Raw genomic sequence first — 57113 nt, 5'->3', positions numbered from 1 at the left:
GACCTCGGAGACCAGCTTGACGTGGATGCGCGCCCGGGGGTTGGCGTTCTTCAGGTCGTGGATCAGCTGGGCGAGGTCCTCGATGGAGTAGATGTCGTGGTGCGGCGGCGGGGAGATGAGCCCCACGCCGGGCGTGGAGTGCCGGGTCCTCGCGACCCACGGGTAGACCTTGTGGCCGGGCAGCTGGCCGCCCTCGCCGGGCTTGGCGCCCTGGGCCATCTTGATCTGGATGTCGTCGGCGTTGACCAGGTACTCGGAGGTCACGCCGAAGCGGCCGGAGGCGACCTGCTTGATGGACGAGCGGCGGGCCGGGTCGTACAGCCGCTCCGGGTCCTCGCCGCCCTCACCGGTGTTGGACTTGCCGCCCAGCTGGTTCATGGCGACGGCGAGGGTCTCGTGCGCCTCCCGGGAGATGGAGCCGTACGACATGGCGCCGGTGGAGAACCGCTTGACGATCTCGGAGACCGGCTCGACCTCGTCGACGGGGACCGGCTCGCGGTCCGGCTTGAAGCCGAACAGGCCGCGCAGCGTCATCAGCCGCTCGGACTGCTCGTTCACGCGCTCGGTGTACTTCTTGAAGATGTCGTAGCGGCCGGAGCGCGTGGAGTGCTGGAGGCGGAAGACCGTCTCCGGGTCGAACAGGTGCGGCTCGCCCTCGCGGCGCCACTGGTACTCGCCGCCGATCTCCAGGGTGCGGTGCGCGGGCGCGATGCCGGAGGCGGGGTACGCCTTGGCGTGGCGGGCCGCGACCTCCTGGGCGACGACGTCGATGCCGACGCCGCCGATCTTGGTCGCGGTGCCGTCGAAGTACTTCTCCACGAAGGCCGCGTCGAGGCCGACGGCCTCGAAGACCTGGGCGCCGCGGTAGGAGGCGACGGTGGAGATGCCCATCTTGGACATGACCTTCAGGACGCCCTTGCCGAGGGCGTGGATGAGGTTGCGGATCGCCTGCTCGGGTCCGCCGTCGTCGGCCTGCAGGAAGGTGCCGGCGCGGACCAGGTCCTCGACGGACTCCATCGCCAGGTACGGGTTGACGGCGGCGGCGCCGTAGCCGATGAGCAGGGCGACGTGGTGGACCTCGCGGACGTCGCCGGCCTCGACCAGCAGGCCCACCTGGGTGCGCTGCCTGGTGCGGATGAGGTGGTGGTGGACGGCCGCGGTGAGCAGCAGCGACGGGATCGGCGCGTGCTCGGCGTCGGAGTGCCGGTCGGACAGGACGATCAGGCGGGCGCCGTTGCCGATCGCGGCGTCGGCCTCGGCGCAGATCTCCTCGAGGCGCGCGGCGAGCGCGTCGCCGCCGCCGGCGACCCGGTACAGACCGGACAGGGTCGCGGCCTTGAAGCCGGGCATGTCGCCGTCGGCGTTGATGTGGATGAGCTTGGCCAGCTCGTCGTTGTCGATCACCGGGAAGGGCAGGACGACGCTGCGGCAGGAGGCGGCCGTGGGCTCCAGCAGGTTGCCCTGCGGGCCGAGGGAGGAGCGCAGGGAGGTGACCAGCTCCTCGCGGATGGCGTCCAGGGGCGGGTTGGTGACCTGGGCGAACAGCTGGGTGAAGTAGTCGAAGAGCAGCCGCGGGCGCTCGCTGAGCGCGGCGATCGGCGCGTCGGTGCCCATCGAACCGATCGGCTCGGCACCGGACCGGGCCATCGGCGCGAGGATGACGCGCAGCTCCTCCTCGGTGTAGCCGAAGGTCTGCTGGCGGCGGGTGACCGAGGCGTGGGTGTGCACGATGTGCTCCCGCTCGGGCAGGTCGGACAGCTCGATCTCGCCGGCCTCCAGCCACTGCGCGTACGGGTGCTCGGCGGCGAGGGCGGCCTTGATCTCGTCGTCCTCGACGATGCGGTGCTCGGCGGTGTCGACGAGGAACATGCGCCCGGGCTGCAGGCGGCCCTTGCGGACGACCTTCGCCGGGTCGATGTCGAGGACGCCGACCTCGGAGCCGAGGACGACCAGGCCGTCGTCGGTGACCCAGTAGCGGCCGGGGCGCAGGCCGTTGCGGTCGAGCACGGCGCCGACCTGGGTGCCGTCGGTGAAGGTGACGCAGGCGGGGCCGTCCCAGGGCTCCATCATCGTGGAGTGGTACTGGTAGAAGGCGCGCCGGGCCGGGTCCATGGAGTCGTGGTTCTCCCACGCCTCCGGGATCATCATCAGCACGGAGTGCGGCAGCGAGCGGCCGCCGAGGTGCAGCAGTTCGAGGACCTCGTCGAAGGAGGCCGAGTCGGAGGCGTCGGGCGTGCAGACCGGGAAGACGCGCTCGAGGTCCTTGCCGGTGCCGAACAGGTCGGACACCAGCTGCGACTCGCGGGCGCGCATCCAGTTGCGGTTGCCCTTGACGGTGTTGATCTCGCCGTTGTGCGCGACGAACCGGTACGGGTGGGCCAGCGGCCACGACGGGAAGGTGTTCGTGGAGAACCGGGAGTGCACGAGGGCGATCGCGGAGGCGAAGCGGCGGTCGGACAGGTCCGGGAAGAAGGGCTCGAGCTGACCGGTGGTCAGCATGCCCTTGTGGACGATGGTCCGCGCGGACAGCGACGGGAAGTAGACGCCGGCCTCGCGCTCGGCGCGCTTGCGCACCACGAAGGCCTTGCGGTCGAGGTCGATGCCCCGGCTCGCACCGTCGGTGACGAAGACCTGCCGGAAGACCGGCATCGTGGAACGGGCGGTGGCGCCGAGCAGTTCGGGCGCGGTGGGCACCTCGCGCCAGCCGAGGACGGTCAGGCCCTCGTCGGCCGCGATCGCCTCGATCCGGGCGACGGCGTCCTCGGTGGCGTCCCGCGGCAGGAAGGCGATGCCGACGGCGTAGGCGCCGGCCTCGGGCAGGTCGAACCCGGCCACGTCGCGGAAGAAGGCGTCCGGGATCTGGGAGAGGATGCCGGCGCCGTCGCCGGAGTCCGGCTCGGAGCCGGTGGCACCGCGGTGCTCGAGGTTGCGCAGGACGGTGAGGGCCTGGTCGACCAGGGTGTGGGAGGCCTCGCCGGTGAGGGTCGCGACGAAACCGACGCCGCAGGCGTCGTGCTCGTCGCGGGGGTCGTACATGCCCTGCGCGGCAGGGCGGGCGTCCATGAAGGACCGGTTCGGGCGGTCGCTCGCGGAGCGCTGGGACGGCTGGCGCGGCATACGCATCGGCTCTCCCGTCGTCGTCAGGTGGCATGTTCAGGTGCCGAGGGACGACGCTGGCCCTCTGCGTGGTGCGAAAGCTGGTGCAGGTTACACGATGGAGCGGTTCCCGAAAAGCGGGATACTCCGTTCCGGCATGCGGACACCACACGGGGAGCGCGAGGGAGGGTTCCGCGTCCGGCGGCGGGGGAGGATCCGGCCCGACAGGTCGTGTCCGGCGGTCCGGCGGCGGGGCGGGCGTCCTCGTCCGCCCCGCGGGCACGCCGCCGGCTCCGTCACCCGCGGCGCTTACGGCTCATGCCCGGCCGTCACACGGCCGAAACCAGCGAGCAATGAGTACTTATGCGGCGTTCCGCATAAGCGCGCTTCGGGTCATCCTACGGCCGTTCCGAACAGCGCGCCCAGGGCGTAGGTCACACCGGCCGCCGCGCCGCCGAGGGCGAGCTGCCGCAGCCCGCTGTACCACCAGCTCCGCGCCGTCACCCTGGCCACCACCGCGCCGCACAGGAAGAGGCCGAGCAGCGCCACCAGCACGGCGGGCCACAGGCTGCTCGCGCCCAGGAGGTAGGGCAGCACGGGCAGCAGCGCGCCCAGCGCGAAGGAACCGAAGCTGGAGACGGCGGCGACGGTCGGCGAGGGGAGGTCGCCGGGGTCGATGCCGAGCTCCTCGCGGGCGTGGATCTCCAGGGCCTGCTCGGGGTCCCGGGACAGCTGCCGGGCCACCTCGCGGGCCAGTTCCGGTTCGACGCCGCGGGCCTGGTAGAGGGCGGCGAGCTCGGCCTCCTCGTCCTTGGGGTGCTTGCGCAGCTCACGGCGCTCGACGTCCAGCTCGGCCTCGACCAGCTCGCGCTGGGAGGCGACGGAGGTGTACTCGCCGGCGGCCATGGAGAAGGCGCCGGCGGCCAGGCCCGCGAGGCCGCTGAGGACGACGGTCTGCTGGCTGACGGCACTGCCGGCGACGCCGGTCATCAGGGCGAGGTTGGAGACCAGGCCGTCCATCGCGCCGAAGACGGCCGGCCGCAGCCAGCCGCCGTTCACGTCCCGGTGCGTGTGGTTGTCGCGGTGCGCCTCGTGCAGCGTCGCCTCGGTGTCGATGATGGCCATGACGCGTCCCCCAAGAAGCTCGAGACGGGCTCTCCCGAGCCCTAGTTTGGACTGATTCTACTTTTCGACGTCACCCAATGTACGCCGCGAAACTGCCCGCCGCCAGCAAGGAAAGGCTGGGCTAACCTGCGGGTTTGCGGATGCGGCCCGGTCGTGCGCGCGGCCGCTCCCGTGGCGACCGGGTGACGCTGGGGCCGGTGACGCTGCGCGGGGCACCGCGCCGGGGACAGTTCCGCAAAGGGCGTCGCGCCCCTCGGGGCGCCCCTGAGAGGAGAGCCGCGCATGGCACCGACCGCCCGCATCCCCTCCGCCCCGGCGCCCGGAAACACCGCCGGGCGCCGCGAACGGGCCCGCGGCGCGCTGCTCGGCCTGGCCGTCGGCGACGCGCTGGGCGCCCCGGCCGAGAACATGCGGCCCTCGGAGATCCGTGCGACGTGGGGCCGCGTCACGGGATACGTGGCGGAGCGCCCCGCGGGCACGGACGACACCGAGTACGCGATCTTCTCCGGCCTGCTGCTGGCCCGGCACGGCCACGCGCTCACCCCGGCGCACGTCGAGGCGGCCTGGCACGAGCTGATCGCCGACCGCGCCGAGGGTCCCTTCCGGGGCGCCGGCTTCAGCGAACGCGGCACGCTGGAGAACCTGCGCCGGGGACTGGCCGCCCCCGTCTCCGCCCAGCACCGGCACGCCTGGAGCGACGGACTGGCGATGCGGGCGGCGCCCCACGGGGTCTTCGCGGCCGGCCGCCCCGACGAGGCGGCCCGGCTGGTGGCGGTCGACGGCTCGGTCAGCCACGACGGCGAGGGCATCCACGGCGGACAGGCGGTCGCCGCGGGCGTCGCGGCGGCGATGGCCGGGGCGCCGGTGGTCACGGTCGTGGCCTCCGCCCTGGCGGCGGTCCCGGAGGACTCCTGGACCGCCCGCTCGCTGCGCCGCGCCGTCACCGCGGCCCACCTCGGCGAACGCGCGGTCCGCTCGGCGGTCGTGATCGGCGGCTACCCCTGGACCGACCTGGCCCCGGAGGCGGTCGCCCTCGCCTTCGGCGCGTACGCGGCGGCCGACGGCGACTTCGAGCAGGCGGTGCTGACGGCCGTCAACATGGGGCGCGACGCCGACACCACGGCGGCGGTCGCGGGCGCCCTGGCGGGCGCGACCCGGGGCGTCCGCGCGATCCCGGAGGCCTGGGCGGCCGTGATCGGCCCGGCCCTCGGCAGCTGCCTCCCGGCGATGGCGGGACACCACGTCCTGGACATCGCGGACCTGCTGACGCCGGACGGTTCGCCGCCCCGGGGCGGCGAACCGTCCCCGGACCTCTTCGTCCTGGCCGCGGACGAGACGGAGGCGTCCTCGTGACGCGCGCCCGGGCCGCGGCCGGATCCACCGGATCCGCCGCGGCCACCACAGCCACCACGGTCGCCGACGGTGAGCAGTCCCCCCGGGGAGCCCCCGCACCCGGCCGCGGGACCCGGACGAGCGGCGCGGGCGGGGGCGTCCGGGCCGGGGGCGCGGCCGGGGCCGGACGGCCCGCCCCGCCGCGGGCGCGCCGCGTCGAGGGGCTCCTCCTCGGCCTCGCCGCGGGCGACGCCGCCGGATGGCCCGCCGCACGGCACCGGGCCGCCCGGATGCCGGAGTGGACCCGCCGGCTCACCCGGGAGCTGGACGCCTTCGCCGAGCGGAACGCGACCACCACCCTCCCCGTGCCGATCGCCCTCAACCAGCCCCCGGAGCCCCTGCTCCTCGGCCCCTCCGACGACGCCGAGTGGGCCGCGTTCGCGGCCGAGGCGGTGCTGCTGACCGGGGGCGGCGTCGCGCTCGGGGATCCCGGCAGGGAGCGCCGGACGCGTGCCGCCATCGATCTGACCTGGAACGCCCTCGCCGCCGAGATCGCCGCGGCCACCGAACGCGCCCCCGGGACCGGGTCGGCGCTCCTCCCCCTGCGCGCCCGCATCTCCGTGCGGGCCGGCCTCGGCAACCTGGCCGCCGGTCTGCGCCCGCCCGCCACCGGCCACGACAACCCGCACCACTTCGACGACGCGGCCTGCGTACGGGCCTGCGTCCTGGCCGCGGTCCACCCCGGCGACCCCGGACGCGCCGCCTCCCTCGCCGAGTTCGACGCCCGCTACACCCAGGACGGCGACGGCGTGCACGGCGCCCGCGCCATGGCCGCCGCCGCCTGCCTCGCGCTGGCGGGGGCGGACGCGCACGCCTGCGTGGCCGCCGCGCTCGCCGAACTGCCCGAGGAGACGGAGATCGGCCGCAACGCCCGGCACGCCCTGCGGCTCGCGGCGGACGCCGACAGCGCCTTCGCCCTCGTCCCGACGCTGGAGCACCGGATCGTCGACCACGTCTACAGCTACGGCGTCGCCGCCGCCGAGACCGTCCCCGTCGCCCTCGCCCTGTCCGCCGCCGCCCGCGGCCGGATCGCGGAGGCGGTCCCCGCGGCGGCCTGCCTGTCGCGGGTCGCGGACTCCGCCCCGGCGCTCGCCGGCGCCCTCACCGGCGCGCTGGGCGGCGGCGCGGCGATCCCCCCGTCGTGGCGGGAGAGCTGCCGCGTCCTCTCCGGCTGCGCACTCCCCCGGCTCACCGGCACCGACCTGGTGGAACTCGCCGGGCGCCTGGAAGCCCTCCAACCGGTCCCGTCGAAGGGGATGATTCGGGCATGACGCATGAAGAGGAAGAAAGCCGCGAACGGGGCGCGTCCCTGGACGAGCGGATCACCGGCGCCCTCGTGGGAGCCGCCGTCGGCGACGCCCTCGGCGGGCCGGTCGAGGGCTACTCCCCCGAGCAGATCGTCGAGCGCCACGGCGGACGCGTGCACGGCGTCGTCGGCCCCTGGCACGGCGACGCCTGGCGCACCGCCCGCCCCCTCGCCCCGTACCACAAGGGCGACGGCCACGTCACCGACGACACCCTGATGACGCACGCGCTGGTGCGGGTGTACGCGGCGGTCCGCGACCACCTGGACGCGTACGCGGTCGCCGACCACCTGGTCCCGGACCTGATGACGAACCCGCGCTGGATCCCGGAGCTCGAGGCGGAGGCGGTCCCGCTGCGGCGGGTCTTCCTCGCGGAGAAGTGGCTGGTGACCCGGATCCACTACGGCCACGTCGACCCGCGCGAGGCGGGCGCGGGCAACATCGTCAACTGCGGTGCCGCGATGTACATGGCCCCGGTCGGCCTGGTCAACGCGGCCCACCCGGCCGCCGCCTACACCGAGGCGCTGGACGTCGCGGGCGCCCACCAGTCGTCGTACGGCCGGGAGGCGGCCGGCGTGCTCGCGGCGGCCGTGGCGGCGGCGTGCGCGCCGGGCGCGACGCCGGACTCGGTGGTCGCCGCGTGCCTGTCCCTGGCGAAGGACGGCACCCGGGAGGCGATCGAGCGGGTCTGCGAGGAGGCGTCCCGGCACCCGGACTTCGAGTCGGCGCTGGGCCCGCTGCGGGAGGCGGTGGCCCCCTACGACACCGTGGGCCCCGACTACCGCTCCCCCTCCCTGGGCGCCCGCCGCCCGTCCCGGCTGCACGCGATCGAGGAACTGCCCGTGGCGCTGGGCATGGTGGTGGTGGCCGGCGGCGACTTCCGGCACGCGGTGCTGGGCGCGGTGAACTACGGCCGCGACTGCGACTCCATCGCGACGATGGCCGGCGCCGTGACCGGCGCCCTCGGCTCACCGGTCCCCGAGGACTGGGCCAAGACCGTGGCCGAGGCCAGCCGCCTCGACCTGTGGGAACCCGCGGCCGAGCTCACCGCCGTGGCCCGGGAGGTCTTCGCCCGGGACGTACGGCGCCGCCGCGCCCACGAGCGGGCGTTCGCACGGCTGGAAGGGGCGGGATGCTCCGACTGACCTGGGTGCAGCCGGAGGACCTGATCGGCCACGAGCTGCGCCAGGCGGCCCAGGACGGCCGTGATCCCTCGGCGGTCGCGGCCCGCTGGCGGGCCGCGGGCGGCACCGACGCCCCGCCGCGCGCGGGCGCCTCCCCGCGGCCGGCGTCCCGCCGCCTGCGCCTGCTGGCCGCCGGCCTGCTGGACGAACTGGCCGGACTGCCCGGCGCGGCGGTGGACGACGAACCGACCGGGCTCGACGCGATCAGGGCCCTGTGCCCCGACTGGCCGCCGCGGCCCGCGCGTCCCCCCGCGCCACCGGATCCCGGGCGCCTCGAAGCCGCCTGGCTCGGCCGGGCCGTCGGCTGCCTGCTGGGCAAACCGGTCGAGAAGCTCCCCCTCGACGGCATCCGCCTCCTCGCCCGGGCCGCCGGGAACTGGCCCCTGACCACCTACTTCACCGCCCGCGGGGTCCCAAAGGAGCTGCTGGCCCGCCACCCCTGGAACCGCCGCTCGGCGACCACCTCCCTCGCCGAGAACATCGACGGGATGCCCGAGGACGACGACCTCAACTACCCCCTGCTGGGCCTGATCGTCCTCCAGCGCCACGGCCGGTCCTTCACCACCGCGGACGTGGCCCGCGTCTGGCTCGACGAACTCCCCGCCGGCCGCACGTTCACCGCCGAGCGGGTCGCCTACCGCAACCTGCTCTGCGGCCTGGAGCCCCCGCTGACCGCCCGGCACCACAACCCCTTCCGCGAGTGGATCGGCGCCCTGATCCGCGCCGACGTGCACGGCTGGACCAACCCCGGCGACCCGGCGGCCGCCGCCGCGCAGGCCCACCGCGACGCGACCCTCACGCACACCGCCAACGGCGTCTACGCGGCGATGTTCACCGCGGCCGTCGTCGCCTGCGCCGCCACCGGCACCCAGGACGTCCACGCCTGCCTGCGCACCGGCCTCACGGTGGTCCCGCCCCGATCCCGGCTCGCCCGGGCGGTCCGGCGGGCCGTGCGGCTGGCCCGCGAGCACACCGGCTTCGACACCGTCGTCGACCGCCTGCACGCCCTGTACGGCGCCACCCACCACTGGGTGCACTCCGTGCCCAACACCGCCCTGCTGGCCGCCGCCCTCACCCACGCGGACGGCGACTTCACCGGTTCCGTCTGCCGGGCGGTGTCCGGCGGCTGGGACACCGATTCCAACGGCGCCACCGCCGGCGGCGTCGCCGGCCTGCTCGCCGGCTCCCCCGCCGCGCTGCCCGACCGCTGGACGGCCCCGTTGAAGAACCGGCTGGCGACCTCCGTCGGCGACTTCCACGGCGCCGGCTTCGACACCCTGGCCCGGCTCACCCACCTGGAGGCCTCCCGCCCATGACCCGGCCCGACCCGACCGCCGCCCCACCGACCGCCCCGACCGCCCCGTCCGTCCCGGCCGCCCCGAACGCCGGCGACCCCCCGCTGACCGGCCTGCGCGTCCTGGACCTCGCCACCCTCTTCGCCGGTCCGCTGGCCGCCGCCCTGCTCGGCGACTTCGGCGCGGAGGTCGTCAAGGTCGAGCACCCGCGAAGGCCCGACCCCTCCCGCGGCCACGGCCCGTCCAAGGACGGCGTCGGCCTGTGGTGGAAGGTGCTCGGCCGCAACAAGCGCACCATCACCCTGGACCTGTCCCGGCCCGGCGGCCGGGACACCCTGCTGCGCCTGGCCGGGACCGCCGACGTGGTCATCGAGAACTTCCGCCCCGGCACCCTGGAGAAGTGGGACCTGGGCTGGCCCGAGCTGTCCGCCGCCAACCCCCGCCTGATCCTGGCCCGGGTCACCGGCTTCGGCCAGTTCGGCCCGTACGCCCACCGCCCGGGCTTCGGCACCCTCGCCGAGGCGATGAGCGGCTTCGCCGCGATCACCGGCGAACCGGGCGCCCCGCCGACCCTGCCGCCGTTCGGCCTGGCGGACTCCGTCGCGGGCCTGGCCACCGCCTACGCGGTCATGACGGCGCTGGCCGGCCGCGACCGCACCGGGAAGGGCCAGGTCGTCGACCTGGCCCTGATCGAGCCGATCCTCGCCGTGCTCGGCCCCCAGCCGACCTGGTACGACCAGCTCGGCCACGTCCAGCCGCGCACCGGCAACCGCTCGCAGAACAACGCCCCCCGCAACACCTACCTCACCGCCGACGGCACCTGGGTCGCCGTCTCCACCTCCGCCCAGTCGGTCGCCGAGCGCGTGATGCACCTGGTGGGCAGGCCGGAGCTGGTCGGGGAGCCCTGGTTCGCCACCGGCGCCGGCCGGGCCCGGCACGCGGACGTCCTGGACGAGGCGGTCGGCGGCTGGATCGCCCGGCACACCCGCACCGACGTGCTGGCGGCCTTCGAGAAGGCGGAGGCCGCCGTCGCCCCCGTCCAGGACGTGCGGGACGTGATGGTGGACCCCCAGTACCGGGCCCTGGGCACGATCACCACGGTCGACGACCCCGAGCTGGGCCGGCTGCGCATGCAGAACGTCCTCTTCCGGCTCTCCGGCACGCCGGGCGCGATCCGCTGGGCGGGCCGCCCGCACGGCGCGGACACCGAGGAGGTCCTGACCGGGCTGGGCCTCACCCCGGCCGACCTCGCGGCGCTGCGCGCGGAGGGCGCCCTGTGAGGGTCACTCCGCTGACCTGGCTGTACGCCCCCGGGGACCGTCCCGCCGTGGTGGCGAAGGCGCTCGCCTCCGGGGCCGACGTGGTGGTGGTCGACCTGGAGGACGCGGTCGCCCCCGACCGCAAGGCCTACGCCCGCGCGGCCACCGCCGAGCTGCTGCACGACCCGCAGCCGGTGCCGGTCCACGTCCGCGTCAACGCCCCGGACGGCCCCTGGGGCGAGGCCGACCTCACGGCGCTCGTCCCGGCACCGGGCCTGTCCGCCCTGCGGCTGCCCAAGGTGTCCTCCCCCGCCCAGGTCGTGCGCGTCGCGCGGCGCGCCGGGTCCGCGCACGGCGGCGCGCCGCCCCTGTACGCCCTGCTGGAGTCGGCCCTCGGCATCGAACGGGCCCACGCCGTGGCCACCGCCCACCCGTCCCTGCGCGGCATCGCGATCGGCGAGGCGGACCTGCGGGCCGACCTCGGGGTGCGGGACGACGCGGGCCTGGACTGGTCCCGCTCCCGCGTGGTCGTGGCCGCGCGGGCGGCGGGCCTGGCCCCGCCCACCCAGTCCGTCCACCCGGACGTCCGCGACCTGGAGGGCCTCGCCGCCTCCTGCGCCCGCGGCCGCGCCCTGGGCTTCCTGGGCCGCGCCGCGATCCATCCCCGCCAGCTGCCGGTGATCGAGCGGGCCTACCTCCCCGGCGAGGAGGAGATCCGGCAGGCCGAGACGGTCGTCGAGGCCGCGGCGGCCCGGCAGGGCGCCCAGGCCCTGCCGGACGGCACGTTCATCGACGCGGCGGCGGTGGCGGAGGCCCGGCGCACCCTGTCCCTGGCCCGCGGAGCCTGACCCCGGGGCCACCGGGAACCACACGCCCGGGGAACACGCCGAGGGCGCCCGGAACGTCTCCGGGCGCCCTCGGCGGCGTCGTCCAGCGGGCCGTCAGCCCTTCTTCGCCGAGCCGGCCCCCTTCTCGGAGGTCTCGGAGGCCTTGGAGGCCTTGGAGGCCTTGGAGGCCTTGGAGGCCTTGGAGGCCTTGGAGGCCTTGGAGGTCCGGGGCGTCTCGCGGTCCTCGGACGTCCCGGACCCCTCGGCGGCCTTCTCCGCCGCGGCGTCGCCCCCGGCGTCCGGCGCATCCGCCCCGTCCGCCCCGTTCTTCTCCCCGGCATCGGCCCCGTCACCGGGGGTTCCCGGCTCCACCGTCGTCTCGCGGCCCGGCCGCTTCCTCGCCGACAGCACGATGTACAGCACCGCGAGCAGGAACACGAGGATCGAGGTCCAGTTGTTCAGCCGCAGGCCCAGGACGTGGTGGGCCTCGTCGACGCGCATGTACTCGATCCAGAACCGGCCCGCGCAGTACGCGGCGACGTACAGCGCGAACGCCCGTCCGTGCCCGAGCCGGAAGCGCCGGTCGGCCCAGATCACCAGCAGGGCGACGCCGACGCACCACAGCGACTCGTACAGGAACGTCGGGTGGTAGGTGCCCGCGACCCGCCCGTCGGCGGAGGAGGTGATCTCCACCGCCCACGGCAGGTCCGTGGCCCGCCCGTACAGCTCCTGGTTGAACCAGTTGCCCCAGCGTCCGATCGCCTGGGCGAGGGCGATGCCCGGCGCGACGGCGTCGGCGTAGGCGGGCAGGGGGATGCCCCGGCGCCGGCAGCCGATCCACGCCCCCAGCGCACCGAACGCGATCGCGCCCCAGATGCCGAGGCCGCCCTCCCAGATCTTGAAGGCGTCCACCCAGTCACGGCCCTCGCTGAAGTACAGCTGGTAGTCCGTGATCACGTGGTAGAGCCTGCCGCCGACGAGGCCGAAGGGCACGGCCCAGACAGCGATGTCGGCCACCGTGCCGGCCCGCCCGCCCCGGGCGATCCAGCGCCTGTTGCCGAGCCAGACGGCTACGAAGACGCCGATGATGATGCAGAACGCGTAGCCGCGCAGCGGAACGGGGCCGAGGTACAGCACCCCGCTCGACGGGCTGGGAATGTAGGCAAGTTCCATGGCAGGGTCGACGCTACCGTGCCGGACCGGCCGCACGGCGGGCGGTCCGGCTACGGCTCCATAACAGGGCCCGGGGGCCCGGGGCGACACCTAGTCCTTGTCGGCCTCCAGCACCATCTGCTTCAGCTTCTCCGGGGTCATCGAGCGGTCCTGGTAGATGTTCCTGCCGTCGAGCAGGACGGTCGGCGTGCCCGTGAAGTCGCCCTTCTGGAAGGCCGCGTGGGACTTGGCGACCCAGCTGTTGTGCGTGCCGTCCTCGACGCAGGCGCGGAAGGTGTCGGTGTCGAGGCCGTCGACCTTGCCGGCCAGGTCGACGAGCCTGGCGTCGTCCGCGTAGGCGTCGTCGCTCTCCGCCGGCTGGTGGGCGAACAGCACCTCGTGGTACGCGGCGAACTTCCCGGCGTCCTGGGCGCAGGCCGCGGCGTTGGCCGCGTTGCGGGAGCCGCTGCCGCCCATCCCGCCGTCGATGAGGGTGACCAGGTGGTACTCCACCTTCAGCCGGCCCGCTTCGGTCAGCTCGTCGATGGTCGGGCCGTAGGCCTGCTCGAAGGCCTTGCAGGCCGGGCAGCGGAAGTCCTCCCACACCGTGAGCGTCGACCCGGCGTCGGCCTCGCCGACCGGGATGGCGGTGCCGTCCTCGCCCAGTGCGCCCGCCGGCGTCACGACCGGGCCCGCCGCATCGCTCTCGTCGTCCTTGCCGGCGTTGGCGGCGACGACGCCGATCACCGCCGCGAGTCCCAGGACGCAGACCACGCTCGCGCCCACGATCAGGCCGCGGCGCCGCTTCTCCGCCGTCCTCTGCTTCTCGCGCTCGACCGCCAGCCGCTCCCGGGCGGCGCGCTTTCCCTCAGGGTTCTTCTCGCTCACACCCCGCAGAACGAACCGGGGAGGCGCACCGCGCCTCCCCGGCCGCAGGTCCACCCGTACGAGGGACCCGTACGCCTGCCCGCGGCCGGCCGGTCGCGCCGGCCGGCCGTCGCCCGCTTCCTAGGCCCGGCCGCGCACGCCCTCGGCCAGGTCGGCGGCGAGCGCGCGGACGGCCTCGACGCCGGCGGCGCGGTCGGGGGCGTCCAGCATCCGCTTGACGAAGGCCGAGCCGACGATCACGCCGTCGGCGAAGCCGGCCACCTCGGCGGCCTGGGCGGGGGTGGAGACGCCGATCCCGACGCAGACCGGCAGGTCGGCGCGGGTGGCCCGGGTGCGTTCCACCAGGCCCCGGGCCTGCGAGCCGACCGACTCGCGGGTGCCGGTGACGCCCATCAGGGAGGAGGCGTAGACGAAGCCGCTGCCGGCCGCGGTGATCTCGGCGAGCCGCTCGTCCCTGCTGCTGGGCGCGACCACGAAGACCGTGGCGAGGCCGTGCTTGTCGGCGTGCTCCCGCCACAGCGCCGACTCCTGGACCGGCAGGTCGGGCAGGATGCACCCGGCGCCGCCCGCCTCGGCGAGTTCGGCGGCGAACCGCTCGACGCCGTAGCGGTCGACGGGGTTCCAGTACGTCATGACGAGGACCGGCTTGCCGGTGGCCCGGTGGGCCTCGCGGACCGTGCGCATCACGTCGGCGATCCGCACGCCGCCGCGCAGGGCGATGTCGTCGGCGGTCTGGATGACGGGGCCGTCGAGGACGGGGTCGCTGTGCGGCAGGCCCACCTCCACGACGTCGGCGCCGCCGTCGAGGGCGGCCCGGGCCGCCTCGATGCCGCCGTCCACGGTCGGGAACCCGGCCGGGAGGTAGGCGATGAGCGCCGCGCGCCCCTCGGACCTCGCCGCGGCGAGGGTGTCCGTCAGCAGTCGGATGTTCCCGCTCACTTGGCGTCCCCCTCGATCTCGGCGGTGGTGCCGGCCTCGTCGGCGGCGACCTCGGCGTCGGTGTCGTAGAGCCCGAAGTAGCGGGCGGCGGTGTCCATGTCCTTGTCGCCGCGGCCGGACAGGTTGACGACGATCAGCCCGTCCTCGCCCAGCTCCCCGCCGACCTCCAGGGCGCCGGCCAGCGCGTGGGCGCTCTCGATGGCCGGGATGATGCCCTCGGTGCGCGACAGCAGCCGCAGGGCCCGCATCGCGGCGTCGTCGGTGACCGCGCGGTACTCGCCGCGGCCGGAGTCCTTCAGGTGGGCGTGCTCCGGCCCGATGCCCGGGTAGTCGAGCCCCGCCGAGATGGAGTACGGCTCGGTGATCTGGCCCTCGTCGTCCTGGAGGACGTAGGAGCGCGAGCCGTGCAGGATGCCGGGCTCGCCCGCGGTCAGCGTGGCCGCGTGCTCGCCGGTCCCGACGCCGTGCCCCGCGGGCTCGCAGCCGATGAGGCGCACGCCCTCGTCGGGGAGGAAGGCGTGGAACAGGCCGATGGCGTTGGATCCGCCGCCGACGCAGGCGATCGCGGCGTCGGGCAGCCGTCCGGCGCGCTCCAGGAGCTGGCGCCGGGCCTCGACGCCGATGACGCGGTGGAAGTCGCGGACCATGGCCGGGAAGGGGTGCGGTCCGGCGACGGTGCCGAAGAGGTAGTGGGTGCTCTCGACGTTGGCGACCCAGTCGCGGAACGCCTCGTTGATGGCGTCCTTGAGGGTGCGGCTGCCCGACTTCACGGCGACGACCTCGGCGCCGAGCATGCGCATCCGGGCCACGTTGAGGGCCTGGCGCCGGGTGTCGATCTCGCCCATGTAGATGGTGCAGTCGAGGCCGAACAGGGCGCAGGCGGTGGCGGTGGCGACGCCGTGCTGGCCGGCGCCGGTCTCGGCGATGACGCGGGTCTTGCCCATGCGCTTGGTCAGCAGGGCCTGGCCGAGCACGTTGTTGATCTTGTGGGAGCCGGTGTGGTTGAGGTCCTCGCGCTTGAGGAAGACCCGGGCGCCGCCGGCGTGCTCGGCGAACCGGGGCACCTCGGTGAGGGCGCTCGGGCGGCCGGTGTAGTGGGCCAGCAGGTCGTCGAGCTCGCGGGCGAACTCGGGGTCGGCCTTGGCCTTGTCGTACTCGACGGCGACCTCGTCCACGGCGGCGACGAGCGCCTCCGGGATGAACTTGCCGCCGAACGCGCCGAAGTAGCCTCCGGCGTCGGGGACCCGGCCCTCCGGGTCGGGGACGAAGAACTCGCTGGGCATGCGGAAACCTCACGGTGAGTGCGGAAGAGGAGACACTGATCGCCGTGGGGGCGGGGGTCAGCCGGCTGCGGGCCGTTCACGGCCGGGCGCGCCCGCGTGACGCGGCCGCACCATCGGACGCGGCCCCGCGCCCCTGGGGGCCGGCCGCTGCCATCGCATGCCGTTCACCTGTCCCGGCTCGTCGCCGATGACGTACCGCACCCGGCGGCCGTGGACGCGGCGGGCGGGCGCGCGGCAGCCGCGCGGGCGGCAGCCGCGCGCCAGGCGCGCGTACGGGTCCCTGGTGGCCGGGGGGAGCGGGGGCGTCATCGGGTCGGGCCTGTCCGGGGTCAGCCGCGGCCGTGCCGCAGTGCGGGGTGCTCGCCGGCCGCCACCAGGTCGGAGACCGCCGTCTTCGGGTCGCGCCCGGTGACGAGGGACTCGCCGACCAGGACGGCGTCGGCGCCGGCGTTGGCGTAGGCGATGAGGTCGTGCGGGCCGCGGACGCCGGACTCGGCGACCTTGACCAGGTGGGCGGGGATCTCGGGGGCGACCCGTTCGAAGGTGCCGCGGTCGACCTCGAGGGTCTTGAGGTTGCGCGCGTTGACGCCGATGACCTTGGCGCCCGCGTCCACCGCCCGCTCGACCTCGTCCTCGTCGTGCACCTCGACGAGCGGGGTGAGCCCGATGGACTCGGCGCGCTCGATCAGCGACTCCAGGGCCGGCTGGTCGAGGGCCGCGACGATCAGCAGCGCGAGGTCGGCGCCGTACGCGCGGGCCTCCCAGAGCTGGTACGAGCTGACGATGAAGTCCTTGCGCAGGACGGGGATGTCCACCCGCGCGCGGACCGCCTCCAGGTCGGCCAGCGAGCCGCCGAAGCGGCGCTGTTCGGTGAGGACGGAGATGACGGCCGCGCCGCCCGCCTCGTAGTCGGCGGCGAGTCCGGCCGGGTCGGCGATCGCGGCGAGCGCGCCCTTGGACGGGCTGGAGCGCTTGACCTCGCAGATCACCTTGACGCCGTCGCCGCGCAGGGCGGCCGCGCCGTCCTTGACCGCGGGAGCCTTCGCCGCGCGCTCCTTGAGCTCGTCGAGGCTGACGCGCGCCTGCCGCTCCGCGAGGTCGGCACGGACTCCGTCGATGATCTCGTCGAGCACACTCACGCGAGCGGCCCCCTTCCAGACGGTGGGTCTTCGGTGCGTCCGTCTCCGTCGCCGCCCCGCCTCCGGGGTCGGGTCGTCGGACGAAACCGGTGGTCACTGCGATGGTAGCCGCAGCCGGGCGGATGCCTCGCACCCGGTTGACGCCGGTCTCTCCCCCACCTTCGGACCAGCTTCGCACAACTCGGGCGGAAGGTGCCCCCACGCTGGGCGTTCGCCCGTCGGTCAAGGGTGCAGCCAGCCACCGAACGGCAGGTTCCGGATCACCGTGAAGACCAGCAGCAACGCCCCCAGGGACCACAGGAGCACCGGCGGGGGGTCGATCCTCAGCGGTCTCCCGCGCACCGCGCGGACCACCCATACGGTCCACAGCACGGCGAAGCCCGCATAGCCGAGGACGGCCGGCGCGTTGGCCTGGAGGGCGGCCGGGAGGTCGCCGTGGACCACGGCGTGCGCGCTGCGCAGTCCGCCGCAGCCGGGGCAGTACAGGCCGGTGAGGCGCAGCAGCGGGCAGGCGGGGTAGTGGCCGGGCTCGTTGGGGTCGACCGCCCCGACGTAGGCGAAGGCCCCGGCGACGGCGGCGAGCACCCCGGCGGGGACGGCCAGCCGGGCCGCCCTGCCGCGGGTCGCGCCGGGTTCGGGGACGTTCACGCTGTGCATTGTGCCCCGGACGCGCGGCAGGGGCGGGTGCGGCACCACCGGGCCGGCCGCCCCTGTCCGGGGGCGCCCCGCGGTGCTCAGCCCTCGGCGCGGGCCGGCTCGCGGTCGCCGGTGGTCCGGTGCACCGGGTGGTTGTGCTTCGGCTGGCCCATGCCCATCGCGCTCATGATGCCGCCGACGACACCGCCGAGGATCACCAGGCCCATGCCCGCCCAGAAGCCGATGGGCTGGGCCATCACCATGAACATGCCCGCGACGCAGAAACCGATGAAGGCGATGATGACACCGGTCCAGGCGGCCGGGGTGTGACCGTGGCTGCTGCCCGCCATTGCTTGCTCCTCGTTGCTGTGTACGTGTCTGAGCAGGACGCTCAACTCTGAGCAGGACGCTCACCGCTCATTGTCCCGCACACGCGCGTACGCGGTGAGCGGGGGTGCTCCCCGGCCCGCCGACCGGGTCCGACGGCGTCCGCGGGCGGGTTCCCCTCAGGCGCCGGTCGGGTCCTCGCCGCGGTCGAGGGCCTTCCAGAGGTCCTCGGGGCGGTCGGGGTCCACGACCGGGGCCCTGCGGCGCTCCCGGGGGGCGCCGTTCCGCTCGTAGCGGCCGGACATGGCGGGCCACAGCCGGCCGTAGCGCAGGGCGAGCAGCCCGGCCAGCAGGATCAGCGCGCCGCCCACGGCCGCGACGTAGGGCCACGCGGTGTGGGTGAGGGCCTCCACCGTGGCGGAGGTGTCGCCGGAGGCCCGGGCGGCCTTCTCGTCGAGCGCGGCGCCGTCCGAGGCCCCGGCCAGGGCCGCCACGACGGTGCCCGCCCCGGCGAGGGCGAGCAGCGCGGCCACGGCGAGGCGGCCGGCGCGGCGGACGGCGAAGACGGCGACGAGCGCGGCCAGGCCCACGACGGCCAGGGCCGCGGGGACGCCGGTGACGTCGCTGCCCCGGGCGGTCAGCGGGAAGGAGCCGCCGGCCACGTGCGCGGTGCCCGCCGACCACTGCTGCCGGGTGGCGAGCAGGGCCACGGCCGCGCCCAGGGCGCCGCACAGCAGGGCGGCGGCGAGGCTGAGGCGGCCGGTCCGGGCGGAGCCGGGGGCCTCGGAACGGGGGCGGGATGCGGCAGTCACGTACTCCACTATCGCCCGAACCCCGGGCGAACCGTCACCCGGGGTTCGTCTCAGGGCTTCCCCAGCCGGTTCGCCGTGTGCACGGCGCGCAGCACCGCGGCCGCCTTGTCGCGGCACTCGGTGTCCTCGGCGACCGGGTCGGAGTCGGCGACGATCCCGGCGCCGGCCTGGACGTACGCGGTGCCGTCCCGCAGCAGGGCGGTGCGGATGGCGATGGCCGTGTCGGAGTCGCCGGCGAAGTCGAGGTAGCCGACGCAGCCGCCGTACAGTCCGCGCCGGGACGGCTCGAGTTCGTCGATGATCTGCATCGCGCGGGGCTTGGGCGCGCCGGAGAGCGTGCCGGCCGGGAAGCAGGCGGTGAGCACGTCGAAGGCGGTGCGGCCGGCGGCCACCCGGCCGGTGACCGTCGAGACGATGTGCATGACGTGCGAGTACCGCTCGATCGACATGAAGTCGACGACCTCGACCGAGCCGGGCTCGCAGACCCGCCCGAGGTCGTTGCGGCCGAGGTCGACGAGCATGAGGTGCTCGGCGCGCTCCTTGGGGTCGGCGAGCAGTCCGTCGGCGAGGGCCTGGTCCTCCTGCGGGGTGGCGCCGCGGTGCCGGGTGCCGGCGATGGGGTGGACCATCGCCCGCCCGTCCTCGACCTTCACCAGGGCCTCGGGGGACGAGCCCACCACGTCGAACCCGTCGAAGCGGAACAGGTACATGTACGGGGAGGGGTTGGTGGCGCGCAGGACCCGGTAGACGTCCAGGGCGCTCGCCGCGCACGGGGTCTCGAACCGCTGGGAGGGGACGACCTGGAAGGCCTCCCCCGCGCGGATGCGCTCCTTGATGTCCTCCACGGCCTCCCGGAAGTCGGCACCGCCCCACAGGGCGGTGTACTCGGGCAGCTCGGAGGGCGGCAGCACGGCCGGGGGCTGGGCGACCGCGCGGGTGAGGTCGGCCTCCATGGCGTCGAGGCGGGCCACGGCGTCGGCGTACGCCTCGTCGACACCGGTCTCCAGGTCGTTGTGGTTGATCGCGTTGGCGATCAGCCAGACGGCGCCCTCCCAGTGGTCCATGACGGCCAGGTCGCTGGTGAGCAGCATGGTCAGCTCGGGCAGTTCCAGGTCGTCCCGCTCGCCGGGGCCGATCCTCTCCAGGCGGCGCACGACGTCGTAGCCGAGGTAGCCGACCATGCCGCCGGTGAAGGGCGGCAGACCGAGGTCGTGGGCGAGGTCGCGCGGGGTGTGCAGGGCCTGGAGGGTGGCGCGCAGCGCGGCGAGCGGGTCGCCGTCGACGGGCACGCCGGCGGGCGCCGTGCCCTCCCAGTGGGCCCGCCCGCCCCGTTCGGTGAGGGTGGCGGCGCTGCGGACGCCGACGAAGGAGTACCGGGACCAGGAGCGCCCTCCCCCCGTGCTGAACGCCTGGGAGGTACCCCCGTCGGCGGACTCCAGCAGGAAGGTGCCGGGCCGCTCGGCGGCGAGCTTGCGGTAGAGCGCGACCGGGGTGTCGCCGTCGGCGAGCAGTTTGCGGGTGACCGGGATGACCCGGCGGTCGGCGGCGAGCTTGCGGAACGTCTCGAGGTCCATGGCGGCAGACCCTACTGATCCGAGGCGGCCGCGCCGGGCCCGGCACCGTCGGCGGGGGCGTCCGCGGGACCGTCCTTCAGCAGCACGTCGGCGTCGAAGCAGGTGCGGGCGCCGGTGTGGCAGGCGGCGCCCACCTGGTCGACCTTGACCAGCACGGTGTCCGCGTCGCAGTCGAGGGCGACCGACCTGACCCACTGGAAGTGGCCGGAGGTGTCCCCCTTGACCCAGTACTCCCCGCGGCTGCGCGACCAGTAGGTGCAGCGGCCGGTGGTCAGCGTGCGGTGCAGCGCCTCGTCGTCCATCCAGCCCAGCATCAGCACCTCCCCGGTGTCGTACTGCTGGGCGATGGCGGGCAGGAGGCCGTCGGGGCTGCGCTTGAGGCGCGCGGCGATCTCCGGGTCGAGGCGGCTGGGCCGGGACGTGCTGGTCATGGGTGCCATTGTGCCGCGCCCGGCCGGCGGGCCGCGGGGACGTCCACCGATCGGGCGGTGGCCGGGGGACGGGTGGGCGGACCGGGCGGACGGCCGTAGGCTGGCTGCCATGTCGACCCATGCCAAGCGTGAACGGCTTCTCCTCGCCGACCTGCTGGAGACCACGGGGCCCGAGGCCCCCACCCTCTGCGAGGGCTGGACGACCCGGGACCTCGCCGCCCACGTGGTGGTGCGCGAGCGCCGCCCCGACGCCGCCGGCGGCATGCTGGTCAAGCAGCTGGCGCCGCGCCTGGAGCGGGTGATGGCGGAGTTCGCCGCGAAGCCGTACGAGGAGCTGATCCAGCTGATCCGCACCGGGCCGCCGCGCTTCTCGCCCTTCTCGCTGAAGCAGGTCGACGAGTTGTCGAACATCGTCGAGTTCTACGTCCACACCGAGGACGTCCGCCGGGCGCAGCCCGACTGGACGCCGCGGGAACTCGACCCGGTGTTCCAGGACGCCCTGTGGTCCCGGTTGGAGCGCACCGCCCGCCTGATGGGCCGCGGCGTGCCGACGGGCCTGGTGCTGCGCCGCCCGAACGGCCAGACGGTGGTGGCCCACCGCGGCACCCCGGTGGTCACGGCGACCGGCGAGCCGTCGGAGCTGGTGCTGTTCGCCTACGGGCGGCAGAGCGCGGCGAAGGTCGAACTGGACGGCGACGAGAACGCGATCGCGAAGCTGCAGGAAACCAAACAGCTCGGTATCTGACCGGTACCCGAAAGGCGCAGTTCGTGATCAAAGTGGCCATGACCCGTGTGTACGTCGACGACGTGGCGAAGGCGCACGCCTTCTACACCGGCGTCCTCGGCTTCGAGACCCGCACCCGCCGGGACCCGGGCGACGGCGCCCTGTTCGTCACGGTGGGCGCGCCGGGCGGGGCCCAGCGGGACCTGGAGCTCCTGCTGGAGCCGGGGCAGGGCCCCATAGCCGAGCCCTACCGCCGGGCGGTGCGCGAGGCGGGCCTGCCCGCCATCGTGTTCTCCGTGGACGACCTGCGCGCGGAGTACGAACGGCTCCGGGGCGAGGGCGTCCACTTCGTCCGGGACCCGCAGGAGCGGGGCCCGGTGCTCACCGCCCTGCTGGACGACACGGTGGGCAACCTGGTCCAGCTGGTCCAGCCCGTGGGCTGAGCGTCAGCGGACCGGGTGCCCGGCCTCCCGCAGGGTGTCCTTGACCTGGCCGATCCGCAGGTCGCCGAAGTGGAAGACGGAGGCCGCGAGGACCGCGTCCGCGCCCGCCGCGACCGCGGGCGGGAAGTCGGCGAGCCGGCCGGCGCCGCCGGAGGCGATCACCGGGACGGTGACGTGCTTGCGGACGGCGGCGATCATCTCCAGGTCGTAGCCGTCCTTGGTGCCGTCCGCGTCCATCGAGTTGAGCAGGATCTCCCCGGCGCCCAGCTCGGCGGCGCGGTGCGCCCACTCCACGGCGTCGATCCCGGTGCCGCGGCGGCCGCCGTGCGTGGTGACCTCGAAGGAACCGGAGTCCGTGCGCCGGGCGTCGACCGAGAGGACGAGGACCTGCCGGCCGAAGCGCTCGGCGATCTCCCGGACGAGGTCGGGGCGGGCGATGGCCGCGGTGTTCACGCCCACCTTGTCGGCGCCCGCCCGCAGCAGCCGGTCCACGTCCTCGGCGGTGCGGACGCCGCCGCCCACCGTCAGCGGGATGAACACCTGCTCGGCGGTGCGGCGCACCACGTCGTACGTCGTCTCGCGGTTGCCCGACGAGGCGGTGATGTCCAGGAACGTCAGCTCGTCGGCGCCCTCGGCGTCGTACACCTTGGCCATCTCGACGGGGTCGCCCGCGTCGCGCAGTTCCTGGAAGTTGACGCCCTTGACGACCCGGCCGCCGTCCACGTCCAGGCAGGGGATGACTCGGACCGCCAGGGTCATGGGTTCACGGCTCCTCTGAATGCTTCGAGTTCCACTGAGACCAGTACGCGCGAGTCGACGAAGCCCTCGACCACCAGGAGGGTGGTGACCGGACGCACCGAGTCGAACAGCTCCTTGTGGGCCCGGCCGGCCGCGTCGACGTCCCGCACGTGGGCGAGGTGGAGGCGCGTGCGGATCACGGACCGGGCGTCGAGCCCGAACTCGCCGATCGCCTCCAGCGCGATGGTGAAGGCCTCCTTGGCCTGCTCGTAGGGGTCGCCCTCCCCGTGGAGCACCTCGCCCCGGAACGCGGTCGTACCCGCCACCAGGACGCGGTCACCCGCCGCCACGGCCCGTGCGGAACCGAAGGACTCCTCCCAGGGACTTCCGCCCTGCACGCGCCGTACGGCCCCGATCGTCATCGCGACACAGCCTCCAGGGCCTCTTCCAGGGTGAACGCCTTCGCGTACAGGGCCTTCCCGACGATGGCGCCCTCGACGCCGAGCGGCACGAGTTCCGCGACGGCGCGCAGGTCGTCCAGCGAGGACACCCCGCCGGAGGCGACCACCGGGCGGTCGGTGGCGGCGCAGACGTTCCTCAGCAGCTCCAGGTTGGGGCCCTGGAGGGTGCCGTCCTTGGCGATGTCGGTGACCACGTAGCGGGCGCAGCCCTCCTTGTTCAGGCGCTCCAGCGTCTCGTAGAGGTCGCCGCCGTCGCGGGTCCAGCCGCGGCCGCGCAGGGTGGTGCCGCGCACGTCGAGACCGACGGCGATCTTGTCGCCGTGCTCGGCGATGACCCGGGCGACCCACTCGGGCGTCTCCAGGGCGGCGGTGCCGAGGTTGACGCGGGTGCAGCCGGTGGCGAGCGCGGCGGCGAGGGTGTCGTCGTCCCGGATGCCGCCGGACAGCTCCACCTTGATGTCCATCGCCCCGGCGACCTCGGCGATCAGCTCACGGTTGTTCCCGGTGCCGAACGCGGCGTCCAGGTCGACCAGGTGCAGCCACTCGGCGCCGGAGCGCTGCCAGGCGAGGGCGGCCTCCAGGGGGGAGCCGTACGACGTCTCGGTCCCGGACTCGCCGTGCACGAGGCGGACGGCCTGGCCGTCGCGGACGTCGACGGCGGGGAGCAGTTCGAGCTTGGCCATGTCTCTACAGGGTTCCGATCCAGTTGGTGAGGAGCTGGGCACCGGCGTCGCCGGACTTCTCGGGGTGGAACTGGGTGGCCCACAGGGCGCCGTTCTCCACCGCGGCGACGAAGGGCCTGCCGTGGGTGGACCAGGTGACCTGGGGCGCCCGCATCGCCGGGTTGTGCGCCTCGAGGGCCCAGTCGTGGACGGCGTAGGAGTGCACGAAGTAGAAGCGGGCGTCCGCGTCGAGGTCGGCGAACAGCTCGGAGCCGGGCGGCGCGTCCACGGTGTTCCAGCCCATGTGGGGCACGACGTCGGCCCGCAGCGGCTCGACCGAGCCGGGCCACTCGTCGAGGCCCTCGGTCTCCACGCCGTGCTCGACGCCGCGCGCGAACAGGATCTGCATGCCGACGCAGATGCCCATCACCGGGCGCCCGCCGGCCAGCCGCCGGTCGACGACCCAGTCGCCGCGCGCCTCCTTCAGGCCCCGCATGCAGGCGGCGAAGGCGCCGACGCCGGGCACCAGCAGGCCGTCGGCGTTCATGGCCCGGTCGAAGTCGCCGGTGATCTCGACGTCGGCCCCCACGCGGGCGAGGGCGCGCTCGGCGGAGCGGACGTTCCCGAAGCCGTAGTCGAAGACCACGACCTTCTTGGTGGCGCTCAAGGGGTCACACCTCCAGCCTCAGGGCGCCCGCGGTCAGGCACATCGCGGCGCCGACCGAGAGCAGCACGATCAGGCTCTTGGGCATCTTCTGCTTGACGAAGGAGATGATCCCGCCGACGAGGAACAGACCGACGACGATCAAGGCGGTGGACAGTCCGTTCATGGGCTACAGCGCGCCCTTCGTGGAGGGCACGATGCCCGCCGCGCGCGGGTCGCGCTCGCAGGCGTAGCGCAGGGCCCGGGCGAGCGCCTTGAACTGGCACTCCACGATGTGGTGCGCGTTGCGCCCGTAGGGCACGTGCACGTGCAGCGCGACCTGGGCCTGGGCGACGAAGGACTCCAGGATGTGCCGGGTCATCGTGGTGTCGTACTCGCCGATCATCGGCGCCATCTTCTCGGGCTCGGTGTGCACGAGGTAGGGGCGGCCGGACAGGTCGACGGTGACCTGGGCGAGGGACTCGTCCAGCGGGACCGTGCAGTTGCCGAAGCGGTAGATGCCCTTCTTGTCGCCGAGCGCCTGCTTGAAGGCGCCGCCGAGCGCGAGGGCGGTGTCCTCGATGGTGTGGTGGGAGTCGATGTGCAGGTCGCCCTCGGTCTTCACGGTCAGGTCGAACAGACCGTGCCGGCCGATCTGGTCGAGCATGTGGTCGTAGAAGCCGACGCCGGTGGAGATCTCGGTCTTTCCGGTGCCGTCGAGGTCGATCTCGACGAGGACGGAGGTCTCCTTGGTCGTCCGCTGCACCCGTCCAACGCGGTTCATGCGCTCTGCTCCTTCTTGATCTCACGGACCGCGTCGAGAAACGCGTCGTTTTCCGCCGGGGTGCCCGCGGTCACCCGCAGCCATCCCGGTACACCGTTGTCCCGGACCAGGACGCCCCGGTCGAGGATCCGCCGCCAGGCGGCGTGGGAGTCGGCGAACCTGCCGAACTGGACGAAGTTCGCGTCGGACTCGGTCACCTCGTAGTCGAGGGCGCGCAGCTCGGCGACCAGCCGGTCCCGTTCGGCCTTCAGCTGCTCGACGTACTTCAGCAGCGTGCCGGTGTGCTCCAGGGCGGCCAGCGCGGTCGCCTGGGTGACGGCCGAGAGGTGGTAGGGCAGCCGCACGAGCTGCACGGCGTCCACGACCGCGGGGTGCGCGGCGAGGTAGCCGAGGCGCAGCCCGGCGGCGCCGAACGCCTTCGACATGGTGCGGGAGACGACCAGGTGCGGCCGTCCGTCGAGCAGCGGCAGCAGCGAGTCGCCGTGGCTGAACTCGACGTACGCCTCGTCCACGACCACCATCGACGGCTTGGCCGCCTGGGCGGCCTCGTACAGCGCGAGCACCGTCTCGGGCGGGACCGCGTTGCCCGTGGGATTGTTGGGGGTGGTGACGAAGACGACGTCGGGCCGGTGTCCGGCGATCGCCTTCTCGGCGGCCGCGAGGTCGATCGAGAAGTCGTCGTGGCGCGGGCCGGAGATCCAGCCGGTGCCGGTGCCGCGCGCGATCAGGCCGTGCATCGAGTACGACGGTTCGAAGCCGAGCGCGGTGCGGCCGGGCCCGCCGAAGGTCTGCAGCAGCTGCTGGATGACCTCGTTGGAGCCGTTGGCGGCCCACACGTTCCCGGGGCCGACGGGGTGCCCGGCCGTCTCCGTCAGGTACTCGGCCAGCCGGGTCCGCAGCTCCACCGCGTCCCGGTCGGGGTAGCGGTTGAGGTGCCGGGCGGCCTCGCGGACCCGCTCGGCGATCCGCTCGACCAGCGGCTCGGGCAGCGGGTAGGGGTTCTCGTTGGTGTTCAGCCGTACGGGGACGTCCAGCTGGGGCGCGCCGTAGGGGGACTTGCCGCGCAGCTCGTCCCGTACGGGCAGATCGTCGATCCTCACGTCGCTCACTTGCTCCCGGGCACCTTCCAGCCGAACCTCGCCTTGATCGCCGCGCCGTGCGCGGGCAGGTCCTCCGCCTCCGCCAGCGTCACCACGTGGTGCGCGACCTCGGCCAGCGCGTCCTCGGTGTAGTCCACGATGTGGATGCCGCGCAGGAAGGACTGGACGGACAGGCCCGAGGAGTGGCAGGCGCAGCCGCCGGTGGGCAGGACGTGGTTGGATCCGGCCGCGTAGTCGCCGAGCGAGACCGGGGCCCAGGGGCCGACGAAGACCGCGCCGGCGTTGCGCACCCGGTCGGCGACCGCGGCGGCGTCGGCGGTCTGGATCTCCAGGTGCTCGGCGCCGTAGGCGTCGACCACGCGCAGGCCCTCGTCGAGCCCGTCGACCAGGACGATGGCGGACTGCTTGCCGGACAGCGCCGGGACGATCCGGTCCTCGACGTGCCTGGTCGCCTCGACCTGCGGCTTCAGCTCCTTCTCGACCGCGTCGGCGAGCTCGGTGGAGTCGGTGACGAGGACGGCGGCGGCCAGCGGGTCGTGCTCGGCCTGGCTGATCAGGTCGGCGGCGACGTGCGCCGGGTCGGCCGTGGAGTCCGCGAGGATCGCGATCTCGGTGGGACCGGCCTCGGCGTCGATGCCGATGCGGCCGGTGAAGTAGCGCTTGGCGGCGGCGACCCAGATGTTGCCGGGGCCGGTGACCATGTTCGCGGGCGGGCAGGACTCGGTGCCGTACGCGAACATCGCGACGGCGGTGGCGCCGCCGGCCGCGTACACCTCGTCGACGCCGAGCAGCGCGCAGGCGGCGAGGATGGTCGGGTGCGGCAGCCCGCCGAACTCCGCCTGGGCCGGTGAGGCGAGCGCGACCGACGGGACGCCGGCCTCCTGGGCGGGCACGACGTTCATGATCACGGAGGACGGGTAGACGGACCGGCCGCCCGGCGCGTACAGCCCCACGCGGTCGACCGGCACCCACTTCTCGGTGACCGTGCCGCCGGGCACGACCTGGGTGGTGCGGGTGGCGCGGCGCTGCTCGCGGTGGACGATCCGGGCGCGCCGCACGGACTCCTCCAGGGCGGCGCGCACGGCCGGGTCCAGCGCCTCCAGGGCGTCGGTGAGCGCCTGCGCGGGGACCCGGACGGACTCCAGACGCACGCCGTCGAACCGCTCGGCGAAGTCGATCAGCGCCGCGTCGCCTCGATGATGCACGTCCTCGCAGATCGGACGCACCTTCTCCAGGGCGGCCGCGACGTCGAAGTCGGCTCGGGGCAGCAGGTCGCGCAGGGCGGGACCCTCGGGAAGGGCGTCGCCGCGCAGATCGATTCGGGAGATCACGTGCTCAATTCTCTCAGACCCGCGCGGTGGACGGTCCGCCCGTTCCAATGGCTGATACGGGACCCCCCGGTGACGGTGCGCGCACGCACCGGGGATCCTCTTCACTTTCCGTGTTCATCCTCTCACGGAAACGGGCATGACCGGCTGTACGGAGGGACGCGCCGACGAGACACCCGGGAGGGAGGGGGACGCCGTGGCCGAGGAGGCGGGAGGGCGCGCCGGGGACGTGCCGGAGGATCTGACCGCCGTGGAGGCCGGCATGTGGCAGGCCTTCCGGAACGGCAGCGTGTACGACCTGAGCAGCGGGGACACGGTCGTGGACGACCCGCACGGGGGGCACCCGTGGGGCCCCGAGCGGACGGTCCGGGCCCGTGTCGTGTGCTGGCTCCTGCTGGACGGGCCGCCCGCGCTGGCCGGCCGGGTCTCCTCGCTGAAGCTGGTCGGGGTGCGGATCAGCGGCGTCCTGGACCTGGCGGGCGGCACGGTGGCGCCCTACGTGGAGATGCGGGACTGCCGCTTCGAGCGGGACGTCCTGCTGCCGGAGGCCCGCTTCACGACCGTGCGGCTGGTGGACTGCTCCGTGCCGCGCCTGGAGGCGGCCCGGCTGAGCACCGAGGGGGACCTGCACCTGCCGCGCTGCCGGTTCCTGGGCGGCGTACGGCTCACCGACGCCCGGATCGGCACGGACCTGCTGCTCAACCAGGCGGTCGTGCACCGGGACCGCAGCGGCCGCTCGATCGCCGGGGACGGCATGACGGTCGGCCAGGACCTCCAGGCGGAGATGCTGGAGTCGCACGGCGAGCTGAGCCTGCGCAGCGCGCAGATAGGCGTCTCGCTGAGCCTGCGCGGCGCCCGGCTGGCCAACCCGTGCGCCCGGCTCGCGCTGAACGCGCCCCAGCTGACCGTGGAGCGTTCGCTGTACCTGACCCCGGCGGGGGTCGGCGCCCAGGCGCGGAGCGGGATGACCCCGGCGCGCGGCACGCGGATCCAGCGGTTCGAGTGCCGGGGCGGGGTGCGGCTGGACGACGGGCGGTTCGGGGACGCGGTCGACTTCGAGGGGGCCAGGTTCACCCTCACCGACGACCAGGAGCTGTCGCTGCGCCGGGTGCAGACGCCGGAGCTGCGCTTCCTCGGGGAGCGGCCGGCGCGCGGCAGGGTGGTGCTGTCGGGGGCGCGGGTGGTCAACCTGGTGGACCGGGCGGAGAGCTGGCCGGGGCCGGGGCGGCTGCACATGGGCGGTTTCACCTACGAGAACCTGGTGCCGCGCGGTCCGTTCCCGCTGGAGCTGCGGCTGCGGTGGGTGGACGCGGCGAGCGCCGAGTACACCCCGGAGCCGTACGAGCGGCTGGCCGCCGTGCTGCGGGGCAGCGGGGCGGACGAGGAGGCCCGCGAGGTGCTGCTCGCCAAGCAGCGCCGCCGCCGCGAGAGCCTGCCGCTCGCGGCCAAGCTGTGGGGGTACGCGCAGGACTGGACGGTCGCCTACGGATACCGGCCGGGCCGGGCCGCGGTGTGGATGGCGGTGCTGTGGGCGGCCGGTTCGCTGGCCTTCGCGCACGCGCACCACCCGCCCCTCAAGGACGGTGAGCACCCTCCGTGGGACCCGGCGCTGTTCGCCCTGGACCTGCTGCTGCCGGTGATCGACCTGGGACAGGTGGGATTGTGGGAGCTGCGCGGCGGCTGGCAGTGGCTGGCGACGGTGCTCGTCCTGCTGGGCTGGGTCCTGGCGACGACCGTGGCGGCGGGGGCGACGCGGACGCTGCGGCGCACCTGAGCCCCCGTCGCCGTCGTGCCGCGGCGGGGAACCACCGACTTTTTAATCGCTCTTGACCGGGTGGCGTACAACCTTCCACGACTTCGGCGTGGGCTCTGGCGCGGCCGTGATCTGCGGTCCTTCAATGGTCGGCACCATGGCTCTGCTGCACGGATTCACCCGTACGTCCCGTACGTCCCGGGCGCGAGGCGGGGCGGGCGCCGTACCCGCGTCCGTCGTGCTGCCCGCCGACGACGACGTGCTCCTCGACGCGCCCGACGACGCGCTGGGTCCGGCGCTGGTCGCGGCGGCGGCCGGCGACCACGCGCCCGCCGCCGGCCTGCTCGCCGCCACCCGGCGCCGGGGCTCCTGGGAGCACCGCGACCGGTATGTGCGGCGGCTGGCCGCCTTCGCCCGCTCGCGCCCCGAGTGGCTGGACACCTGGCGCTCCCTCGATCCGCACGACCCCGACGGGCTGCTGGTGGAGGCCCAGCGGGCGGTGGACCGCGCCTGGGACTCACCGGCCCGGACCGAGCTGCTGCGCGAGGTGAGCCCGCTGATCACCGCCGCCGCGAAGGGGGACGGCCGCGACCCGGTGCCGTGGCGGCTCGCCCTGGACCACGCCCGCGGCGCGCGCGCCGGGCACCGGTACTTCCAGGAGCTGTGGGAGGCGGCGGTCCGCCGCGCCCCGCACCACTACGGCTGTCACGTGGCGGCCCTGCGCTACCTGTCGTCCTCCTGGCACGGTGCGCACCACGAGTGCTTCGACTTCGCGGACCTCGCCGCCCAGGACGCGCCGGAGGACTCGCCCACCCAGGCGCTGCCGCTGCGGGCGGCGTTCGGCTACCTGACCGACGGCTGCGGCCCCGAGGTGCCGCGCGCGCGGCTCGAAGCCGCGGCCGACCGCGCCGCCGCCCTGTCCGCCCGGCTGCCGGCGGGCCACTCCTGGCCGGCCGAGCTGCGCAATCTGCTGACCTACGTCCTGGTCCGCCTCGAACGCTGGCCGGACGCCCTGGAGCAGTTGCGCCTGACCGGTCCGTACGCCACGTCCTTCCCGTGGGACCGGGACGCGGACGACCCGCTCGGGCGGTTCCTGGAGGTGCGTCGGGGCGTGCGCGCGGCGGTGGCGTCCGGTCCCCCCGGGGCGGGCAGGGGTGCCTCCGCCGCGGTCTTCGGCCGTCCGGGGACCGAACGGGGCGGACGGGCCCGCTTCGGCGACCATTAGGCTCTTGAGTCGTGACCACCGTCCGCCTGCCGCTCTTCCCCCTGAACACGGTGCTGTTCCCGGGGCTCGTGCTCCCGCTCAACGTCTTCGAGGAGCGCTACCGCGCCATGATGCGCGAGCTGCTGAAGACCTCGGGGGACGAGCCGCGCCGGTTCGCCGTCGTGGCGATCCGCGACGGCCACGAGGTCGCGCCGAGCGCCCCCGGCCTGCCCGACCCGACCGCCGTGCCCGACCGGGGGCCGGCGGCCGGCTTCGGCCCCGACCCGCTCCGGGCCTTCCACAAGGTGGGCTGTGTGGCCGACGCCGCGACGGTCCGGGAGCGGGCCGACGGCACCTTCGAGGTGCTGGCGACCGGCACGACCCGGGTGCGGCTGCTGTCGGTCGACGCCTCGGGACCGTATCTGACGGCGGAGCTGGAACCGCTGGCGGAGGAGCCGGGCGACGAGGCGGGCCCGCTGGCGGAGGCGGTGCTGCGGGCCTTCCGCCGGTACCAGAAGCGGCTGGCCGGAGCGCGCGAACGGTCGCTGGCGACCGGCGCGGACCTGCCGGACGAGCCGGGCGTCGTCTCCTACCTGGTCGCCGCCGCGATGGTGCTGGACACGCCGACGCGGCAGCGGCTGCTCCAGGCTCCGGACACGGCGTCCCGGCTCCGTGACGAGCTGAGGCTCCTGCGCACGGAGACCGCCGTCATCCGCAGCCTGCCGTCGCTGCCCGCGTCGGACCTGACGCGCGGACCGACGAGCCTCAACTGACGCACGACACCGACGCACGACGCCGGCACACGACTCGTCCGGCACACGACTGTCCCGGGGGACGGACCACCATGGCGAAGAAGTCCAGGAAGCAGCAGGCCGGGGGAACGCCCGCGACGGTGGCGCTCACCGCGGCCGGGGTGCCGTTCACGGTCCACTCCTACGACCACGACCCCTCCCACCCGTCCTACGGCGAGGAGGCGGCCGAGGCGATGGGCGTCCCGCCGGACCGCGTCTTCAAGACGCTGGTGGCCGACGTCGACGGCGCGCTGACCGTGGCGGTGGTCCCGGTGGCCGGCCAACTGGACCTGAAGGCGCTCGCGGCGGCGGTCGGCGGCAAGCGGGCCGCGATGGCCGACCCGGCGCTGGCGGAACGCACCACGGGGTACGTCCGCGGCGGCATCTCGCCCCTCGGCCAGCGCAGGAGGCTGCCGACGGTCCTGGACGAGTCGGCCGTCCTGCACGACACGGTCTGCGTCTCGGCCGGCCGCCGCGGCCTGGAGGTCGAGCTCTCCCCCGCCGACCTGGCCGGGCTGACCTCGGCGGTCCTCGCTCCGATCGGGCGTGCGTGACCCGGGCGGGAACCCGGCCGGGCCCTTCTCCCGGTCGGGGGTGGGGGACGTGCCGGAGGGGCCCCGCGGACGCGGGTGGCGCACCGGGAGGGGCCGGGCGGACCGCGGACGGCGCCCGGCGCGGACCGCCGGTGTCACGGGGCCGGAGCCGGGCCGCCGGCCCTAAGGGCTGTCCGGAGCCGTCCCCTGCGGGTCCGGCGGGAGGGGGTCCGGGTCGCGGGGACCGAACAGGGCGGTCAGCCCCAGGTGCAGGACCAGCGCCGCGAACGGCCACGCCAGCAGCGCGCCCTTGGCGCTCAGCTTCAGCGGCGCGTCGAAGGTGACCCCTTTGCCCACGCTCCTCGCCTGGGCCATCACGTCCTGCGCGGGACCGAGCCACACACCGGTCCGCCAGGCCAGCAACGAGCCGAGCAGCCCCCCGGCCGCCAGCGCCACCACCAGCGGCACGCCCCCGTGCCGCCGCACGAGGAACACGGCGAGCGCGCTCACCGCCCCGAAGCCCAGCGCCAGCAGGGAGAACGTGCCGTCCACCCCGACGGCCTGCTCCCCCTCGGTGTCCTTGAGGTAGACGACCCAGCCGTCGCCCACCACGTCGCCCACGAGCGGCACGCGCGGCGCCAGCCACCACCACAGCACCCCGAGGAGCACCCCGCCGAGCGCCACCGCCACCGCGATCACGGTGGCCTCCCGCACTTCCTTCTTCATCGCAGGGCCGTCCTGTCCGTACCAGCCGTGTCCCCCGGCGTGCTCCGCGGCCCCGTCCTTCCGGGACGCGGCGGCCACGGGCCCGGCGGACGGCCGCTGCCCCGCGTCGTGCGGGGAACGCTCGTGCGGGGGCGGTGGTGGTGTCAGAGGTGCGCTCACCCTGACATCGTGCCAGGCCCGGTGGTGCGGCGCGTCACCGGACGGCGGCCCTGCGGTACGCCCAGGTCGCCACGGCCAGCGAGATCACGCCGACGCCCCCGCACACGGCGAGGTCGGCGAGCACGCGCGCCCAGTCGGGGTGCGGGCCGAAGGTCCGCGCGAAGGCCTCCACGCCGTACGTCGACGGCAGCAGGTCCCGCGCCAGGCGCACCGCCTGCGGCATCCGCTCCGCCGGCAGCACGCCCAGCAGCAGCGCCGCCGACATGCCCAGCTGGCCGAGCAGCGTCGCCAGCTCCGGCCGCGGCGCGAGCAGGCCCAGGGCCGCGCCCAGTCCGGCGAGCGCGGCCCCGGCGAGCGGGATCACGGCGGCGAGCACCCACAGGTGCGCCAGGGGCAGACCGAACAGGACGCACCCGAGGACGGCGGTCACGACGGTCCCCGGGACGGTGAACGAGGCGTACGCGCCGGCCGCGCCCAGGACCACCGCCGCGGGCGGCACGGGCAGGGTGGCGTAGTGGTCGAGTCCGCCGCTGGCCCGCAGCTGGCCGAAGTACTGCGCGAGGAGGTTCAGCGCCACGAAGGCCACGACCAGGACCGACGAGCCGGCGACCACGGCCTGCGCCTCGCCGCCGCCGTCCACCACCCCGCGCATCAGGATCATGATCCCGACCGACTGGAAGGTGGCCACGAACAGCAGCGGGATCCTCGCCACCCGTGCCCGGGACAGCTGCGCCCGGTACACGGCCGCCAGGGACGGCCACAGCCGCGCCCGGGGACCGAGCTCGGCCGGTTCCGGCGCGCCCCCCTCCACGGCCGGGGCGCCGCCCGGCAGGACATCGGCGGGTACGGCCCTCACGTCGTGCTGCTCCCCTTCACTCGGAGGTCCGCTCGGAGGTCCACTCGCGGGTCCGCCCGGACCCGCTCCGGCAGTCGTCCCGTTCCGTACGGATGACGCGGCCCGTGCGCTCATGCCTTCACCAGTCCCTGCCGTACGGCGCCGCCCAGCGCCAGGTACACGTCCTCCAGGCTGGGGGTGGCCAGCGTGAAGTCGTCCAGGGCCGCGAAGGCGGCCCCGCCGGTGACGGTGGCGACGACCGTACGGGCCTCCTCCGGGGCCAGCCGCAGGGTCCAGCGGCGGCCCGACTCGACGGCCCGGTCGCGCAGCGCGGCGACCTCGGGCACGTGCAGCGGCGCCGCCTCGCGCCACACCAGCTCGACCCGGACCTCGTCCGCGACCCGCTCCTTCAGCCCGGTGGGGCTGTCGCAGGCGATGACCCGGCCCCGGTCCAGGACGGCGACCCGGTCCAGGACGGTCTCGGCCTCGATGACGTTGTGGGTGACCAGCAGCACGGTCGTGCCGCGCTCGGCCCGGCGCCGGTCGACGGCCGACCACACCGCGCGCCGCGCCACCGGGTCCATGCCGGTGGTGGGCTCGTCCAGCACGAGCAGGGGCCGCTCCCCCACCAGCGCGGCGGCGAAGCAGGCCAGCCGGCGCTGGCCGCCGGACAGCTTCCGCAGGGGGCGCCCGGCGATCGGGGTGAGCCCCAGCTCCTCCAGCACGGCGTCCCGTTCGGCCCGCGCCCGGCGCACGTCGAGCCCGCGCAGCCGGCCGGTGGTCTCGGCGGCGAGGGACACGGTCAGTTCGTCGAGGGCGGTGGACTCCTGCCCGAGGTAGGCCAGGATGCGCGAGGCCCGCTCGGGGTGGCGCACGATGTCGTGGCCGAGGATCTCCACGCTGCCCCGGTCGGGCCGCATCAGCCCGGTCAGCTGGCGCACGAGGGTGGACTTGCCGGCCCCGTTCGGTCCGAGCAGTCCGAAGATCTCCCCGCCCCGGACGTCGAGCCGCACGTCGTCGGTGGCCCGGACCTCGGGCGCGGCCGGCCTTCCGCGCCGTCCGCGCGTCGCCGGGTAGGTCTTGGACAGTCCGCGCACCGCGCACACGACGTCACCACCGTGCCGGAATGCCTCTGCCGCGCGCGTACTCACAAGGGACGAGCCTACGGGGTGGGCGGCCCCGCCCCGCCCTCGGGTCGCTCTCGTGCCGCGCGTGCCCCCGCCGCGGGGTCGCCCTCCGCGGACGCGGTCGCCCGGGGCGCGCCCCGGGCCGGGCGGGCGGGTGCGCTGCGGCCGGCCCCGCGGACCGAAGCGCCGGGCGGCTCCGGGCGGCCCTCCGCGGTGAGCCCGGGGCATCCGGCGAGCGGGCCGGCCGGTGCCGCTCACTCCCCGGCGGCCGCCCCCCGCTCCGTGCCCGTGCGGACGTCGATCTCCCGCCAGAAGCCCGCCCGGATGGCGTACCGGTCGCGCTCGTCGATCTGGTCGTCCTTGTGGGCGAGGAGCCCGAAGCGGGCGGCGTAGCGCAGCAGCTCGCCGTCGATGCGGTGCGGGATGCGGGGGTACATGACGGACAGCTTCTGGAGGTGGCCCTGGTCGCCGAGCCGCTCCACCCAGCGGCGGGCGAAGACCTGCCCCACCTCGAAGGGGTCGCCGCCGACGGTGGTGATGTCCTCCTCGCGGTCGGCCCACCGCTGCTCGGCCGTGGTCAGCTGGGCGAGCGTCGGCATGGAGGCGGCCTCGGGGGACTCGGCGGCGGGACGGTCGACCCAGCCCTTGTCGGAGGACCAGCGCAGGGTGGCCGAGGCCGGCTGCTGGGGGGCCTGGGCGCCGGGGCCGCGCAGGGCGGCCAGGTCCTTGGGGGTGGGCACGCCCCTGGCCGCGGGCGGCCGCTCCGCGCTGCCGTTCTGCGCGGCGGCCGGGTGCCGCGGCTCCTGCGCGGTCCGCTCGGCCGCCGCGGCGAGCGCGGACTCCGGCAGCGGGGCGGAGAGGATCGCGGCGATCTCGGGCCGCGGCACGGGCGGCGGGGCGCACACCCCGGTGGCCTCCTTGGCGCGTACGGCCCGGGTGATCCACGCGCGGTCCAGCACCCGGCGCTCGTCGGCCTCGGCGACCAGGTCCTCGGACTGGTTGTAGTCGCCGTCGGCGGCCTGCACGGCCCACAGGTGGACGGCGACGCCGTGCTCCTTGGCGGCCATCATGCCGGGCAGCAGGTCGCCGTCGCCGGTGACCAGGACGATGTCGGAGCAGGCCCGGTTGCGGGCCAGTTCGGTCAGCTCGGCGTGCATCGCGGCGTCGACGCCCTTCTGGGCCCAGCGGCCGTCACTGCGGGTCAACGCCCCGAGCCGGACGGTGACCCGGGGCATCACGCGCAGCCTGCGGTGCTCGGGCTGCGGGACGCGGTCGGGGGCGCCGTCGAACCAGTAGATGCGCAACAGGGGCTGCCGCGTGTCGGATTCGGCGCGTTCGCGCAGCCCCTGGATGAGGGCCGCGTGGTCGACGGTGATGCGGGACCGCGAGGGTTCCCCGGCGAGGAGACTGGCGGCGGCCCCCAGCAGATACCCGGCGTCCACCAGGACGATGCAGCGGTCCACGCGATCCACCCTCTTTCCGGGAGGTTTGCTTCGGGCTTGTTTCGAGTCTGCCCGACCACGCCGGGGTTAACGGCCCGAACTCGATCTTCGGCGTGGCGTTTTCCCGCCTTCCACCCCGACCACCTCGGTCACGCACGGTGATTGTCCGGCATGCGATCGTGGTCGGGCTGTGTGAATCTGAAGGCGGCCCTGGCCCCTAGATCCCCCACAGGAGGCATCACCATGGCCAAGAACAAGAACCGTGACCGTAAGCAGCCGCAGGCCGAGCGCGCCCGACGGGCGCCGCAGTCGGCCGCGATGGAGACGCCGGACGAGCAGCGCACCACGGAGGCCGTGCCCGGCGAGGCCGGCCGGGGCAAGGGCCGGCAGAAGCGCTTCGGCCACAACTGACCTCCCCGTGAAGGATCGTTGAGATCCGCACGCGTGTGAAGAGGGGCGCACCCGCCGTCGCCGCCGGGTGCGCCCCTTCCACGCGTCCGGTGCGCGCGGCCGCTCGCTCAGCCCGCCAGGCAGGAGGGCCCGAGCAGGACCTTCAGGTCGCCGAAGAGGGCCGGGTCCGGCTTGACCCGGTGCCGGTCCAGGCGCAGCACCGTCGTCTTCGTCGGCCCCTGCAGTTTGATGCGGACCTCGCTGTCGCCCTTGTGGTGGGTGAGGATCTCGCCGAGCCGGCTGACCATCGGCGGGGTCACGCGCGTCGCCGGGATGGTGAGGACGACGGGCGCGTTGGCGCCCGCGGTGGACAGGTCGGGGACCATCAGCTCCATCGCCACCAGGCGCGGCACGTCCTCCCGCTTGTCGAGGCGGCCCTTGACGAACACCACGGCGTCCTCGACCAGTTGCGTCGACACCAGCTGGTAGGTCGCCGGGAAGAACATGCACTCGATGGAGCCCGCGAGGTCCTCCACCGTGGCGATCGCCCAGGCGTTGCCCTGCTTGGTCATCTTGCGCTGCAGGCCCGAGATGATGCCGCCGATGGTGACCACCGCGCCGTCGCCGAAGTCGCCGCCGGTGAGCTGGGAGATGCCCGCGTCGGCCTTGTCGGACAGCACGTGCTCCAGGCCGAACAGCGGGTGGTCGGAGACGTAGAGACCGAGCATCTCCCGCTCCTGGGCGAGCAGGTAGGTCTTGTCCCACTCCTCGTCGGTGAACTGCACGTCGAGACCGAAGCCGGGCTCGCCGGCCTCCTCCTCGCCCATGCCGCCGAAGAGGTCGAACTGCCCCTCGGCCTCCTTGCGCTTCACCGCGACCACGTTGTCGATCATCGGCTCGTACTGGGCGGTGAGGCCCTTGCGGGTGTGGCCCATGGAGTCGAAGGCGCCCGCCTTGATCAGCGACTCCGTGGTGCGCTTGTTGCAGACGACCGCGTCGACCTTGTCGAGGTAGTCCGGGAAGGACGTGTACTTCCCCTTGGCCTTGCGGCACTTGATGATCGACTCGACGACGTTGGTGCCGACGTTGCGCACCGCCGACAGGCCGAAGAGGATCACGTCGTCGCCCTGCGCGGCGAAGTTGGCCTCGGACTCGTTGACGTTGGGCGGGAGGACCCTGATGCCCATGCGGCGGCACTCGTTGAGGTAGACGGCCGACTTGTCCTTGTCGTCCTTGACCGAGGTGAGCAGCGCCGCCATGTACTCGGCGGGGTGGTTCGCCTTGAGGTAGGCGGTCCAGTACGACACCAGTCCGTACGCGGCGGAGTGCGCCTTGTTGAAGGCGTAGCCGGCGAAGGGCACCAGCACGTCCCACAGCGCCTGGATGGCCTCGTCGCTGTAGCCGTTCTTGCGGGCGCCGGCCTGGAAGATGACGAAGTTCTTCTCCAGCTCCTCCGGCTTCTTCTTGCCCATCACGCGGCGGAGGATGTCGGCCTCGCCGAGCGAGTAGCCGGCGATGATCTGGGCGGCCTTCTGCACCTGCTCCTGGTAGACGATCAGGCCGTAGGTGACGTCCAGGACCTCCTTGAGCGGCTCCTCCAGCTCGGGGTGGATGGGCGTGATCTCCTGCTGGCCGTTCTTGCGCAGGGCGTAGTTGGTGTGCGAGTTCATGCCCATCGGGCCCGGCCGGTACAGGGCGGAGACGGCGGAGATGTCCTCGAAGTTGTCCGGCTTCATCAGCCGGAGCAGGGAGCGCATCGGGCCGCCGTCGAACTGGAACACGCCGAGGGTGTCGCCGCGCTGGAGGAGCTCGAAGGTCGTGGGGTCGTCGAGCGGGAGGCTCAACAGGTCGATGTCGATCCCCTTGTTGGCCTTCACCATCTTGACGGCGTCGTCCATGATGGTCAGGTTGCGCAGGCCCAGGAAGTCCATCTTCAGCAGGCCGAGCGACTCGCAGCTCGGGTAGTCCCACTGCGTGATGGTGACGCCGTCGGTGTGCCTGACCCAGACCGGGACGTGGTCGGTGATGGTCTCGCTGGACATGATCACGCCGGCCGCGTGCACGCCCATCTGCCGCACCAGGCCCTCGACGCCCTTGGCGGTGTCGATGACCTTCTTCACGTCCGGTTCGTTCTCGTACATCGCCCGGACCTCGCCCGCCTCCGAGTAGCGGGGGTGGCTGGGGTCGGTGATGCCGGACAGCGGGATGCCCTTGCCGAGGACGTCGGCGGGCATGGCCTTGGTGATGCGGTCGCCCATCGCGTACGGGTAGCCCAGCACGCGCGCGGAGTCCTTGATCGCGTTCTTGGCCTTGATGGTGCCGTAGGTGCCGATCATGGCGACCTTGTCGGCGCCGTACTTCTCCGTCACGTACCGGATCACCTCGACGCGCCGGCGCTCGTCGAAGTCGATGTCGACGTCGGGCATCGAGATGCGCTCGGGGTTGAGGAACCGCTCGAAGATCAGGCCGTGCGGGATCGGGTCGAGGTCGGTGATGCCGAGGGCGTAGGCGACGATCGAGCCGGCCGCGGACCCCCGGCCGGGGCCGACCGCGATGCCCTGCTTCTTGGCCCACATGATGAAGTCGGCGACCACGAGGAAGTACCCGGGGAAGCCCATCGAGATGATGGTGTCCATCTCGTACTCGACCTGCTTCATGCGGTCGTCCGGGATGCCGCCGGGGAAGCGGCGGTGCATGCCCCGCATGACCTCCTCGCGGAACCAGCTGACCTCGGTGTACCCCTCCGGGATGTCGAACTTCGGCATCAGGTCGCGCTTCTCGAACATGCCCGTGGTGTCGACCATCTCGGCGATCAGCCGGGTGTTGTCGCAGCCCTGCTGCCAGGCGTCCGAGGAGTCGATGGCGTACATCTCCTCGGTGGACTTGAGGTAGTAGCCGGTGCCGTCGAACTTGAAGCGGTCGGGGTCGGAGAGGTTCTTGCCGGTCTGGATGCACAGCAGCGCGTCGTGCGCGGTCGCCTCGTGCGCGTACGTGTAGTGCGAGTCGTTGGTGACCAGGGGCGGGATGCCGAGCTTCCGCCCGATCTCCAGCAGGCCGTCGCGGACCCGGTGCTCGATGTCGATGCCGTGGTCCATCAGCTCCAGGAAGTAGCGGTCCTTGCCGAAGATGTCCTGGTAGTCGGCGGCCGCCTTGAGGGCCTCGTCGAAGTGGCCGAGGCGCAGCCGCGTCTGCACCTCGCCCGAGGGGCAGCCGGTGGAGGCGACGATGCCCTCCGACCACTTGGCGATGGTCTCCTTGTCCATCCGGGGCCACTTCTGCAGCCAGCCCTCGGCGTAGGCGTCGGAGGAGAGGCGGAAGAGGTTGTGCAGGCCGGTGCTGTTCACCGCCCACATGGTCTTGTGCGTGTAACCGCCCGAGCCGGAGACGTCGTCCCGCTTCTGGTGCGGCTGGCCCCAGAGGATCTTGCGCTTGTTGCGCCGCGACTCGGGGGCGACGTACGCCTCGATCCCGATGATCGGGGTGACCCCGGCCTTCTGCGCGGAGTGGAAGAAGTCGTACGCCCCGTGCAGGTTGCCGTGGTCGGACATGGCGATGTGCGTCATGCCCATCTCGTTGCAGGCGTCGAACATGTCCTTCAGCCGCGCGGCACCGTCCAGCAGCGAGTACTGGGTGTGGACGTGCAGGTGCGTGAACGGCGGCTTCGACACGGTGCGGCCTCCAAGGAGAACTATCGGCGACGGGCTGCGGACAGTCCGGTGGACAGCGTCGAAGTCTATGCCCCGGCACTGACACCTCGAGGACGTCCCGGCGTACCTTCGGACGAGGCGCGGGCACTCCCGCGCCCCCTTGCACGTTAGCCGGGGGACGGGCCAGCCGTCCCGAGACGTCCCGCACCAGGAGGCACCCAGCGATGTCGGTCCCGCAGCTCGACGACGAGCACCGCGGTGAGGAGATCCTCGCCGTCCTCGACACCGCCTTCGGTGAGCTCCTGGCCGCCGACCCGGCCGCGTTCCGCGTGAAGTTCCGGAAGATGGCGGCCTCGGCGTTCGCCTTCTACCGGGGGACGGCGTGCCTCTTCTACCACGACCTGGACGCGGAGGACGCCGGTCGGGGCGGTGGGGGGACGTGCAGCGGCCCGTACCTGGACGACCGGACCTCCCGGGTGTGGATCCACGGCGACCTGCACGCGGAGAACTTCGGCACCTACATGGACTCCAACGGCCGCCTGGTGTTCAACGTCAACGACTTCGACGAGGCCTACGTCGGCCCCTTCACCTGGGACCTCAAGCGCTTCGCGGCCTCCATGGCGCTGATCGGCTACGCGAAGGCGCTCAGTGACGAGCAGATCACCGAACTGGTGCGGATCTACGCGGGCGCCTACCGCGAGCGGATCCGCGCGCTGGCCACGGGCGCGAAGGACGACGAGGTGCCGCCGTTCACGCTGGACACCGCCCAGGGGCCGCTGCTGGACGCGCTGCGCGACGCCCGCTCCCTGACCCGGTTCGGACTGCTGGAGTCGATGACCGAGATCCGCGACTTCGAACGCCGCTTCGCCCCCGGCGGCGGCGCGGTCGAGCTGGACGCCGCCACCCGCTACAAGGTGCTCGCCGCCTTCGACGGCTACCTGGAGACGCTGCCGGACTCCTCCCTGGCCCGCCCGGACTCCTACCGCGTGAAGGACGTCGTGGGCCGCCGCGGCATCGGCATCGGGTCGGCCGGGCTGCCGTCGTACAACATCCTCCTGGAGGGCCACAGCGACGCCCTGGAGAACGACGTCGTGATCTACGTCAAGCAGGCCCAGACGCCGGCCGTCTCCCGGCACATCCCCGACCGGGCCATCCGCGACTACTTCCTCCACGAGGGCCACCGCACGGTGATCTCCCAGCGCGCCCTCCAGGCGCACGCCGACCCGTGGCTGGGCTGGACCGAGCTGGACGGCGCGGGCCAGCTGGTCGCCGAGGTCTCGCCGTACGCCGTGGACCTGGACTGGAGCGACATCGACGACCCCGAGGAGATCGCCCAGGTGGTCGCCGACCTCGGCCGGGCCACGGCCGCGATGCACGCGGCGGCGGACGACACCTCCGGCGAGTCCCTGGTGCCGTTCTCCACCGAGCGGGCCATCGACGCGGTGATCGCGGCCGACGAGGAGGGCCTCGCGCCGCTGCTGGTCGACTTCGCGCACGACTACGGCGCACGCGCGCGCCGCGACCACCAGATCTTCCTGGACCTGTTCCGCAACGGCAGGATCCCCGGACTGTGACCCTCCCCCCGCCCGCCGGGACCCTTTAGGGACCCCTTACCGGAACACGTGACAGACTTTCCTCCGCCATGGACATATCCGGAACCCCGCTCAGAGCCGTCCGCGCGGCGCTGTTCACGGCAGTGACCGTGACCCTCAGCGCCGCGTCGCACGTGCTGCTGTCCGGGGCCCCGCTGCCGCTGAACACGGTGACCGCGATCGCCGCCGCCGTGTTCCTCCTGGCGTACGCCCTGGCGGGGCGGGAGCGCTCCTTCGGGCGGATCGCCGCCCTGCTGATCCCGCTGGAGCTGGCCGCCGACACCGTCTTCACCACCGGCCAGCACGTCTGCTACGGCCGGATGGGCGGGCCCGTGGCGGGTCCGCTGCGCTCCGTCGGCTTCGACGTGCTGTGCGGCGACGGCACCAGTGTGGGCGCCCCGCTCGCCCGGGTGACCGGCACCGCCGCCGAGGGCGGCGACCGGCTGGCGGTCCTGCTCGCCCACTCCGGCCCGGCCACCGCCTGGCTGCTGCTCGGCGCGCACATCGGCGTCGGCCTGTTCGCCGCCGCCTGGCTGCGCCGCGGCGAGCGGGCGCTGGCCCAGCTGCTCGGCGCGGTGGCGGCCACCGCCTCGACGGCGGTCCGGCCGCTGATGTTCGCGGTCGCGGCGGCCGCGGGCCGCCCGGCCCCGGAGGTCCGCCGGCCCGTCCCGCCGGTCCGCGAGGCCGCCACGGCCCGGACCCGGCTCCTCGTGCACTCCCTGGGACGGCGCGGACCGCCGTGCTCCGCCGCCCTCGCCTGAGGCGGTCCCCCGCCCCGGCACCGGCGGCGCCCCCGAACACGAGCGGTCCCCCATCCGTATCCCGTACACGCACGATCGTGTACGTCCCCCGTGGAGAACATCACCATGAGCAAGCGGAACAGCCAGGCGGCGAAGACGGCGGCCCGGGAGCGCCTGCGCGCGGAGCGCGAGCGCCAGGCCAAGAGGGCCAAGGTCAAGCGGCAGGTCATCGTCGCCTGTTCGGTCGTGGGCGTCCTGGCCGCGGCCGGCGGCATCGGCTACGCGGTCGTCCAGGCCAACAAGCCCGGTCACTGGGAGGCCGCGAAGGACGCCGAGCTCGTCAAGCCGGCCAACAGCAGCGGCGAGAACGGCACGACCGTCGTCATCGGCAAGCCCGGGGCGAAGAAGACCCTGGAGCTCTACGAGGACCCGCGCTGCCCGGTCTGCGCCACGTTCGAGCAGAACGTCGGCGAGACGATCGAGAAGGACGTCGAGGACGGCAAGTACAAGATCCGTTTCATCGGCGCCACGTTCCTCGACAACGGCCTGACCGGCGAGGGCTCCAAGAACGCCCTGAGTGCCCTGGGTGCCGCGCTGAACGTCGGGCCCGAGGCGTTCCTCGCCTACAAGTCCGCGCTCTACTCGGCCGAGTTCCACCCCCAGGAGAGCGAGGACAAGTTCAAGGACGACGCGTACCTGATCGAGGTCGCGAACTCGGTCGACGCCCTGAAGAACAACAAGGAGTTCCAGAAGGACGTCGAGGACGGCACCTACGACCGGTGGGCGCTGGAGATGTCCGAGACCTTCGACAAGAGCGACGTGCGGGGCACGCCGACCCTGAAGATGGACGGCAAGAAGGTCACCGGTTCCGACGGCCAGAACACCCCCATGACGGCGGAGGAGTTCAAGACGGCGATCGACAAGGCCCTCAAGGCCTGAACACCGGCCGGCCGGCCGGGCGTTGAAGAGCGGGCGAACTTTGGCGAGTTCGCCCGCTCTCGCGTGTACCTGTCAGTAACCTGATCGGCTGTGACCAGTCGACACAGATCATCCGAGAGCGCCGCCCCCGCCCCCGCGGACCCCTGCGCCCCCGCCCCGCTCCCCCCGCGCCGCCGTACGGTCGTCAAGGCGGCCGCCGCCACCGCGGTGCTGGCCGGACCGCTCGCCGCGTCCCTGCCCGCCCGGGCGGCGGCGCAGGCCCCCGCCTTCCTGCACGGCGTGGCCTCCGGCGACCCGCTGCCGGACGGCGTCCTGCTGTGGACCCGCGTGACCCCGGTGCCGGAGGCGATACCCGGCTCCGGGCTCGGCCCGGACACCGAGGTGAGCTGGACCGTCGCCCGGGACAAGGCGTTCACCGACGTCGTCGCCCGGGGCACGGTGCTCGCCACCGCCGCCTCCGACCACACCGTCAAGGCGGACATCCGCGGCCTGCGGCCGGCCACCGACTACTGGTTCCGCTTCTCCGCCGGGGGCACCGACTCCCCCGTCGCCCGCACCCGCACCGCCCCGGCCGCCGACGCCGCCGTGACCGGACTGCGCTTCGGCGTGGTCTCCTGCTCCAACTGGGAGGCCGGCCGCTTCTCCGCGTACCGCCACCTCGCGGCCCGGGGCGACCTGGACGCCTGGCTGCACCTGGGCGACTACCTCTACGAGTACGGCACCGGCGAGTACGGCGCCCGCGGCAGGACGGTGCGCCCGCACGCGCCCGCCCACGAGATCGTCACCCTCGCCGACTACCGCCTGCGGCACGCGACGTACAAGACCGACCCCGACCTGCAGGCCCTGCACCACCGGGCGCCGGTCGTCGCGATCTGGGACGACCACGAGTTCGCCAACGACGCCTGGTCGGGCGGCGCCGAGAACCACACCGAGGGCGCCGAGGGCACCTGGGCCGCGCGCCGGGCCGCCGCCCAGCAGGCCTACTTCGAGTGGATGCCGGTGCGTCCCGCGCTCGCCGGCACCACCTACCGCCGGCTGCGCTTCGGCAGGCTCGCCGACCTCTCCCTGCTGGACCTGCGCTCCTTCCGCTCCCAGCAGGTCCCGCTCGGCGACGGCGGGGTCGACGACCCGGACCGCACGCTCACCGGCCGCGCCCAACTGGACTGGCTGAAGGCGGGGCTGACGGCGTCCGACACCACCTGGCGGCTGGTCGGCACCTCGGTGATGATCTCGCCGTTCGCGATCGGCTCCCTGCCGGCGAGCCTGCTGAAGCCGCTCGCCCGACTGCTCGGCCTGCCGCAGGAGGGCCTGGCGCTCAACACCGACCAGTGGGACGGCTACACCGACGACCGCCGCGAACTCCTCGCCCACCTGCGCGCGAACGCCGTCCGCAACACGGTCTTCCTCACCGGGGACATCCACATGGCGTGGGCCAACGACGTGCCGGTCGACGCCGGCACCTACCCGCTGTCGCCCTCGGCCGCCACGGAGTTCGTGGTCACCTCGGTCACCTCCGACAACCTCGACGACATCGTCAAGGCCCCCGAGGGCACCGTCTCCGCGGTCGCCGCGCCGCTGATCCGGGCCGCCAACCGGCACGTCCACTGGGTGGACACCGACCGCCACGGCTACGGCGTCCTGGACATCACCGCCGAGCGGGCGCAGATGGACTACTACGTCCTGTCCGACCGCACGGACCCGGCCGCCACGTCCGCCTGGGTGCGCTCCTACCGCACGCGCAACGGCACCCAGAAGGTGGAGCGCGTCCACGAACCGGTCTGACGCCGCTCCCGCCGGGAGATCAGTCCTCCAGCGAGCCGAGGAAGCCGAGCGCCACCCGCCAGGTGGCCTCGGCGGCCTCCTCGTCCCAGTCCGGCAGGTCGGGGTCGGTGTAGAGGTGGCCGGCCCCGGCGTACCGGTACACCTCGACGTCGGCCCCCGCCCGGCGCATCCGCAGGTACCAGGCGCTGAGCCAGTCGTCGGTCTCGAACGGGTCCGGCTCGGCGACGTGCAGCTGCACCGGCAGCTCGTCCACCGAGGCGTTCGGCGCGATGTCGGACGTGCCGTGCAGGAGCAGCAGCCCGCGGGCCTTGTCGTCGCCGAGGGCCAGCGTCTGGGCGACGGAGGCGCCGAAGGAGAACCCGGCGTACACCAGCCCCCGCTCCGAGTGGGGCGCGGCGGCCAGCACGGCCCGCTTCAGCAGCTCGTCCTTGCCGGTCTCCTCCTGGTGCGCCATGCCCTCCTCGACCGTGTCGAACGTACGGCCCTCGAAGAGGTCGGGCGTGAACACCCGGTGTCCGGCCGCGCGCAGCCGGTCGGCGGCCCGGTGCACCGCGGGTCCGAGCCCGTGGGTCGAGTGGAAGAGCATGATGTCCATGGGCCCATGGTGCCAGCCCGGTGTGACCGCGCCGGATCGAGGCACTACCCGCGAGGGGGCGGAAGTCACATGTTCGTGCCCGCCCCGGGCCGGTTAGGTTCGAGGGCATGGATGACGTGCTCCGCCCGCTGATCGTGGTCGGTGGCTCGGTCGCGCTCACGCTGCTGCTCGGCTGGGCCACCGACCTGCTGCTGCGCAAGGCCGACGAACGCCGCCACGAGACACCGCTGTGGGGGCTGCTCCGCCGCGCCCGCGTCCCGTACCAGCTGGTGCTGTGCGCGGCCCTGCTGAGAGGGTCCTACGTCGAGGCCCAGGTGTTCCCCGACCACCGGACCGGCATCGGCCGGCTGCTGACCCTGGTGCTGATCGGGTCGGCCGCCTGGCTGGTGATCCGGATCGCGGCCGCGGTCGTCGAGACCACCTACACGCGGTACGCCAACGCCCGCTACCACCGCGATCCGGCACGGGTCCGCCGGGTGCGCACCCAGGTGACGCTGATCCGGCGGGTGGTGTCGGCGATCGTCACGGTGGTGGCGGCGGCCTCGATGCTGCTGACCTTCCCGGCGATGCGGGCGGCCGGGGCCTCGCTGCTGGCCTCGGCCGGCATCCTCGGCATCGTCGCCGGTGTCGCCGCCCAGTCCACGCTGGGCAACATGTTCGCCGGGCTGCAGATCGCCTTCGGCGACATGGTGCGCATCGGGGACACGGTGGTGGTGGAGGGCGAGTGGGGCACGGTGGAGGAGATCACGCTGACCTTCCTGACCGTCCGCACCTGGGACGAGCGCCGGATCACCATGCCGGTGTCGTACTTCACGTCCAAGCCGTTCGAGAACTGGTCGCGCGGCACGCCGCAGATGACCGGCACCGTCTTCTGGCACCTCGACCACTCGGCCCCCCTCGAGGCGATGCGCGAGAGGCTCCGCGACATCCTGCGGGAGTGCCCGGCCTGGGACGGCCGCGCCTACAACCTGACCGTGACGGACACCACGCCCAGCACCATGGAGGTGCGGGCCCTGGTCACCGCCAAGGACGCGGACGATATATGGACGGTGCGGGTCACGGTCCGCGAGCAGATGATCCGCTGGCTGACCGAGAAGCACCCGTACGCCCTGCCCCGGGTCAACACGGCGGACGCGGCCCTGCCGCCGCGTCCCGACGGCCACCGCTCCGTCGGCCGCGTCCCGGCGGCCCGCGGGGTGCACAGTCACCCGGGGGAGCGGTGACCGCCCTTCAGTGACCGCGTTCGGCGCCGCCGTTGACCTGGATGATCTGCGAGGTGATGTGCCCGGCGCCCGGGGAGGCGAGCCAGTGCAGGGTCGCGGCGACGTCCCCGGGCGTCCCGGCCCGCCGGTCGGACGTCTCGGCGATCAGCCGGGCCCGCCGCTCCTCGTCGAGGCCGTCGCCGAAGAAGGCGGTGTCCTCGATGTAGCCGGGCGCCACCACGTTCACGGTGATGCCGTGCGGGCCCATCTTCCGGGCGAGGTCGTGGGCGTAGGGGTGCAGCCCCGCCTTGGCCGCCGCGTACGCCACCTGCCCGGACCCCCGGTACGCGGCGATGGAGCTGAGGAACAGCACCCGCCCGCCGGGTTCGGCGAGCCGTTCCCGCAGGGCCTCGGTGAGCAGGACGGCGGTCAGCAGGTTGAGCCGGAAGTTGACCGTCCAGTGGCGGGCGAGGGCGTCGAGCGGGTCGTCGCCGCCGCCGGCCGGGGGCTCGAGGAGCCCGTTGCCCCCGGCGCTGTGCACGAGGACGTCCACGGCCCCGAACTCCCGCCCCACGAAGCGGGCGACGCCCCGCACGGCCTCGGGGTCGGTCAGGTCGGCGGCGTACGTCAGCGCCCCCGGCACCGCGGCCCGCTCCAGCACGTCCCCGCGTCGCCCGAGCAGCAGCACGCGGTCCCCGTCGGCGGCGAAGACACGCGCGGTGGCCAGCCCGATTCCCGTACCGCCCCCACTGATCACAACGTTCCGAGTCATGCCCCGACCCTACGGACAGAACACCGCCGCCGGCGGCGACCCGGCGCGGGGCGCCCGCTTCTCCACCGACGGGAGCAGGCGGCGCGCCGGCGGGAGGCCCCCGCGGGCGCTCACCTCAGGCTCCGCACGTCCAGATGGCGCAGCACCCGGTCCACCACCTCCGGGTCCGCCCCCGCCTCGCTCCGCGCCGCCAGCACCTCGTGCCGCGCGGCGCTCAGCATCTCCCCCTCGATCCGCCGCATCCGCTTCAGCCGCCGTGCCCGCTGCCGGTACGCCTCCCGCCGCTCGTCCTCGGCCATCTCCGGGCTGATCCGCACCCCGATGTCGAACGACCGGCGCAGCATCTGCTCGGACAGCTCCTCCGGCAGGTCCTCGACCTCCTCGATCTCCCGCAGCCGCCGTTTCGCCGCCTTCGCCGCCCGCACCGCCAGCCGGCGCTCGAACTCCTTCTCGCGCTCGGTGTCGCCCCGCACCCCCAGCCGGTTCACCAGCCGCGTCAGGGTCAGCCCCTGCACCAGCAGCGTCGCCAGCACCACGCCGAACGCGATGAAGACGATCTCGCCCCGGGCGGGGAAGGGGTCCCCGGCGTCGGTCTCCAGCGGGATGGCGAGGGCCAGGGCGACGGAGGCCACCCCGCGCATCCCCGACCACCACATCACCACGGTCTCGCGCCAGCTCACCGGGATCTCCTCGCCGACGTCCCGGGCGGTGTGCAGCCGCTTCGTCAGCCAGGTCGCCGGCAGCAGCCACGCCAGCCGGACCAGGACGACCACGCCCACGACCGCCGCCGCCCAGGTGAGCAGCTCGCCCCAGTGCCCGGCCGCGGTCGCGACCGCGTTGTGCAGTTCGAGGCCGACCAGCCCGAACGCGACGCCGGTGACGAGCGTGTCCACGATGTCCCAGAAGGTGTGCCCGGCGAGCCGGGCCATGACGTCGTCGGCGTCGGTGGCGTACTCCACCAGGAACAGCGCGGTGGTGAGCACCCCGAGCACGCCCGAGCCGTGCAGCTCCTCGGCCAGGACGTAGGCGGCGAACGGCACCAGCAGGGTCAGGGCGACCCGCAGGGTCGGGTCGCCGAGCAGGTTCATCAGCTTGTCGGTGCCCCAGCCGAGCGCGAGTCCGACCGCGACCGCCACCACGGCCGACAGCACCAGGTCGAGACCGGCCCGCCAGGGCGAGAAGGTGCCGCTGACGGCGGCGGCGATCGCCACGTGGTACAGGACGATGGCCGTCACGTCGTTGAACAGCCCTTCGCCCTCCAGGATCGACACCAGCCGGCGCGGCAGCCCCAGCTTCCCGGCGACGGCGGTCGCCGCGACCGGGTCGGGCGGGGCGACCAGGGCGCCGAGGGCGACGGCGGCGGCCAGCGGCAGCCCCGGCACGATCGCGTGGGCGACGACGGCCACGCACAGGGTGGTGACGAACACCAGCGCCACGGCCAGCAGGAGGATCGGTCTGACGTTCGCCGCGAACTGGCGCCAGGAGGTCCGGCGCACGGCGGCGTAGAGCAGGGGCGGCAGCAGCAGCGGCAGGATCAGTTCCGGCGGGACGTCGACGTTCGGGACGAACTCCAGCAGCGCCAGGACGATCCCGAAGACCGTCATCAGCACCGGTGCCGGCAGCCCCAGCCGTTCCCCGACCGGAACGCTCACCACGGTCCCGAGCAACAGGACGAACAGCAGGGCCAACTGATCCACGGTCGGTGCTCCCGGGAGGTCGACGATCGGTCGGCGGGCTCCCAGCCTGCCATGCCGCCGCCCGCACCCGGGCCGGTGACGGTTCCGGTTACAGCGCGCGCCGCATGGCCCGGTGCGGTATCCCCGCGTCCGGGAACTCGGGCCCGTACGCCGTGTACCCCAGCCGTTCGTAAAAACCCAGGGCGTGGGTCTGCGCGTGCAGGTCGACGGCGGTGAGGCCGCGGGCGCGGGCCGCTTCCTCGACGGCCCGCACCAGTGCCGCCCCGACCCCGAGCCCGCGGGCCTCCCGGGTCACCGCGAGCCGCCCGAGGGACCCGACCTCCGGGTCGCCGCCGTTCTTCGCCGCGGCGGCCCCGCCGTGCAGCAGCCGTCCGGTGCCGAGCGGCACGCCGTCCTCCCGGACCGCCAGCACGTGCACGGCGCCGGCGTCGTACGCGTCGTACTCGATGTCCTCGGGGACGCCCTGCTCGGCGACGAAGACCTCCTTGCGCACCGCGAAGCAGGCCTCCCGGTCGGCGGGCTGCACCGCTTCCCGGACCACGTAGGAGGGGGTCGGGGGGGTCATGCGTACGTCTCCTCCCGGACCTGGTCCAGCGCCCTGCGCAGGTCCTCCGGGTAGTCGCTGGAGTACTCCACCCACCGGCCGTCCCCGGGGTGCTCGAAGCCGAGGCGCACCGCGTGCAGCCACTGGCGGGTGAGGCGGAGCCGCTTGGCGAGCGTGGGGTCGGCGCCGTAGGTCAGGTCGCCGACGCAGGGGTGCCGGTGGGCGGCCATGTGGACGCGGATCTGGTGGGTGCGGCCGGTCTCCAGCTTGACGTCGAGGAGGGAGGCGGCGCGGAAGGCCTCGATGAGGTCGTAGTGCGTGACGGAGGGCTTGCCGTCGGCGGTGACCGCCCACTTGTAGTCGTGGTTCGGGTGGCGGCCGATGGGGGCGTCGATGGTGCCGCTGGTGGGGTCGGGGTGGCCCTGGACGAGCGTGTGGTAGCGCTTGTCGACCGTGCGCTCCTTGAACTGGCGCTTCAGCGAGGTGTACGCGTGCTCGGACTTGGCGACCACCATCAGACCGGAGGTGCCGACGTCGAGGCGGTGCACGATGCCCTGGCGCTCGGCGGCGCCGGAGGTCGAGACGCGGTACCCGGCGGCGGCGAGGCCGCCGATCACGGTCGGACCGGTCCAGCCCGGCGAGGGGTGGGCGGCGACCCCGACCGGCTTGGCGATCACGACCACGTCGTCGTCGTCGTGGACGATCTCCATGCCCTCCACCGGCTCGGCGACGACCCGCACCGGCGCGGGCGCCTGCGGCATCTCCACCTCGAGCCAGGCGCCGCCGCTGACCCGCTCGGACTTGCCGACCACCGACCCGTCGACCGTGACCTTCCCCGCGGCGGCGAGCTCGGCCGCCTTGGTGCGGGAGAAGCCGAACATGCGGGAGATGGCGGCGTCGACGCGCTCGCCCTCCAGGCCGTCGGGCACGGGCAGGGTGCGGATCTCGGGAATCGTGCTCACCCGTCGAGTATGCCGGACGGGGCCGGCGGCCCCGTACGCGCGTTCAGCTCTCAGTCCTTGTGGACGGTCCCGTCGGGGTCGAGCCCCCGGAACGACAGCAGCACGATCAGGACGCCGCCGCACACGATGGCCGAGTCGGCCAGGTTGAACACGGCGAAGCCCTTGGGCGCGATGAAGTCGACGACCGCGCCCTGGAAGACGCCCGGGGAGCGGAAGATCCGGTCGGTGAGGTTGCCGAGGGCGCCGCCGAGCAGCAGGCCGAGCGCGATCGCCCAGGGCAGGCTGTAGAGCTTGCGGGCGAGGCGGACGATCACGACGATCACGGCCGCCGCGATCACCGTGAAGATCACGGTGAAGGCCTCGCCGAAGCCGAAGGCCGCACCCGCGTTGCGGATCGCCTCGAACCTCAGCCAGTCCCCGATGATCTCGACGGGCTCGTGGTGCTCCAGTTCGGCGACCACGATCATCTTGCTGATCAGGTCGAGGGCGTAGGCGAAGGCGGCGACGGCGAACAGCACGGCGACGCGCCGCCTGCCGCGGGGCCGCCCGGTCCCCGCCGCCCCCTCGGCGCCGGAGGGGCCGGGCGTGCCGTCGGGGGCGCCGCCCTCCCGGGCACCGGCGGGGGCGCCGTCCGCGGGGGCGCCGTCCCGCTCCCGCCCGTCCCGGCCCGCGCCCGGGGTGTCCGGCGTACCGATGATGCGCTCCGCCTCTGCCACGTGAGTCCCTCGACCTAGGTGCCTGACTGAGGACGAGGGTACGGCACGCCCCGCACGGCCCCCGCGCCCAGGCGGCGTACGGCGGTGGTCAGGAGCGGCGCTCCTGCTTCTGCTTGCACTCGACGCACAGGGTGGCCCGGGGAAAGGCCTGCATGCGGGCCTTCCCGATGGGGTTGCCGCAGTTCTCGCACAGGCCGTAGGTACCGGCGTCCAGACGCTGCAGGGCCCGCTCGGACTGGGTGAGCATCTCGCGCGCGTTGGCCGCGAGCGCCAGCTCGTGCTCGCGCGTGATGTTCTTGGTGCCGGTGTCGGCGTCGTCGTCGCCCGCGCCGTCGCCGGAGTCCCGCATGAGACCGGCCAGCGACCGCTCCGACGAGCTGATCTCGTCGCGCAGCCGCACCACCTCGGCCGTCAGCCCGGCCCGCGCCTCCTCGACCTCTTCCGGCGCCCAGGGGTCCTCCCCCGGCCGCACCGCCAGGTCGCCCGGCTCCACCGCGGCGATCCGCGCCTTGGGCACGGCGGTCTTCGCCGCCGTGGCCGTGCCAGGGGTCTTCTTCGCACCCACCGTCGTCGCTCCCGTCTGCGTCGCGGCCTCGGCCGCACCCGCGTCAGTGGCCGTGCCGCGCCCGGCCGTGTCCTGTGTTCCCCCGCTGTTCCTGGTGGCGCCCTCGCCCTTTCCCCCCGTGCCCCCCGTCCCGCGGGCGGCGGCCTTCCGGCCGGCCCCGCCGCGGGCGCCGCCCGCTCCGGTCCTCCGCGCGGTCCCCTCCCCGGCCGCGGCCCCCTCCTCCGGCGCGGTCCCGGCCGCGCCCTTCCCCGGCGCCGGCCTCCGGTCCTGCGCCTTCCCGGCCGGTGCCTTCCCGGCCGCGCCCTTCCCCGTCGTCACCCTGCCCGCCCCGCCCTTCCCCGCGGGCGTCCTCCCCGCGGCCGCCGGTGCGGTCCCGGCGGCGCCCTCCGCCGTCGCCGCGTCCCCGACGGGCTCCCTTCCGGCCGTCCGCTTCCCCGCCGCCTTCTTCCCCGCGGCCCTTCCGGTCCCCTTCTCCCCCGCCGCGGCGGTCCGGGACGCGTCCTTCCCCACCGGCCCCCCGGCGGGGTCCTTCCCGGCCGCCTGCCTCTTCACGGTCCTCTTCCCCGCGGTCCTTCCGGACGGCTCCTTCCCGGTCCGCGCGGTCCCGCCCCCGGCAGCCGGCGCCTCCTGCGGGTGCCGCGTGTCCCCCGAGCCGGCCCCGGGGCCTCCCCGCGCCCGCCGCGCGGGCTCCGCCGCCGGCCGGGGGCTCCTCTTCCCGTCCTTCCCGTCCACGCTCCCGGCCGCACCGCCGGAGACCTCCGCACGGGGCGCGCCACCGCCGGCGCGCCCGGGCCGGCCGGACGCCGCCTGCTGTACGGCGGTCTTCTTCACCACCATGACCGCGGCCCCTTTACATATTGTGATCTTGTGCACAAATCGTTATGGGACGATAAATCGACTCGAGTCCCGCGGCAACGGGGCGCACCGCCCGATCGCCTCGCCCCGCGGACGCCGCGCGGCGAGCCTGCATGCGTTGTGCCCAGCTCCCCGCCGGGTATGCCGCCGGGAACGGCGTCCCGGGACCCGAACACGCATACCACTCCATTCGGGTCACACCGGGGCACGTCAGGTGGTACCGACCGCGTGCGCCGTTCCCCTTCCCGGTCCGCTCCCCGCCCCCTCCCCGGCCGCGGGAAAACCGGTCGGCCGCCCTGCTCACCGCGCCGTACACTGGGCGGAGCGAAAAGCGGAGATGGGGACGAGTAGCGGCGTAGGCAGCCCAGAGCGACCCGGGGACGGTGTGAGCCCGGGGGCGAGCGCGACGTGAAGATCACCCCGGAGCCGCCGGAAGAAAGCCGCAGCCCGACGGCGGCGGTGAGTAGAACCGGCATCGCGACCCGAATGAGGGGGCTCACCGGCGCACACGAGGCACCGGGGGGCCAAGGAGGGTGGTACCGCGGGAGCGCGCCAAGGCGGCGCAGGCATCGACACAGCTCTCGTCCCTCCGGACGGAAGGCAGCAGATCCGCCGGAGGAAGCTCGCTGATGACAACGCCGACGTACCGCCAGGTACCCGCCCAGATCGACCTGCCCGCCCTCGAGCACGCGGTGCTCGACTTCTGGCGCGAGCAGAAGATCTTCGCCAAGAGCCTGGAGCAGTCCGAGGGCCGCCCCGAGTGGGTGTTCTACGAGGGCCCGCCCACCGCCAACGGCATGCCGGGCGCCCACCACATCGAGGCGCGCGTCTTCAAGGACGTCTTCCCCCGCTTCCGCACCATGCGCGGCTACCACGTGGCCCGCAAGGCCGGCTGGGACTGCCACGGCCTCCCGGTGGAGCTGGCCGTGGAGAAGGAGCTCGGCTTCTCCGGCAAGCAGGACATCGAGGCGTACGGCATCGCCGAGTTCAACGCCCGGTGCCGCGAGTCGGTGACCCGCCACACCGACGCCTTCGCCGAGCTGACGACCCGCATGGGCTACTGGGTCGACCTCGACGACGCCTACCGGACCATGGACCCGGAGTACGTCGACTCCGTCTGGTGGTCGCTGAAGGAGATCTTCAACAAGGGGCTGCTGGTCCAGGACCACCGGGTCGCCCCCTGGTGCCCGCGCTGCGGCACCGGCCTGTCCGACCACGAGCTGGCCCAGGGCTACGAGACGGTCGTCGACCCGTCCGTCTACGTCCGCTTCCCGCTCACCTCCGGCCCGCTGGCCGGCGAGGCCGCGCTCCTGGTGTGGACGACCACCCCCTGGACGCTGGTCTCCAACACGGCGGTCGCCGCGCACCCCGAGGTCACCTACGTCGTCGCGACGAACGGCGAGGAGAAGCTGGTCGTCGCCGAGCCTCTGGTCGCGGGGGCCCTCGGCGAGGGCTGGGAGACCACCGGCCGGACCTTCACCGGCGCCGAGATGGAACGCTGGACGTACCGGCGCCCCTTCGAGCTGGTCGGTTTCCCCGAGCCCGCGCACTACGTGGTGAACGCCGAGTACGTCACCACCGGGGACGGCACGGGCCTGGTCCACCAGTCCCCCGCCTTCGGCGAGGACGACCTGAGGGTCTGCCGCTCCTACGGCCTGCCCGTCGTCAACCCGGTCCGCCCGGACGGCACCTTCGAGGAGGACGTCCCCCTGGTCGGCGGCGTCTTCTTCAAGAAGGCCGACGAGAAGCTGACCGCGGACCTCGACGAGCGCGGCCTGCTCTTCCGGCACGTCCCGTACGAGCACAGCTACCCGCACTGCTGGCGCTGCCACACCGCGCTGCTCTACTACGCGCAGCCGTCGTGGTACATCCGCACCACGGCCGTCAAGGACCGTCTGCTGGCGGAGAACGAGAGGACCAACTGGTTCCCGGACACGGTCAAGCACGGCCGGTACGGCGACTGGCTGGACAACAACATCGACTGGGCGCTGTCCCGCAACCGCTACTGGGGCACCCCCCTGCCCGTCTGGCGCTGCGCGGACGACCACCTCACGGTCGTCGGCTCGCGCGCGGAGCTGTCCGAGCTGACCGGCACCGACCAGTCGGGCCTCGACCCGCACCGCCCGTACATCGACGAGGTCACCTTCGCCTGCCCGCAGGACGGCTGCGGGCAGACGGCCACGCGCGTGCCGGAGGTCATCGACGCCTGGTACGACTCGGGCTCGATGCCGTTCGCGCAGTGGGGCTACCCGTACAAGAACAAGGAGCTGTTCGAGAGCCGGTACCCGGCGCAGTTCATCTCCGAGGCCATCGACCAGACCCGCGGCTGGTTCTACACGCTGATGGCGATCGGCACGCTGGTCTTCGACAGGTCGTCCTACGAGAACGTCGTGTGCCTGGGCCACATCCTCGCCGAGGACGGCCGCAAGATGTCCAAGCACCTGGGCAACATCCTGCAGCCGATCCCGCTCATGGACCAGCACGGCGCGGACGCGGTCCGCTGGTTCATGGCGGCCGGCGGCTCCCCGTGGGCGGCCCGCCGGGTGGGTCACGGCACCATCCAGGAGGTCGTCCGCAAGACGCTGCTGACGTACTGGAACACGGTCGCCTTCCAGGCCCTGTACGCCCGCACGGCGAACTGGGCGCCGAGCGGGGCCGACCCGGCCCCGGCCGACCGTCCGGTCCTCGACCGCTGGCTCCTGTCCGAACTGCACGCGCTCACCGACCAGGTGACCCGGGCGCTGGACGGCTACGACACCCAGCGCGCCGGCAAGCTGCTGTCCGCGTTCGTCGACGACCTGTCCAACTGGTACGTCCGCCGCTCCCGGCGCCGCTTCTGGCAGGGCGACAAGGCGGCGCTGCGCACCCTGCACGAGGTCGTGGAGACGGTCACCCGGCTGATGGCCCCGCTCACCCCGTTCATCACCGAGCGGGTCTGGCAGGACCTGATCGTCCCGGTCACCCCGGGCGCGCCGGAGTCGGTGCACCTGTCCTCCTGGCCCGAGGCGGACCCGACCGCGATCGACCCGGAGCTGTCGAAGCAGATGGTGCTGGTGCGCCGCCTGGTGGAGCTGGGACGGGCCACGCGCGCGGAGTCGGGCGTGAAGACCCGTCAGCCGCTGAGGCGGGCCCTGATCGCGGCCGGCGGCTTCGACGCCCTCGGCGCGGAGCTGCGCGCCCAGATCACCGAGGAGCTGAACGTCGAGTCGCTGGCGTCGCTGTCCGAGGTGGGCGGCTCGCTGGTGGACACGACGGCGAAGGCCAACTTCCGCGCGCTGGGCAAGCGGTTCGGCAAGCGCGTCCAGGACGTGGCCAAGGCGATCGCGAACGCGGACGCCGCCGCGCTGTCCCTGGCGCTGCGCGAGGGCACCGCCTCGGTCGAGGTGGACGGCGAGACGGTCACCCTCGCCCCGGACGAGGTGATCATCACGGAGACCCCGCGCGAGGGCTGGTCGGTGGCCTCCGACGCCGGTGCCACGGTCGCCCTCGACCTGGAGATCACCGAGGAGCTGCGCCGCGCGGGCCTGGCCCGGGACGCGATCCGGCTGATCCAGGAGGCCCGCAAGAACAGCGGCCTCGACGTGGCCGACCGCATCGCCCTGCGCTGGACGGCCGAGGACCCCGCGACCGCCGCGGCCCTGACCGACCACTCCGCCCTGATCGCCGACGAGGTCCTCGCCACGGACTTCGCCCGGGGCGGGGCGGACGACACCTACGGGGACGCGTTCACGGACGAGGGCCTGTCCCTGACGTTCCGCCTGCGCAAGGCGTAACGCACCAGAACCCCGCGCCCGAGGGCCCGGGCCGCCGAGGAGGATCTCGGTGGGCCCGGGCCCTCGGCGTCGTCCCCCACGGGCGCAGGCGCCCGGTCCCGGACGACCGGTGCACGCGTCCGTGAACGCGCGCAGCACAAGGGCGGGGGGGGGGGGGGGGGGGGGAGGGGGGCCGCCCCCCACGCTTTCTGACCCCCCGGGCTCCCTCTGTGCCGTTTGGGGGTCG

Annotated in this window: 51 protein-coding genes (1 of these 51 only partly in view); 19 read left to right on the top strand and 32 right to left on the bottom strand. The window is 74.0% G+C overall.

From position 1 onward, the window contains the following. Nucleotides 1-3123 carry the 5' portion of a glutamate synthase large subunit gene (gene gltB, locus ACZ56B_RS07705; RefSeq protein ID WP_468787360.1) on the bottom strand. 1482 nt of this gene lie to the left of the window's left edge, so the window shows 3123 of its 4605 coding nt (coding positions 1-3123); its start codon is at nt 3121-3123; the stop codon falls past the left edge of the window. 366 nt (nt 3124-3489) lie between these two features. After that, entirely contained in the window at nt 3490-4221 is a 732-nt protein-coding gene (locus ACZ56B_RS07700) for a VIT1/CCC1 transporter family protein (protein WP_468787358.1), read from the bottom strand. Between the two features lie 282 nt (nt 4222-4503). Here ACZ56B_RS07700 and ACZ56B_RS07695 point away from each other — a divergent pair, with 282 nt between their 5' ends. Genes ACZ56B_RS07695 through ACZ56B_RS07670 form a run of 6 tightly spaced genes read left to right on the top strand, consistent with a single transcriptional unit; the run spans nt 4504 to nt 11503 of the window. Next, on the top strand, nt 4504-5574 hold the full coding sequence (locus tag ACZ56B_RS07695) for an ADP-ribosylglycohydrolase family protein (protein ID WP_468787356.1): 1071 nt from the start codon (nt 4504-4506) through the stop codon (nt 5572-5574). Next, nucleotides 5571-6884 (top strand): ADP-ribosylglycohydrolase family protein, encoded by a 1314-nt coding sequence (locus ACZ56B_RS07690; protein ID WP_468787354.1) that lies wholly within the window; start codon nt 5571-5573, stop codon nt 6882-6884. Before ACZ56B_RS07695 ends, ACZ56B_RS07690 begins: the two co-directional genes overlap by 4 nt. Next, nucleotides 6881-8062 carry an ADP-ribosylglycohydrolase family protein gene (locus tag ACZ56B_RS07685; protein ID WP_468787352.1) on the top strand — a complete coding sequence of 394 codons (1182 nt, stop codon included), beginning with the start codon at nt 6881-6883 and terminating at the stop codon, nt 8060-8062. The genes ACZ56B_RS07690 and ACZ56B_RS07685 overlap by 4 nt, the downstream gene beginning before the upstream one ends. Further along, entirely contained in the window at nt 8050-9417 is a 1368-nt protein-coding gene (locus ACZ56B_RS07680; protein ID WP_468787350.1) for an ADP-ribosylglycohydrolase family protein, read from the top strand. The genes ACZ56B_RS07685 and ACZ56B_RS07680 overlap by 13 nt, the downstream gene beginning before the upstream one ends. Further along, nucleotides 9414-10676 (top strand): CaiB/BaiF CoA transferase family protein, encoded by a 1263-nt coding sequence (locus ACZ56B_RS07675; protein ID WP_468787348.1) that lies wholly within the window; start codon nt 9414-9416, stop codon nt 10674-10676. Before ACZ56B_RS07680 ends, ACZ56B_RS07675 begins: the two co-directional genes overlap by 4 nt. Next, the gene (locus ACZ56B_RS07670; protein ID WP_468787346.1) at nt 10673-11503 is read left to right on the top strand and encodes an HpcH/HpaI aldolase/citrate lyase family protein; all 831 of its coding nucleotides are present in this window, start codon (nt 10673-10675) and stop codon (nt 11501-11503) included. Before ACZ56B_RS07675 ends, ACZ56B_RS07670 begins: the two co-directional genes overlap by 4 nt. 93 nt (nt 11504-11596) lie before the next feature. Here the strand turns inward: ACZ56B_RS07670 and lgt are convergent, their stop codons facing one another. From lgt to hisI, 10 genes are all read right to left on the bottom strand, one after another. Then, nucleotides 11597-12655, bottom strand: a complete 1059-nt coding sequence (lgt, locus tag ACZ56B_RS07665) for a prolipoprotein diacylglyceryl transferase (RefSeq protein WP_468787344.1) — start codon at nt 12653-12655, stop codon at nt 11597-11599. A gap of 90 nt (nt 12656-12745) precedes the next feature. Then, nucleotides 12746-13522 carry a DsbA family protein gene (locus tag ACZ56B_RS07660; RefSeq protein WP_468787342.1) on the bottom strand — a complete coding sequence of 259 codons (777 nt, stop codon included), beginning with the start codon at nt 13520-13522 and terminating at the stop codon, nt 12746-12748. 120 nt (nt 13523-13642) lie between these two features. Then, nucleotides 13643-14461, bottom strand: a complete 819-nt coding sequence (trpA, locus tag ACZ56B_RS07655) for a tryptophan synthase subunit alpha (RefSeq protein WP_468787340.1) — start codon at nt 14459-14461, stop codon at nt 13643-13645. After that, nucleotides 14458-15744, bottom strand: coding sequence for a tryptophan synthase subunit beta (trpB, locus tag ACZ56B_RS07650; RefSeq protein ID WP_468787338.1), 1287 nt, complete (start codon nt 15742-15744; stop codon nt 14458-14460). Before trpB ends, trpA begins: the two co-directional genes overlap by 4 nt. Before the next feature lie 329 nt (nt 15745-16073). Further along, the gene (gene trpC, locus ACZ56B_RS07645; protein WP_468787336.1) at nt 16074-16883 is read right to left on the bottom strand and encodes an indole-3-glycerol phosphate synthase TrpC; all 810 of its coding nucleotides are present in this window, start codon (nt 16881-16883) and stop codon (nt 16074-16076) included. 222 nt (nt 16884-17105) lie between these two features. Next, nucleotides 17106-17540, bottom strand: coding sequence for a DUF2752 domain-containing protein (locus ACZ56B_RS07640; protein WP_468787334.1), 435 nt, complete (start codon nt 17538-17540; stop codon nt 17106-17108). A 77-nt stretch (nt 17541-17617) separates the two neighbouring features. Beyond that, nucleotides 17618-17869, bottom strand: a complete 252-nt coding sequence (locus ACZ56B_RS07635) for an HGxxPAAW family protein (RefSeq protein ID WP_468787332.1) — start codon at nt 17867-17869, stop codon at nt 17618-17620. 156 nt (nt 17870-18025) lie between these two features. Beyond that, nucleotides 18026-18667, bottom strand: a complete 642-nt coding sequence (locus ACZ56B_RS07630; protein ID WP_468787330.1) for a TIGR02234 family membrane protein — start codon at nt 18665-18667, stop codon at nt 18026-18028. A gap of 41 nt (nt 18668-18708) precedes the next feature. Next, nucleotides 18709-20232 carry an anthranilate synthase component I gene (locus ACZ56B_RS07625; protein ID WP_468787328.1) on the bottom strand — a complete coding sequence of 508 codons (1524 nt, stop codon included), beginning with the start codon at nt 20230-20232 and terminating at the stop codon, nt 18709-18711. 11 nt (nt 20233-20243) lie between these two features. Then, complete coding sequence (hisI, locus tag ACZ56B_RS07620) at nt 20244-20672, bottom strand: phosphoribosyl-AMP cyclohydrolase (RefSeq protein ID WP_468787326.1); 429 nt, start codon at nt 20670-20672, stop codon at nt 20244-20246. A 100-nt stretch (nt 20673-20772) separates the two neighbouring features. Between hisI and ACZ56B_RS07615 the strand changes: the two genes are divergently transcribed. Together ACZ56B_RS07615 and ACZ56B_RS07610 are read left to right on the top strand one after the other, a co-directional pair. Then, on the top strand, nt 20773-21408 hold the full coding sequence (locus tag ACZ56B_RS07615) for a TIGR03085 family metal-binding protein (protein WP_468787324.1): 636 nt from the start codon (nt 20773-20775) through the stop codon (nt 21406-21408). A 23-nt stretch (nt 21409-21431) separates the two neighbouring features. After that, nucleotides 21432-21830 carry a VOC family protein gene (locus ACZ56B_RS07610; RefSeq protein ID WP_468787322.1) on the top strand — a complete coding sequence of 133 codons (399 nt, stop codon included), beginning with the start codon at nt 21432-21434 and terminating at the stop codon, nt 21828-21830. Nucleotides 21831-21833: 3 nt separating this feature from the next. On the opposite strand, the gene hisF is transcribed toward ACZ56B_RS07610, so the two are convergent. Genes hisF through hisD form a run of 8 tightly spaced genes read right to left on the bottom strand, consistent with a single transcriptional unit; the run spans nt 21834 to nt 27549 of the window. After that, nucleotides 21834-22589 carry an imidazole glycerol phosphate synthase subunit HisF gene (gene hisF, locus ACZ56B_RS07605; protein WP_468787320.1) on the bottom strand — a complete coding sequence of 252 codons (756 nt, stop codon included), beginning with the start codon at nt 22587-22589 and terminating at the stop codon, nt 21834-21836. Continuing rightward, nucleotides 22586-22990: a Rid family hydrolase gene (locus ACZ56B_RS07600; protein WP_468787318.1), complete on the bottom strand. Its 405-nt coding sequence runs from the start codon at nt 22988-22990 to the stop codon at nt 22586-22588. Before ACZ56B_RS07600 ends, hisF begins: the two co-directional genes overlap by 4 nt. After that, a complete protein-coding gene (gene priA / locus ACZ56B_RS07595) occupies nt 22987-23712 on the bottom strand; it encodes a bifunctional 1-(5-phosphoribosyl)-5-((5-phosphoribosylamino)methylideneamino)imidazole-4-carboxamide isomerase/phosphoribosylanthranilate isomerase PriA (RefSeq protein ID WP_468787316.1) in 726 nt (241 codons plus the stop codon). The genes ACZ56B_RS07600 and priA overlap by 4 nt, the downstream gene beginning before the upstream one ends. A 4-nt stretch (nt 23713-23716) precedes the next feature. Beyond that, complete coding sequence (gene hisH, locus ACZ56B_RS07590; protein ID WP_468787314.1) at nt 23717-24358, bottom strand: imidazole glycerol phosphate synthase subunit HisH; 642 nt, start codon at nt 24356-24358, stop codon at nt 23717-23719. 4 nt (nt 24359-24362) lie between these two features. Continuing rightward, entirely contained in the window at nt 24363-24521 is a 159-nt protein-coding gene (locus ACZ56B_RS07585; RefSeq protein WP_468787312.1) for a hypothetical protein, read from the bottom strand. Nucleotides 24522-24524: 3 nt separating this feature from the next. Beyond that, the gene (gene hisB, locus ACZ56B_RS07580; protein ID WP_468787310.1) at nt 24525-25118 is read right to left on the bottom strand and encodes an imidazoleglycerol-phosphate dehydratase HisB; all 594 of its coding nucleotides are present in this window, start codon (nt 25116-25118) and stop codon (nt 24525-24527) included. Beyond that, entirely contained in the window at nt 25115-26227 is a 1113-nt protein-coding gene (locus ACZ56B_RS07575; RefSeq protein ID WP_468787308.1) for a histidinol-phosphate transaminase, read from the bottom strand. Before ACZ56B_RS07575 ends, hisB begins: the two co-directional genes overlap by 4 nt. Further along, nucleotides 26224-27549: a histidinol dehydrogenase gene (gene hisD / locus ACZ56B_RS07570; RefSeq protein ID WP_468787306.1), complete on the bottom strand. Its 1326-nt coding sequence runs from the start codon at nt 27547-27549 to the stop codon at nt 26224-26226. The genes ACZ56B_RS07575 and hisD overlap by 4 nt, the downstream gene beginning before the upstream one ends. 193 nt (nt 27550-27742) lie before the next feature. Between hisD and ACZ56B_RS07565 the strand changes: the two genes are divergently transcribed. From ACZ56B_RS07565 to ybaK, 4 genes are all read left to right on the top strand, one after another. After that, nucleotides 27743-29320 carry an oxidoreductase gene (locus ACZ56B_RS07565; RefSeq protein ID WP_468787536.1) on the top strand — a complete coding sequence of 526 codons (1578 nt, stop codon included), beginning with the start codon at nt 27743-27745 and terminating at the stop codon, nt 29318-29320. 124 nt (nt 29321-29444) lie between these two features. After that, entirely contained in the window at nt 29445-30524 is a 1080-nt protein-coding gene (locus tag ACZ56B_RS07560) for a hypothetical protein (protein WP_468787304.1), read from the top strand. Between the two features lie 11 nt (nt 30525-30535). Continuing rightward, nucleotides 30536-31276, top strand: coding sequence for an LON peptidase substrate-binding domain-containing protein (locus ACZ56B_RS07555; protein WP_468787302.1), 741 nt, complete (start codon nt 30536-30538; stop codon nt 31274-31276). A 71-nt stretch (nt 31277-31347) separates the two neighbouring features. Then, a complete protein-coding gene (gene ybaK / locus ACZ56B_RS07550; RefSeq protein WP_468787300.1) occupies nt 31348-31848 on the top strand; it encodes a Cys-tRNA(Pro) deacylase in 501 nt (166 codons plus the stop codon). Nucleotides 31849-32010: 162 nt separating this feature from the next. Here the strand turns inward: ybaK and ACZ56B_RS07545 are convergent, their stop codons facing one another. The 4 genes from ACZ56B_RS07545 to ACZ56B_RS07530 form a co-directional block, all read right to left on the bottom strand. After that, a complete protein-coding gene (locus tag ACZ56B_RS07545; RefSeq protein WP_468787298.1) occupies nt 32011-32712 on the bottom strand; it encodes an AAA family ATPase in 702 nt (233 codons plus the stop codon). A gap of 34 nt (nt 32713-32746) precedes the next feature. Beyond that, nucleotides 32747-33568, bottom strand: coding sequence for an ABC transporter permease (locus tag ACZ56B_RS07540; RefSeq protein WP_468787296.1), 822 nt, complete (start codon nt 33566-33568; stop codon nt 32747-32749). Nucleotides 33569-33678: 110 nt separating this feature from the next. After that, the gene (locus ACZ56B_RS07535) at nt 33679-34653 is read right to left on the bottom strand and encodes an ABC transporter ATP-binding protein (RefSeq protein ID WP_468787534.1); all 975 of its coding nucleotides are present in this window, start codon (nt 34651-34653) and stop codon (nt 33679-33681) included. 275 nt (nt 34654-34928) lie between these two features. Next, a complete protein-coding gene (locus ACZ56B_RS07530; RefSeq protein WP_468787294.1) occupies nt 34929-36137 on the bottom strand; it encodes an NYN domain-containing protein in 1209 nt (402 codons plus the stop codon). Nucleotides 36138-36359: 222 nt separating this feature from the next. Here ACZ56B_RS07530 and ACZ56B_RS07525 point away from each other — a divergent pair, with 222 nt between their 5' ends. Then, nucleotides 36360-36527, top strand: a complete 168-nt coding sequence (locus ACZ56B_RS07525; protein WP_468787292.1) for a hypothetical protein — start codon at nt 36360-36362, stop codon at nt 36525-36527. A 107-nt stretch (nt 36528-36634) separates the two neighbouring features. Here ACZ56B_RS07525 and dnaE read toward each other — a convergent pair whose 3' ends face one another. Then, nucleotides 36635-40174, bottom strand: coding sequence for a DNA polymerase III subunit alpha (gene dnaE / locus ACZ56B_RS07520; RefSeq protein WP_468787290.1), 3540 nt, complete (start codon nt 40172-40174; stop codon nt 36635-36637). A 203-nt stretch (nt 40175-40377) separates the two neighbouring features. On the opposite strand from dnaE, the gene ACZ56B_RS07515 reads away from it, so the two are divergent. The 4 genes from ACZ56B_RS07515 to ACZ56B_RS07500 all read left to right on the top strand — a co-directional run bounded on the left by ACZ56B_RS07515 (nt 40378) and on the right by ACZ56B_RS07500 (nt 45206). Next, complete coding sequence (locus ACZ56B_RS07515) at nt 40378-41727, top strand: DUF2252 domain-containing protein (RefSeq protein ID WP_468787288.1); 1350 nt, start codon at nt 40378-40380, stop codon at nt 41725-41727. Between the two features lie 68 nt (nt 41728-41795). Next, the gene (locus ACZ56B_RS07510) at nt 41796-42506 is read left to right on the top strand and encodes a hypothetical protein (RefSeq protein ID WP_468787286.1); all 711 of its coding nucleotides are present in this window, start codon (nt 41796-41798) and stop codon (nt 42504-42506) included. 105 nt (nt 42507-42611) lie between these two features. After that, on the top strand, nt 42612-43424 hold the full coding sequence (locus ACZ56B_RS07505; RefSeq protein WP_468787284.1) for a DsbA family protein: 813 nt from the start codon (nt 42612-42614) through the stop codon (nt 43422-43424). A gap of 90 nt (nt 43425-43514) precedes the next feature. Continuing rightward, entirely contained in the window at nt 43515-45206 is a 1692-nt protein-coding gene (locus ACZ56B_RS07500) for an alkaline phosphatase D family protein (RefSeq protein WP_468787282.1), read from the top strand. A 19-nt stretch (nt 45207-45225) separates the two neighbouring features. Here ACZ56B_RS07500 and ACZ56B_RS07495 read toward each other — a convergent pair whose 3' ends face one another. Further along, the gene (locus ACZ56B_RS07495; protein WP_468787280.1) at nt 45226-45801 is read right to left on the bottom strand and encodes a dienelactone hydrolase family protein; all 576 of its coding nucleotides are present in this window, start codon (nt 45799-45801) and stop codon (nt 45226-45228) included. 107 nt (nt 45802-45908) lie between these two features. On the opposite strand from ACZ56B_RS07495, the gene ACZ56B_RS07490 reads away from it, so the two are divergent. Further along, the gene (locus tag ACZ56B_RS07490) at nt 45909-47024 is read left to right on the top strand and encodes a mechanosensitive ion channel family protein (protein ID WP_468787278.1); all 1116 of its coding nucleotides are present in this window, start codon (nt 45909-45911) and stop codon (nt 47022-47024) included. Nucleotides 47025-47031: 7 nt separating this feature from the next. On the opposite strand, the gene ACZ56B_RS07485 is transcribed toward ACZ56B_RS07490, so the two are convergent. From ACZ56B_RS07485 to ACZ56B_RS07460, 6 genes are all read right to left on the bottom strand, one after another. Next, nucleotides 47032-47775 (bottom strand): SDR family NAD(P)-dependent oxidoreductase, encoded by a 744-nt coding sequence (locus ACZ56B_RS07485; protein WP_468787276.1) that lies wholly within the window; start codon nt 47773-47775, stop codon nt 47032-47034. Between the two features lie 110 nt (nt 47776-47885). After that, nucleotides 47886-49472, bottom strand: a complete 1587-nt coding sequence (locus tag ACZ56B_RS07480; RefSeq protein WP_468787274.1) for a Na+/H+ antiporter — start codon at nt 49470-49472, stop codon at nt 47886-47888. An 88-nt stretch (nt 49473-49560) separates the two neighbouring features. Next, nucleotides 49561-50037: a GNAT family N-acetyltransferase gene (locus ACZ56B_RS07475; RefSeq protein ID WP_468787272.1), complete on the bottom strand. Its 477-nt coding sequence runs from the start codon at nt 50035-50037 to the stop codon at nt 49561-49563. Then, nucleotides 50034-50978: an RluA family pseudouridine synthase gene (locus ACZ56B_RS07470; RefSeq protein WP_468787270.1), complete on the bottom strand. Its 945-nt coding sequence runs from the start codon at nt 50976-50978 to the stop codon at nt 50034-50036. The genes ACZ56B_RS07475 and ACZ56B_RS07470 overlap by 4 nt, the downstream gene beginning before the upstream one ends. 50 nt (nt 50979-51028) lie before the next feature. Further along, nucleotides 51029-51694 (bottom strand): signal peptidase II, encoded by a 666-nt coding sequence (gene lspA / locus ACZ56B_RS07465; RefSeq protein WP_468787268.1) that lies wholly within the window; start codon nt 51692-51694, stop codon nt 51029-51031. Nucleotides 51695-51782: 88 nt separating this feature from the next. Then, nucleotides 51783-52259: a TraR/DksA family transcriptional regulator gene (locus tag ACZ56B_RS07460; RefSeq protein WP_468787266.1), complete on the bottom strand. Its 477-nt coding sequence runs from the start codon at nt 52257-52259 to the stop codon at nt 51783-51785. A 1484-nt stretch (nt 52260-53743) separates the two neighbouring features. Between ACZ56B_RS07460 and ileS the strand changes: the two genes are divergently transcribed. Further along, the gene (ileS, locus tag ACZ56B_RS07455; protein ID WP_468787264.1) at nt 53744-56887 is read left to right on the top strand and encodes an isoleucine--tRNA ligase; all 3144 of its coding nucleotides are present in this window, start codon (nt 53744-53746) and stop codon (nt 56885-56887) included. Nucleotides 56888-57113 lie beyond the last annotated feature (226 nt).

The sequence above is a fragment of the Streptomyces sp. NPDC034670 genome, from assembly GCF_055574875.1.
The sequence above is the reverse complement of the archived record's forward strand: the minus strand, read 5'-3'. Positions and strand labels throughout refer to the sequence as shown.

Bases quoted from the DNA above. Each gene is read 5' to 3' on its own strand.
- ACZ56B_RS07700 (WP_468787358.1), bottom strand. From the start codon at position 4,221: ATGGCCATCATCGACACCGAGGCGACGCTGCACGAGGCGCACCGCGAC.
- ACZ56B_RS07695 (WP_468787356.1), top strand. From the start codon at position 4,504: ATGGCACCGACCGCCCGCATCCCCTCCGCCCCGGCGCCCGGAAACACC.
- ACZ56B_RS07685 (WP_468787352.1), top strand. From the start codon at position 6,881: ATGACGCATGAAGAGGAAGAAAGCCGCGAACGGGGCGCGTCCCTGGAC.
- ACZ56B_RS07680 (WP_468787350.1), top strand. From the start codon at position 8,050: ATGCTCCGACTGACCTGGGTGCAGCCGGAGGACCTGATCGGCCACGAG.
- ACZ56B_RS07675 (WP_468787348.1), top strand. From the start codon at position 9,414: ATGACCCGGCCCGACCCGACCGCCGCCCCACCGACCGCCCCGACCGCC.
- lgt (WP_468787344.1), bottom strand. From the start codon at position 12,655: ATGGAACTTGCCTACATTCCCAGCCCGTCGAGCGGGGTGCTGTACCTC.
- trpB (WP_468787338.1), bottom strand. From the start codon at position 15,744: ATGCCCAGCGAGTTCTTCGTCCCCGACCCGGAGGGCCGGGTCCCCGAC.
- ACZ56B_RS07640 (WP_468787334.1), bottom strand. From the start codon at position 17,540: ATGCACAGCGTGAACGTCCCCGAACCCGGCGCGACCCGCGGCAGGGCG.
- ACZ56B_RS07635 (WP_468787332.1), bottom strand. From the start codon at position 17,869: ATGGCGGGCAGCAGCCACGGTCACACCCCGGCCGCCTGGACCGGTGTC.
- ACZ56B_RS07625 (WP_468787328.1), bottom strand. From the start codon at position 20,232: ATGGACCTCGAGACGTTCCGCAAGCTCGCCGCCGACCGCCGGGTCATC.
- hisI (WP_468787326.1), bottom strand. From the start codon at position 20,672: ATGGCACCCATGACCAGCACGTCCCGGCCCAGCCGCCTCGACCCGGAG.
- ACZ56B_RS07615 (WP_468787324.1), top strand. From the start codon at position 20,773: ATGTCGACCCATGCCAAGCGTGAACGGCTTCTCCTCGCCGACCTGCTG.
- hisF (WP_468787320.1), bottom strand. From the start codon at position 22,589: ATGACCCTGGCGGTCCGAGTCATCCCCTGCCTGGACGTGGACGGCGGC.
- ACZ56B_RS07600 (WP_468787318.1), bottom strand. From the start codon at position 22,990: ATGACGATCGGGGCCGTACGGCGCGTGCAGGGCGGAAGTCCCTGGGAG.
- priA (WP_468787316.1), bottom strand. From the start codon at position 23,712: ATGGCCAAGCTCGAACTGCTCCCCGCCGTCGACGTCCGCGACGGCCAG.
- ACZ56B_RS07585 (WP_468787312.1), bottom strand. From the start codon at position 24,521: ATGAACGGACTGTCCACCGCCTTGATCGTCGTCGGTCTGTTCCTCGTC.
- hisB (WP_468787310.1), bottom strand. From the start codon at position 25,118: ATGAACCGCGTTGGACGGGTGCAGCGGACGACCAAGGAGACCTCCGTC.
- ACZ56B_RS07560 (WP_468787304.1), top strand. From the start codon at position 29,445: ATGGTCGGCACCATGGCTCTGCTGCACGGATTCACCCGTACGTCCCGT.
- ybaK (WP_468787300.1), top strand. From the start codon at position 31,348: ATGGCGAAGAAGTCCAGGAAGCAGCAGGCCGGGGGAACGCCCGCGACG.
- ACZ56B_RS07525 (WP_468787292.1), top strand. From the start codon at position 36,360: ATGGCCAAGAACAAGAACCGTGACCGTAAGCAGCCGCAGGCCGAGCGC.
- ACZ56B_RS07515 (WP_468787288.1), top strand. From the start codon at position 40,378: ATGTCGGTCCCGCAGCTCGACGACGAGCACCGCGGTGAGGAGATCCTC.
- ACZ56B_RS07510 (WP_468787286.1), top strand. From the start codon at position 41,796: ATGGACATATCCGGAACCCCGCTCAGAGCCGTCCGCGCGGCGCTGTTC.
- ACZ56B_RS07505 (WP_468787284.1), top strand. From the start codon at position 42,612: ATGAGCAAGCGGAACAGCCAGGCGGCGAAGACGGCGGCCCGGGAGCGC.
- ACZ56B_RS07495 (WP_468787280.1), bottom strand. From the start codon at position 45,801: ATGGACATCATGCTCTTCCACTCGACCCACGGGCTCGGACCCGCGGTG.
- ACZ56B_RS07490 (WP_468787278.1), top strand. From the start codon at position 45,909: ATGGATGACGTGCTCCGCCCGCTGATCGTGGTCGGTGGCTCGGTCGCG.
- ACZ56B_RS07485 (WP_468787276.1), bottom strand. From the start codon at position 47,775: ATGACTCGGAACGTTGTGATCAGTGGGGGCGGTACGGGAATCGGGCTG.
- ACZ56B_RS07475 (WP_468787272.1), bottom strand. From the start codon at position 50,037: ATGACCCCCCCGACCCCCTCCTACGTGGTCCGGGAAGCGGTGCAGCCC.
- ileS (WP_468787264.1), top strand. From the start codon at position 53,744: ATGACAACGCCGACGTACCGCCAGGTACCCGCCCAGATCGACCTGCCC.